General features: G+C 43.2%; 47 protein-coding genes and 1 tRNA gene (2 of these 48 only partly in view). 26 read left to right on the plus strand and 22 right to left on the minus strand.

Annotated elements, in window-relative coordinates; all coding sequences use genetic code 11:
* From JMA39_RS12265 to JMA39_RS12280, 4 genes are all read left to right on the plus strand, one after another.
* Positions 1-1,221, plus strand: partial view of a replication-associated recombination protein A gene (locus tag JMA39_RS12265; RefSeq protein ID WP_202722148.1) — the 3' portion only. Its footprint begins 111 nt before the window's first position; the window shows 1,221 of its 1,332 coding nt (coding positions 112-1,332); the start codon falls outside the window, past its left edge; it ends in the stop codon at positions 1,219-1,221.
* Positions 1,214-1,588: a fluoride efflux transporter CrcB gene (crcB, locus tag JMA39_RS12270; RefSeq protein WP_202722149.1), complete on the plus strand. Its 375-nt coding sequence runs from the start codon at positions 1,214-1,216 to the stop codon at positions 1,586-1,588. Before JMA39_RS12265 ends, crcB begins: the two co-directional genes overlap by 8 nt.
* A gap of 18 nt (positions 1,589-1,606) precedes the next feature.
* Entirely contained in the window at positions 1,607-2,893 is a 1,287-nt protein-coding gene (gene serS, locus JMA39_RS12275) for a serine--tRNA ligase (protein ID WP_202722150.1), read from the plus strand.
* Between the two features lie 268 nt (positions 2,894-3,161).
* A complete protein-coding gene (locus JMA39_RS12280; RefSeq protein ID WP_202722151.1) occupies positions 3,162-4,355 on the plus strand; it encodes an amino acid aminotransferase in 1,194 nt (397 codons plus the stop codon).
* A gap of 201 nt (positions 4,356-4,556) precedes the next feature.
* On the opposite strand, the gene JMA39_RS12285 is transcribed toward JMA39_RS12280, so the two are convergent.
* Together JMA39_RS12285 and yvcK are read right to left on the minus strand one after the other, a co-directional pair.
* Positions 4,557-5,060: an HPP family protein gene (locus JMA39_RS12285; RefSeq protein WP_202722152.1), complete on the minus strand. Its 504-nt coding sequence runs from the start codon at positions 5,058-5,060 to the stop codon at positions 4,557-4,559.
* Positions 5,061-5,294: 234 nt separating this feature from the next.
* Complete coding sequence (gene yvcK / locus JMA39_RS12290) at positions 5,295-6,200, minus strand: uridine diphosphate-N-acetylglucosamine-binding protein YvcK (protein WP_202722153.1); 906 nt, start codon at positions 6,198-6,200, stop codon at positions 5,295-5,297.
* A 152-nt stretch (positions 6,201-6,352) separates the two neighbouring features.
* Between yvcK and JMA39_RS12295 the strand changes: the two genes are divergently transcribed.
* Together JMA39_RS12295 and JMA39_RS12300 are read left to right on the plus strand one after the other, a co-directional pair.
* Positions 6,353-7,180, plus strand: a complete 828-nt coding sequence (locus tag JMA39_RS12295; RefSeq protein ID WP_202722154.1) for a glucosaminidase domain-containing protein — start codon at positions 6,353-6,355, stop codon at positions 7,178-7,180.
* Positions 7,158-7,781 carry a DUF2987 domain-containing protein gene (locus JMA39_RS12300; RefSeq protein WP_202722155.1) on the plus strand — a complete coding sequence of 208 codons (624 nt, stop codon included), beginning with the start codon at positions 7,158-7,160 and terminating at the stop codon, positions 7,779-7,781. The genes JMA39_RS12295 and JMA39_RS12300 overlap by 23 nt, the downstream gene beginning before the upstream one ends.
* 87 nt (positions 7,782-7,868) lie before the next feature.
* On the opposite strand, the gene ttcA is transcribed toward JMA39_RS12300, so the two are convergent.
* From ttcA to ccoN, 11 genes are all read right to left on the minus strand, one after another.
* Entirely contained in the window at positions 7,869-8,804 is a 936-nt protein-coding gene (gene ttcA, locus JMA39_RS12305) for a tRNA 2-thiocytidine(32) synthetase TtcA (RefSeq protein WP_202722156.1), read from the minus strand.
* 80 nt (positions 8,805-8,884) lie between these two features.
* A complete protein-coding gene (uspE, locus tag JMA39_RS12310) occupies positions 8,885-9,817 on the minus strand; it encodes a universal stress protein UspE (RefSeq protein ID WP_202722157.1) in 933 nt (310 codons plus the stop codon).
* A 93-nt stretch (positions 9,818-9,910) separates the two neighbouring features.
* The gene (gene etrA / locus JMA39_RS12315) at positions 9,911-10,663 is read right to left on the minus strand and encodes an electron transport transcriptional regulator EtrA (RefSeq protein ID WP_202722158.1); all 753 of its coding nucleotides are present in this window, start codon (positions 10,661-10,663) and stop codon (positions 9,911-9,913) included.
* Between the two features lie 57 nt (positions 10,664-10,720).
* The gene (locus tag JMA39_RS12320; RefSeq protein WP_202722159.1) at positions 10,721-11,413 is read right to left on the minus strand and encodes a sulfite exporter TauE/SafE family protein; all 693 of its coding nucleotides are present in this window, start codon (positions 11,411-11,413) and stop codon (positions 10,721-10,723) included.
* Positions 11,406-11,621 (minus strand): cbb3-type cytochrome oxidase assembly protein CcoS, encoded by a 216-nt coding sequence (gene ccoS, locus JMA39_RS12325; protein WP_202722160.1) that lies wholly within the window; start codon positions 11,619-11,621, stop codon positions 11,406-11,408. The genes JMA39_RS12320 and ccoS overlap by 8 nt, the downstream gene beginning before the upstream one ends.
* The gene (locus JMA39_RS12330) at positions 11,618-14,002 is read right to left on the minus strand and encodes a heavy metal translocating P-type ATPase (protein ID WP_202722161.1); all 2,385 of its coding nucleotides are present in this window, start codon (positions 14,000-14,002) and stop codon (positions 11,618-11,620) included. The genes ccoS and JMA39_RS12330 overlap by 4 nt, the downstream gene beginning before the upstream one ends.
* A 66-nt stretch (positions 14,003-14,068) precedes the next feature.
* On the minus strand, positions 14,069-14,548 hold the full coding sequence (locus JMA39_RS12335) for a FixH family protein (protein ID WP_202722162.1): 480 nt from the start codon (positions 14,546-14,548) through the stop codon (positions 14,069-14,071).
* A 149-nt stretch (positions 14,549-14,697) separates the two neighbouring features.
* Entirely contained in the window at positions 14,698-15,654 is a 957-nt protein-coding gene (ccoP, locus tag JMA39_RS12340) for a cytochrome-c oxidase, cbb3-type subunit III (RefSeq protein WP_202722163.1), read from the minus strand.
* A complete protein-coding gene (locus JMA39_RS12345) occupies positions 15,654-15,830 on the minus strand; it encodes a cbb3-type cytochrome oxidase subunit 3 (RefSeq protein ID WP_202722164.1) in 177 nt (58 codons plus the stop codon). Before JMA39_RS12345 ends, ccoP begins: the two co-directional genes overlap by 1 nt.
* An 11-nt stretch (positions 15,831-15,841) precedes the next feature.
* Positions 15,842-16,456 (minus strand): cytochrome-c oxidase, cbb3-type subunit II, encoded by a 615-nt coding sequence (ccoO, locus tag JMA39_RS12350; protein ID WP_202722165.1) that lies wholly within the window; start codon positions 16,454-16,456, stop codon positions 15,842-15,844.
* Between the two features lie 12 nt (positions 16,457-16,468).
* The gene (gene ccoN, locus JMA39_RS12355) at positions 16,469-17,905 is read right to left on the minus strand and encodes a cytochrome-c oxidase, cbb3-type subunit I (protein ID WP_202722166.1); all 1,437 of its coding nucleotides are present in this window, start codon (positions 17,903-17,905) and stop codon (positions 16,469-16,471) included.
* Between the two features lie 261 nt (positions 17,906-18,166).
* Between ccoN and JMA39_RS12360 the strand changes: the two genes are divergently transcribed.
* The 3 genes from JMA39_RS12360 (at position 18,167) to JMA39_RS12370 (ending at position 20,500) form a co-directional block, all read left to right on the plus strand.
* The gene (locus JMA39_RS12360) at positions 18,167-18,631 is read left to right on the plus strand and encodes a hypothetical protein (RefSeq protein ID WP_244999884.1); all 465 of its coding nucleotides are present in this window, start codon (positions 18,167-18,169) and stop codon (positions 18,629-18,631) included.
* Positions 18,632-18,831: 200 nt separating this feature from the next.
* Complete coding sequence (locus tag JMA39_RS12365; RefSeq protein ID WP_202722168.1) at positions 18,832-19,107, plus strand: hypothetical protein; 276 nt, start codon at positions 18,832-18,834, stop codon at positions 19,105-19,107.
* An 85-nt stretch (positions 19,108-19,192) separates the two neighbouring features.
* Complete coding sequence (locus tag JMA39_RS12370; protein ID WP_202722169.1) at positions 19,193-20,500, plus strand: tyrosine-type recombinase/integrase; 1,308 nt, start codon at positions 19,193-19,195, stop codon at positions 20,498-20,500.
* A 1,584-nt stretch (positions 20,501-22,084) separates the two neighbouring features.
* On the opposite strand, the gene JMA39_RS12375 is transcribed toward JMA39_RS12370, so the two are convergent.
* Complete coding sequence (locus JMA39_RS12375; RefSeq protein WP_202722170.1) at positions 22,085-23,389, minus strand: GGDEF domain-containing protein; 1,305 nt, start codon at positions 23,387-23,389, stop codon at positions 22,085-22,087.
* A gap of 397 nt (positions 23,390-23,786) precedes the next feature.
* On the opposite strand from JMA39_RS12375, the gene JMA39_RS12380 reads away from it, so the two are divergent.
* The 4 genes from JMA39_RS12380 (at position 23,787) to JMA39_RS12395 (ending at position 28,249) form a co-directional block, all read left to right on the plus strand.
* Positions 23,787-24,194 carry a LexA family protein gene (locus JMA39_RS12380; RefSeq protein WP_202722171.1) on the plus strand — a complete coding sequence of 136 codons (408 nt, stop codon included), beginning with the start codon at positions 23,787-23,789 and terminating at the stop codon, positions 24,192-24,194.
* 2 nt (positions 24,195-24,196) lie between these two features.
* Positions 24,197-25,450 carry a Y-family DNA polymerase gene (locus JMA39_RS12385; RefSeq protein WP_202722172.1) on the plus strand — a complete coding sequence of 418 codons (1,254 nt, stop codon included), beginning with the start codon at positions 24,197-24,199 and terminating at the stop codon, positions 25,448-25,450.
* 212 nt (positions 25,451-25,662) lie between these two features.
* A complete protein-coding gene (locus tag JMA39_RS12390; RefSeq protein ID WP_202722173.1) occupies positions 25,663-26,706 on the plus strand; it encodes an HlyD family secretion protein in 1,044 nt (347 codons plus the stop codon).
* A 1-nt stretch (position 26,707) separates the two neighbouring features.
* On the plus strand, positions 26,708-28,249 hold the full coding sequence (locus JMA39_RS12395) for a DHA2 family efflux MFS transporter permease subunit (protein ID WP_202722174.1): 1,542 nt from the start codon (positions 26,708-26,710) through the stop codon (positions 28,247-28,249).
* Positions 28,250-28,336: 87 nt separating this feature from the next.
* Here the strand turns inward: JMA39_RS12395 and JMA39_RS12400 are convergent, their stop codons facing one another.
* Positions 28,337-28,762, minus strand: a complete 426-nt coding sequence (locus tag JMA39_RS12400) for a DUF4156 domain-containing protein (RefSeq protein WP_202722175.1) — start codon at positions 28,760-28,762, stop codon at positions 28,337-28,339.
* Positions 28,763-29,151: 389 nt separating this feature from the next.
* On the opposite strand from JMA39_RS12400, the gene JMA39_RS12405 reads away from it, so the two are divergent.
* From JMA39_RS12405 to cmoM, 4 genes are all read left to right on the plus strand, one after another.
* On the plus strand, positions 29,152-30,402 hold the full coding sequence (locus JMA39_RS12405) for a valine--pyruvate transaminase (RefSeq protein WP_202722176.1): 1,251 nt from the start codon (positions 29,152-29,154) through the stop codon (positions 30,400-30,402).
* Between the two features lie 531 nt (positions 30,403-30,933).
* Positions 30,934-32,199 (plus strand): cytosine permease, encoded by a 1,266-nt coding sequence (codB, locus tag JMA39_RS12410; protein WP_202722177.1) that lies wholly within the window; start codon positions 30,934-30,936, stop codon positions 32,197-32,199.
* Between the two features lie 10 nt (positions 32,200-32,209).
* On the plus strand, positions 32,210-33,505 hold the full coding sequence (locus JMA39_RS12415; RefSeq protein WP_202722178.1) for a cytosine deaminase: 1,296 nt from the start codon (positions 32,210-32,212) through the stop codon (positions 33,503-33,505).
* A gap of 389 nt (positions 33,506-33,894) precedes the next feature.
* Entirely contained in the window at positions 33,895-34,680 is a 786-nt protein-coding gene (gene cmoM, locus JMA39_RS12420; protein WP_220741552.1) for a tRNA uridine 5-oxyacetic acid(34) methyltransferase CmoM, read from the plus strand.
* Between the two features lie 334 nt (positions 34,681-35,014).
* Here cmoM and JMA39_RS12425 read toward each other — a convergent pair whose 3' ends face one another.
* The gene (locus JMA39_RS12425) at positions 35,015-35,653 is read right to left on the minus strand and encodes a thioredoxin domain-containing protein (protein ID WP_202722179.1); all 639 of its coding nucleotides are present in this window, start codon (positions 35,651-35,653) and stop codon (positions 35,015-35,017) included.
* 158 nt (positions 35,654-35,811) lie between these two features.
* Positions 35,812-36,840, minus strand: coding sequence for a Preprotein translocase subunit SecY (locus JMA39_RS12430; protein ID WP_202722180.1), 1,029 nt, complete (start codon positions 36,838-36,840; stop codon positions 35,812-35,814).
* 655 nt (positions 36,841-37,495) lie between these two features.
* On the opposite strand from JMA39_RS12430, the gene JMA39_RS12435 reads away from it, so the two are divergent.
* The 4 genes from JMA39_RS12435 to JMA39_RS12450 all read left to right on the plus strand — a co-directional run bounded on the left by JMA39_RS12435 (position 37,496) and on the right by JMA39_RS12450 (position 46,287).
* The gene (locus JMA39_RS12435) at positions 37,496-37,960 is read left to right on the plus strand and encodes a rhodanese-like domain-containing protein (protein ID WP_202722181.1); all 465 of its coding nucleotides are present in this window, start codon (positions 37,496-37,498) and stop codon (positions 37,958-37,960) included.
* Between the two features lie 358 nt (positions 37,961-38,318).
* Entirely contained in the window at positions 38,319-40,649 is a 2,331-nt protein-coding gene (locus JMA39_RS12440; protein WP_202722182.1) for a peptidase U32 family protein, read from the plus strand.
* 254 nt (positions 40,650-40,903) lie between these two features.
* Positions 40,904-43,543, plus strand: coding sequence for a molybdopterin-dependent oxidoreductase (locus JMA39_RS12445; RefSeq protein ID WP_202722183.1), 2,640 nt, complete (start codon positions 40,904-40,906; stop codon positions 43,541-43,543).
* 344 nt (positions 43,544-43,887) lie between these two features.
* Positions 43,888-46,287: a Lon protease family protein gene (locus JMA39_RS12450; protein ID WP_202722184.1), complete on the plus strand. Its 2,400-nt coding sequence runs from the start codon at positions 43,888-43,890 to the stop codon at positions 46,285-46,287.
* A 93-nt stretch (positions 46,288-46,380) separates the two neighbouring features.
* Here the strand turns inward: JMA39_RS12450 and JMA39_RS12455 are convergent, their stop codons facing one another.
* Positions 46,381-47,301, minus strand: coding sequence for a manganese-dependent inorganic pyrophosphatase (locus JMA39_RS12455; protein ID WP_202722185.1), 921 nt, complete (start codon positions 47,299-47,301; stop codon positions 46,381-46,383).
* Positions 47,302-47,657: 356 nt separating this feature from the next.
* On the opposite strand from JMA39_RS12455, the gene JMA39_RS12460 reads away from it, so the two are divergent.
* The 3 genes from JMA39_RS12460 (at position 47,658) to JMA39_RS12470 (ending at position 52,869) form a co-directional block, all read left to right on the plus strand.
* Complete coding sequence (locus JMA39_RS12460; protein WP_202722186.1) at positions 47,658-47,993, plus strand: PBPRA1643 family SWIM/SEC-C metal-binding motif protein; 336 nt, start codon at positions 47,658-47,660, stop codon at positions 47,991-47,993.
* A 493-nt stretch (positions 47,994-48,486) separates the two neighbouring features.
* Entirely contained in the window at positions 48,487-49,680 is a 1,194-nt protein-coding gene (locus JMA39_RS12465; protein WP_202722187.1) for an efflux RND transporter periplasmic adaptor subunit, read from the plus strand.
* A gap of 3 nt (positions 49,681-49,683) precedes the next feature.
* A complete protein-coding gene (locus JMA39_RS12470) occupies positions 49,684-52,869 on the plus strand; it encodes an efflux RND transporter permease subunit (protein WP_202722188.1) in 3,186 nt (1,061 codons plus the stop codon).
* Between the two features lie 107 nt (positions 52,870-52,976).
* Here the strand turns inward: JMA39_RS12470 and JMA39_RS12475 are convergent, their stop codons facing one another.
* Positions 52,977-53,858, minus strand: coding sequence for a radical SAM protein (locus JMA39_RS12475; protein WP_202722189.1), 882 nt, complete (start codon positions 53,856-53,858; stop codon positions 52,977-52,979).
* Positions 53,859-53,965: 107 nt separating this feature from the next.
* The gene (locus JMA39_RS12480; RefSeq protein WP_202722190.1) at positions 53,966-54,775 is read right to left on the minus strand and encodes an enoyl-CoA hydratase/isomerase family protein; all 810 of its coding nucleotides are present in this window, start codon (positions 54,773-54,775) and stop codon (positions 53,966-53,968) included.
* A gap of 197 nt (positions 54,776-54,972) precedes the next feature.
* On the opposite strand from JMA39_RS12480, the gene JMA39_RS12485 reads away from it, so the two are divergent.
* Positions 54,973-55,926, plus strand: a complete 954-nt coding sequence (locus JMA39_RS12485) for a LysR family transcriptional regulator (RefSeq protein WP_202722289.1) — start codon at positions 54,973-54,975, stop codon at positions 55,924-55,926.
* A gap of 119 nt (positions 55,927-56,045) precedes the next feature.
* Here the strand turns inward: JMA39_RS12485 and JMA39_RS12490 are convergent.
* Both JMA39_RS12490 and punC read right to left on the minus strand, forming a co-directional pair.
* Positions 56,046-56,136, minus strand: a tRNA-Ser gene (locus JMA39_RS12490).
* A gap of 90 nt (positions 56,137-56,226) precedes the next feature.
* On the minus strand, positions 56,227-57,471 hold the full coding sequence (punC, locus tag JMA39_RS12495) for a purine nucleoside transporter PunC (RefSeq protein WP_202722191.1): 1,245 nt from the start codon (positions 57,469-57,471) through the stop codon (positions 56,227-56,229).
* A 118-nt stretch (positions 57,472-57,589) separates the two neighbouring features.
* Between punC and punR the strand changes: the two genes are divergently transcribed.
* On the plus strand, positions 57,590-57,671 hold the 5' end (the start) of the coding sequence (punR, locus tag JMA39_RS12500; protein ID WP_202722192.1) for a DNA-binding transcriptional activator PunR. 821 nt of this gene lie beyond the right edge of the window; only the first 82 of its 903 coding nucleotides appear in the window; it begins with the start codon at positions 57,590-57,592; its stop codon lies off the right edge, out of view.

Here is a 57,671-nt window from a genome sequence, read left to right on the forward strand (position 1 = left end):
CAACCTCTGCGCCAAGCACTTGAGGCCGGTCGTGCACACTCTATGATGTTTTGGGGGCCGCCAGGTACAGGCAAAACCACATTAGCTGAGTTAGTTGCGCGTTATGCAAATGCACATGTTGAGCGTATTTCGGCAGTGACTTCGGGTGTAAAAGAGATCCGCAGTGCAATTGAACACGCAAAAAATGTGGCGCAATCCCGTGGACAGCGCACCCTGTTATTTGTCGATGAGGTGCACCGTTTTAATAAGAGCCAGCAAGATGCTTTTCTTCCGTTTATTGAAGACGGAACCGTTATTTTTATTGGCGCAACCACAGAAAATCCCTCTTTTGAGATAAATAACGCTTTACTATCTAGAGCTCGGGTTTACGTGATTAAACCGTTAGAGCCGCAAGAGATAGAGCTGATCGTACAGCAAGCACTGGAAGATGAGGAGCGTGGCTTAGGCAAACGTAAGCTTGTTATGCCTGCAGAGGTTTCGTTAAAGCTAGCGCAAACCTGTGATGGAGATGCCCGTAAGGCGTTAAACCTAATTGAGCTGATGAGTGACATGCTTAAAGATGGTGATGCCTTTACTGAGGAGATGATCGTTCAAGTTGCGGGCCAGCAACTTGCTGGTTTCGATAAGAACGGCGATCAGTATTACGATCTTATTTCGGCGGTTCATAAGTCAATTCGTGGCTCTGCGCCCGATGCGGCCCTTTATTGGTATTGTCGAATGCTCGAAGGGGGATGCGATCCTCTCTACGTTGCTCGTCGATTGTTAGCTATCGCATCAGAAGATATTGGTAATGCGGACCCTATGGCAATGACTGTCGCCGTTAATGCTTGGGAGTGTTTTCACCGAGTGGGCCCATCGGAAGGTGAGCGAGCAATAGCACAAGCTGTGTTGTATCTTGCTAGCGCCCCTAAAAGCAATGCAGTTTATACTGCATTTGCGAGAGCCAGGCAGCTTGCTAGAGAAACAGGGAACGAGCCAGTTCCAAAGCACCTATGTAATGCGCCAACAAAATTGATGCAAGAGATAGGTAATGGTGAAGGCTACCGTTACGCACACGATGAACCCAATGCTTATGCTAGTGGTGAAAAGTATATGCCACAATCCTTAGTCGAACAGCAGTTTTATTATCCAACAGAGCGTGGATTTGAAAAACGAATTAAAGATAAGCTGACTCAGCTGAGGCAGTTGGATGAACTAAGTATGGTGAAAAGATATGAATAATGTTCTATTTGTGGCCTTAGGTGGCTCAATTGGTGCGGTTTTTCGTTATCTTATCTCATTATTGATGCTTCAGGTATTTGGTAGTGGATTTCCTTTTGGTACACTGGTCGTCAATATTTTAGGTTCGTTTCTAATGGGTGTTATTTTTGCACTCGGTCAAGTAAGCGAACTTAGCCCTGAGATTAAGGCGTTTATTGGGGTTGGCATGTTAGGGGCCCTAACCACGTTTTCTACTTTTTCCAATGAAACTCTGCTGTTGATGCAAGAGGGGGAGTTGGTAAAAGCCGTATTGAATGTTGTTGTTAACGTCGGCGTTTGTATTTTCGTCGTTTATCTAGGACAGCAATTGGTGTTTTCTCGTTTTTAACTAGTAAGATAATAAAATATGTTAGATCAAAAATTTTTACGCAGTGAATTAGAAGTGACCGCCGAGCGCCTAGCGACTCGTGGATTTATTTTAGATGTTGAGCGTCTAAGCAAGCTTGAAGAAAGTCGTAAGTCGCTACAAGTTGCGACCGAAGAGCTACAGGCATCACGCAATGCTATCTCTAAGTCAATTGGTCAAGCCAAAGCGAAAGGCGAAGATGTTGCACCTATCATGGCTCAAGTGGGTTCGTTAGGCGCAGACCTTGATGCTAAGAAGGCTGAGCTTTCTGCGTTGTTAGAGGAACTGAATGCTATCGCAATGAGCGTACCTAACTTGCCTGATGAGTCTGTACCAACCGGTGCCGATGAATCTGAAAACGTTGAAGTACGTCGTTGGGGAACACCAAAAGAGTTCGATTTCGATGTAAAAGACCATGTTGAGCTTGGCGAAAATGTTAATGGTTTAGACTTTAAAAATGCCGTTAAGATCACCGGTTCTCGTTTTATCGTGATGAAAGGGCAGATCGCTCGCATGCACCGCGCTCTAGCTCAGTTCATGTTAGATCTGCACACTACCGAGCACGGTTATACCGAAGCCTACGTCCCATTATTGGTTAACGAAGATAGTTTGTTAGGCACAGGCCAGCTACCTAAGTTTGGTGAAGATCTATTCCATACTAAGCCAGCTACAGAAGAAGGTCAGGGTCTAAGCCTTATTCCAACAGCAGAAGTGCCACTAACTAACCTAGTTCGTGACACTATCGTTGAAGAAGACGAGCTACCAATTAAACTAACCGCGCATACACCGTGTTTCAGAAGTGAAGCTGGCTCGTATGGCCGCGATACACGTGGTTTGATCCGCCAGCATCAGTTCGATAAAGTTGAAATGGTTCAGCTCGTTAAGCCTGAAGATTCAATGCAGGCTTTAGAAGAGCTGACTGGTCATGCTGAGGTTGTACTACAGAAGTTAGGTCTACCATACCGTACAGTTGTGCTATGTACAGGTGATATGGGCTTTGGCTCGGCTAAAACCTACGATATCGAAGTTTGGTTACCTGCTCAAAATACTTATCGTGAGATCTCATCTTGCAGTAACATGCAAGACTTCCAAGCGCGCCGTATGCAAGCACGTTACAAGGGTAAGGCTGATAAGAAGCCAAGCCTTCTGCATACCTTAAACGGTTCTGGTTTAGCTGTGGGGCGTACCTTGGTTGCTGTAATTGAAAACTACCAGAATGCCGACGGTTCTATCACGGTTCCAGAAGCACTGCGTAGCTATATGGGCGGTCTAGAAAAAATCGGTTAATCGATTGTTCGCTCATAGAAAGCCTTCACTTCGGTGAAGGCTTTTTTATTTTAACAAAGATAAATAATCACGAATTTTATTGATTATATGATTATTAATATTCGTCGATGTTATTGATGAATATTTATATATATCAGCACTAAACTGATAAAAATAACGCTATCACTCAAAATTTGCTAATAGTCGTAAATCTCTCTTTCTCATAAATAGCTTCAATGTTATAAATACAGGCGAAAACCCTACACTTCTAATATTTAGGAAAGCCATAATGATATTTTCCCAGGTTGAACTGGCCGCAGCAGATCCGATTTTAGGCTTAACAGATGCATTTAAAGCTGATGTTCGCGATAACAAAGTGAACTTGGGCGTAGGCATATATAAAGATGAATCAGGCCAGACACCTATTCTCAAGTCTGTAAAATTTGCAGAAGAGAAGTTATTAGCTACTGAAAGCAGCAAGAGCTACCTAGGCATGGAAGGCGTTCAAGCTTACAACCGCGTTGTACAAACATTGCTGTTTGGTCGTGAGCATACAGTAGTCACTGAACAGCGTGCATTGACTGCTCAGGCACCAGGCGGAACTGGTTCACTAAGAATTGCGGCAGAATTCCTAGTTCGTCACACCAACTCAAAGAAAATTTGGATCAGCAACCCAACATGGGCGAATCATCATAATATTTTCAGCACTGCAGGATTAGAGATTGCAGAGTACCGTTATTACAAAGCTGAAACTCATGGTTTAGACTTCGATGCAATGCTTAGCGATCTACAAACAGCAGAAGCTGGTGATCTTGTATTACTACACGGCTGCTGTCATAACCCAACAGGTATCGATTTAGATAACGCACAATGGCAACGAGTTGCACAGCTTTGTTTAGAGAAGCAATTAGTCCCGCTATTTGACTTTGCCTATCAAGGTTTTGGTGCTGGCGTAGAGGAAGATGCCCAAGGGTTACGTATCGTTGCAAGTACGGTTCCAGAGCTTATCGTTGCTAACTCATTCTCGAAGAACTTTGGCCTTTATAACGAGCGTATCGGTGCTGTCACGGTTGTTGCATCTAATAGCGAAGAAGCGGTCAATGCATTCAGCCAGATCAAGAGTACTATTCGTGCATCATATTCAAATCCGCCAGCACATGGCGCACTAATTGTAAGCACTATCTTAGAGGATGAGACGCTGAAGCAGCTTTGGCATGACGAGTTAAGAGAGATGCGTGAGCGTATCGCCGAAATGCGCATACTGTTTGTTAAGTCACTAAAAGCTGCAGGGGTTGAGCAAGACTTTGAGTTCATCTCTCGTCAGAACGGCATGTTCAGTTTCTCAGGCTTAAGCAAAGAGCAGGTAAATCGTCTAAGAGATGAGTTTGCTGTCTATATTGTTGGCTCTGGTCGTATTAGCGTAGCGGGTATGACTAAAAGCAATATACCCGTTATCTGTGAGGCAATTGCTAAGGTTGTTTAATCTGCGACGACCTGAGCAACATCGCTGATGTATAAGTTCAGTCTTGTTTAAACTTAAATGCGCGTTAGTAAAATACTACGCGCATTTTTTATGTCAAAAAGCTTGTTACATGAGCATAGAGTTAATTATTGCACCGCTTGTTATATTGCAACCTTGTTCATCGCAACAATGGATACCTTTAACTGCTTATACTGATTGGTATTACTCCTTCTTTTCTGAATAGGGATATATATGCCCAGGAATTAATCTATGGTAGAGCACCGCTAATGCCACAATTGCTAAGGTGCCGATTAAGATGGGATGAAGTAAGAAGGTCCAACTAGTGTGGGCACCAAGCATAATAAGCAGCGGGTTTCCCCCGGCAGGTGGATGAGTGACATCAAAAAGTAACATGAAAAATAGTCCAAACCCTACAGCTAGTCCAAGTGTTAATGAGGTTACCGGCAGGTAGTTAATGAAAATGAGCCCAACGGTGGCGGTAATTAGATGCCCAAATATGACATTTTTTGGTTGTGCTAATGGGCTTCGGTGTACACCAAATATTAGTACCATAGTTGCCCCAAATGGAGCGATTAAAACATAAGGTGAGTCCATCCCTGTATCGATTGCAGCAAGAGTCCATATACAAAGTGTTGCGCCAAGTGCTGAAACCGACGCGGTGACGAGTCGATTCTCTTTAAAGAGAGCAAGGATAGAAGTTTTCATAGAGGCAAATAACCATTGATAAAAAGCGCTAAGTAGTTATGAGTCTGGTTAGAGGCGCTTCTGAGGTCAAGTTGTTGAGGGCGAAATACCACTATTTAAACTATTTGTGGCATTGATGATTACAAGCAGAGGCCTGTGTTATGGCATGTTAAAGATAACTAATGTGGCTTTTGATAGAAAATATAGCTAACTAAAAGCCACATTGTGTTAATTCTCAAATAGTGATTGAGATTTTTACATTACGCTTAATTCCTGAGTAACCATCAGTGACAGCGCATCAGCTAGAGAACGTTTATCGTGTAAACCAATATGGTGAGCGCTGCGTAGAGGGTAATAACTGATATTATCTTCTTGGTAAACAGTGTCAGCGTGACATAGCACCTTGTCGATAATTTTTAATCCCAATACCTGATGACACCAGTCGACCTTGTTGTTAACACCGCAATTGGCAATCGGTGAAGGTTCTTTTGTGAGGTTATCGATAAGGATCACCTCGGCTTTTGATTGCGCTAGTGCATTAGCTATCTTAGGTAGCAGCAGAGGAGGCATGATGCTAGTTAAAAAGCTTCCAGGGCCTAAGATGATAAGATCGGCGTCACGGATCGCTTCACATGCTTCACACGTCGCCTGCACTTGAGGGTCGAGTGATAACGCGATTGGCGTATCTTGCATCCTATCGACATCCGTTTCACCAAACACACTTTCACCACTGGCTTGCAACGCGACTAAGTGTGTTGGCTCTTCGGACATAGGGATAAGGCGAGTATCGATATTAAGAAAATTGCGCACCAAGTTAACGGCGTCAAGAGGGCGAACACAGAGCTCATCCAGTGCCATTAACATCAAATTACCAAGGTTGTGGCCAGTAAGTTCACAGTCACCACCGAAACGGTATTCAAACATTAATGAGCCAACAGATGGGCGTTTCGCTAATTGGGTCAAGCAGTTTCGTAAATCGCCCCAAGCGATGCACTCTTTTTCCGCTCTTAAACGACCTGTGGAGCCACCGTTGTCGGTAGTTGTGACAATGCCCGTCAGCTTAGGACCTAAAAAAGAAAGTGCTGAAAGCACCCGACCGAGTCCATGTCCGCCACCTATGGCTACCACATGGCTATATTGATTAAGGCCATTTTGTTTCATTGAGGGGTCTCCTTCCTGAATACCCAGCACAGATATATAAAGAAGTTGATATTATACCTAGATAATCAAAATTTTTCGCGATGTATTCTCAGCTAAAGCTAGCATATAATACGCAAAACCAAATTAAGCAAGAATTCAATAAAGGAAAATGAGTGAAAACAGGTAAAGTAGGGTTGTTTACCATCGCCTTAGGTTTGGTTCTTGGATTACTACTGGTCGTGAGATTAGTATTTATTCCTAGTAGTGAAGAGCAAGCCCAACCATTAGGCAAAGCCGTCATAAATGAAGAGATCGCCAATGTTGTGCCTGATTTCGCAGCCATTAAGGATGTTAGCGAAAAGAAGCGCGCATTTTTTGATTTTTTAAGACCGTCGATCAAACACCAGAATGCCATTATTCAGGGGGAAAGAGACTTTCTTATTGAGATAAAGAAACAGCTCATCAATGGCAAAGAGTTGACCGAAGCCGACGAGTTTAGATTGCAGCAGATCTCAGAAAAATATCAATATACTTTAAGAAGTCTAACACTTAATAATATAGACACCCTATTAGAACGAGTCGATATCATCCCTGAGCAGATGGTATTAATACAAGCTGCTAACGAAACAGGTTGGGGTAGCTCTCGCTTCGCTAAAGAGGGGCTTAATTTTTTCGGCCAGTGGTGTTTTAGAAAAGGCTGTGGCTTAGTGCCTCAATCAAGAACCGAAGGTTTGTCTCACGAGGTCGCGTTATTTAAAACTGTCGAAGATTCGGTGGCTTCATACATGCGCAACCTAAATTCGAACGCAGCATACTCATTGCTGAGATCGATTCGTGCCGATTTGCGAGCCCAAAATAAGACACCTCAAGCACAAGACCTTGTATATGGCTTGATCAATTATTCAGAACGTCAAGAAGCTTACATCGATGAGCTGCTTGAAATGTTACGCCAAAACCAACGATTTTTAGTGGATAATAATGAAAAAACAACTGCTGCTTAGCTGCATTTTATTAGGGATCTCTTCTGTGAGTCAGGCTCAGCCTATTTCACTCGAGTATCAAAGCTTCTATCAGCGCCTCAAGCAGGTGAATAAAGGAAGTTACCAGTTGGTCGAGCTGGCATTCTCTGTATCTAAGGCTAATGGTTGCAAGGTCAAAGACGGTACCATTACGACCGAAAACGATACATTCCCGCTGACGATAACTAAAGACCAACGGTTATTTTTACCCTTTGACAGCCAGCTTAAGTCAGACCGGGCGCTGATTAACTTAAATGTTGAAGGTAGTGCGCAAACATGTGCGATTGCAATGCAAGTCAGAGCTAAGAACACCAAGACTCATTACGACAAAGCCGAGCTAAAGCAGGTAGAGCAGGAGATGAATGCACTGCTTAGCCGTATGCAAGGTTTTCCAATGCGTTACTTTGCAGCAGATATCGCAGGGCTAAACCTCGAGTTTTCTCAAGATGCGACTCTTACAATCGATGGCAAGGTGATCCCGGTATCGGGTACCTATCGTTTAAGCAGCGAGCAGATCGATAAGCTAGAAACACTCACCTCGAGTATTAAGCCAAATGTCATCAGTCCTTGGACGGTAAAGTAGCGATTAATAGCGAGTGCAATAGCTAAGTGATAACACAAAAAAGCCCTGTTAATCAGGGCTTTTTACGTCTAGTGATAGTTTTTCAATTTATTCTGGTGTATATGTGCTGACGACATCGATTCGAGCCGCCTTATCCAGATTAATATGACCATTATTCGCCACGTCCACAAAATCGAATGCAGGAAGATCGGATTCTGCAACATCGCCTCTAAGCGGCGCATCGGGGTCACGCTTAAGCGATAAAAAGTCAAACTGTTCTCTATCGACACCTTGAGAAGGTGCAGTGTTCTGCATCGCGGTAAAGATTGTCTCGATACGGCCTGGGTGCTGCTTATCCCACTGCACGAGCATATCTTTGACTGCTGCACGCTTTAGGTTTTCTTGTGAGCCACAAAGGTTACAAGGAATAATTGGGAAGTTTTTAAGCCCCGCATATTCAGCAATATCTTTCTCACGACAATAGGCCAGCGGGCGGATCACCATATTGGCTCCATCGTCAGACAACAACTTTGGTGGCATGGCTTTCATCTTACCGGCGAAGAACATGTTAAGGAACATGGTCTCTATGATGTCGTCTCTATGATGCCCCAGAGCAATTTTGGTCGCACCAATCTTCTGTGCGAAGCCGTATAAGGTCCCTCGACGTAGGCGAGAGCATAGCGAACAGGTAGTCTTGCCTTCTGGGATTTTCTCTTTAACGATAGAGTATGTATCTTTTTCGAGGATATGGTACGCCACGCCCAGTGTATCTAAGTAGGCCGGTAAAATATCTTCAGGGAAACCCGGCTGCTTTTGATCTAGGTTCACCGCAACGATTTCAAATTTAATAGGTGCGCGTTGCTGAAGGTTCAACAAGATATCAAGCATGGCATAGCTGTCTTTGCCACCCGATAGGCAACACATAACGCGGTCACCTTCTTCAATCATGTTGTAGTCACCAATAGCGCGGCCAACTTCAGCGCGTAGACGCTTCTGCAGTTTAGACATGCGGGTAACTTGTTTTGGGGTTAATTCTTCGGACATAAAAAAACGCGCCTAGTACACAAATGTTCAGGGCGCGTATTATTCCAGCTAAATGGCTTGGGGTAAAGCTTAGATAGCGGTTATAGCTCTTCTAATGGTGATTTATAGCCATCGGGTTTAATTGCTAATAGGTCGCAGTTGATACTGTCGATAACATGTTCAGCAGTATTACCAATTAACGCCGCTGAAAGACCTGTTCGACCAACGGTTCCAAGTACTACTAACTCTGCGTCTAGCTCCGCGGCAAGGTCTGGGATGACATCTTCGGGGAGGCCTTCTTTGACATGACAGAAGTCAGGAGAGATCCCGTATGCGTTGGCAAGGTAGCAGATCCGCTCCTCATGTTGCAGCCTAATCGTTTCGCTATAAGTATGAGCATCGAAATCTGGCAGTTCAATTGCCAAGTTGACTGGGGTGCCTGGGTAGCCGTTGACGAGATGTACCTGAGCATTAAATTGCTTTGCCAGTTTTTTGGCATGGGAGATAATTTTACCGTTGAGTGTTTCGTTAGCATCGTCTTCGGCACTCACATTAACAGCGCAAACAATCTTACCAGCAATAGGCCACTCATCAGATTTTACCAAAAGTACAGGAATAGGGGCTTTTCGCATTAAGTGCCAATCGGTTGGAGTAAAGATCACTGACTTAAGCTTGTCATGTTCGTGTGTGCCCTTGACGATAAGATCGTAGTTACCGTCAATGGCATGTTTAATGATGCTTTCGAATGGTCGATTATGCCAGATAACTTCTGTCGTGATCTTGATGCCATTTTTGCAATAGGGCTTAATGATGTCGTCAATCCATGCCTTACGCTGATTGACCACACCTTCTCGCATAGCTTCTCTTTCATGACCCGATAGTATCGAGGTCATCTCATAGGAGAAATCAAAAATGGACAAAAATACCGTGATTTCTGCATGGTTGTCTGAGGCGAGTTCAACGGCTCTCGCTAGAGCCGCTTGCTTATCCGTTGTTGGGTCGATAACCACAAGGAGTTTCTGATAGTCCATCATTACTGTTTCCTCATCTAAATATCGTCTAGTTTCATCTTGCATGATTGCGATGAATTTAAATTGTTTTAGATCAAGCTGATTGCCGAATAATTCCTATCGCGCAATATTACTGTTACCGGATAGCTCACTTAATGCGTCTATATCCAATATGGTAATGTACTTTCCTTTCACTTCAATCAGTTCTGACTTTTGGAAACGGCCCAGCAAACGACTGATAGTCTCAACGGTCAAACCTAGGTAATTACCGATATCACCACGAGTCATGGTTAATCTAAACTCTCTTGGAGAAAAACCTCGGCTACCGAAACGCTTAGCTAAGTTGCTAATAAATGCGGCTAATCTTTCTTCAGCATTCTTTTTACTAAGCAGTAGAATCATCTCTTGGTCGCTTTGAATTTCATTACTCATTAAGCGCATGATCTGTTGTCTAAGTTTTGGCATCTTTCCGGTGAGTTCATCCAGAGTCGTGAAGGGGATTTCACATACCATAGAGGTTTCTAGTGCTTGAGCAAAGCTTTGGTGAAATTGTGAATGAATGCCATCAAAACCAATCACATCGCCGGCTAGGTGAAAGCCTGTTATCTGCTCATCACCTTGTTCGGTGATAGTGTAGCTTTTAATCGTGCCTGAACGGATTGCAAATAAGGACTTGAGTGGGTCACCAGATTTAAAAATCGGCTCGCCTTTTTGTATCGGCTTTTTACGTTCGATGATTTCATCAAGCTGGTCTAATTCGTTGGAGTTCAGTGTGAATGGAATACAAAGGGTACCCATACTGCAATCATGACAATGAATCGCACATCCTGACGCCATTTGACGGCGGTTCTTATTGTTATCAGCTGACATCGTCTCTCTCAATTTTGACTGTTCGTCTACTATGTTAAACTAATTTGATATTCGGAGCTAGCTAAGCTGGCTAATCGCCACATACAAGGTTTGTATTCCGAATGCCACTAAGGCAAGTCCGCTTATCATTCGCACCGATTTTTTTTGCACCCAGCGACTGAAAGTGCTCGCAGCAATCCCTGCACTCAACAGCGCAGGTAACGTACCTAAACCGAAACAAAACATGATTAAGGCACCGTCAAAAGCGTTTCCTGCAGCGACGCACCAAGTGAGCATGCTGTATACCAACCCACAGGGTAGCCAGCCCCAAAGTGCACCAGCTATGAAGGCATGACAACGGCTTTTAATAGGAATAAATTTATTGGCGACAGGCGCTATGTATTGCCACAGCCATCTGCCTATACGTTCGATCTGCACCACACCGGCCCATAACTGTGCGATATAGAGACCAGTTATGATCATCATGATACCGGCAAAAATACGTAAAACGAGAAGGTAAGCGTCGGCATCGAACAGTAAGCCAAGGGCACTGGCACTGCCGCCGATTAGGCCGCCAGCAAGGCTGTAGCTGATAATGCGGCCACTGTTATAACTCAATAGGTAGCCGAGCTGGGACATGAGGGCATTTGTCGCAGGCTGTTTTGGTAAGTTAGCTGAGAGTGCACCAACGAGGCCGCCGCACATGCCAATACAGTGCCCAGCCCCCATCAAGCCAACCAATAGCGCACCAATCAAGCTGTAATCATTCACGATTCAAGCTCTCTTGTTTTTCGCTGTCCTCTTTATCAGTCTCTGGTTTTATAGCATTAGTTTTCTGATCATCATCTTCAAAAAGAATCGATACGCTCTGTTTTTCTAAATCATCAAATTGATCGGACTTTACCGCCCAAAAAAACACGGCCACAGCGACCACGACAAACAACATGGCGATTGGAATTAAGACATAGATGATACTCATAAACGAACCTTAAGAAGTCTTAGGCTATTGCTGACAACAATGAGTGAACTCGCTGACATGCCTAGTGCAGCGATATAGGGAGCGACGTGACCTGTAACGGCCAATGGAATTATAAACAGGTTATATCCCAGCGCCCAGAATAAATTCTGCTTGATGATCCGCCCGGTGGATTTTGCAACTTTAACCGCGTCAGCAAAACGCGAGAGGTTATCGCCTAACAGGATAATATCAGCACTATTTTTAGAAATGGCTGCACCACTGCCCATCGCGATTGACAGATTCGCACCAGCCAAAACAGGCGCATCGTTGATACCATCACCGAACATGGCAACTTGACCTTGTTGCTGAAACTTATCAATCAATGCAAGTTTATCTTTAGGTGAAAGTCCTTTATGCACATCATCAATACCGAGGCGTTGTCCTAAGGCCGCAACTTCTGAGGAGTTATCGCCACTGGCAATACTGATTTTACAGCCCATCGCTTTAAGCTGGGTAACGGCTTGGGTGGTCTCAGGGCGAACTTCATCATTGAGACTAATTTTGGCCAGTAAACGCTCTCCTTGACTGAACCAAACCGTTGTCGTGGCTTCATCAATCGATGTGCCATTAACAAACTGCTGACTACCCACGCGATATTCTTGGCCATTGATAGCACCGCATAGGCCATTGCCAACAACACTCTGCCTATTGCTGACCGTGAGTCCACTACTGAAATAGGGGGCAAAGGCTTTTGCTATCGGATGTAATGAGCCAGACTCGAGCGCAGCAATGTGCGCAAGCACATCCTCTTTTGACCAATCATCCGTCAGTTCTACATGACTAATCGATAGTGACCCTAAGGTGAGGGTGCCGGTTTTATCAAATACGACGTGTTGTATTTTTGGCAGTTTCTCAAAAATGCCTGAACGCCTAGTGATAATGCCGAGGCGGGTCATAATTGCAGTACCACAAGTCACCGCCGTTGGCGTTGCTAAGGCGAGGGCACAAGGGCAAGTTGCAACTAATACCGACAATGTCACCCAAAACGCATCTTCAGGAGAGTAAAAATACCAGAACAGATACGTTAATGCCGCAATCAATAAAATGATGGCGGTAAAGTAGTTTGAGAACCTGTCGGCGTAGAGTGCAACCTTGGGCTTATTGTTTGAGGCTATCTCTTGTAAGCGAATGATCTCCGAAACCAGCTGATCTTGGCCCAAGGCCGTAACCTTGACTAAAATTGGTTGCTCGATATTAATCGTACCGGCAAAAACCTCAGACTGTAAGGCCTTTTGTAATGGCATTTGCTCACCAGTTAACATGGCTTCGTTGACGGCAGATTCACCTTCAACGACAACGCCGTCAGCGGCGATGACATCACCAGGTTTAACTAAAATAATATCGCCAATGACCAGACGTTTAGCAGGGACTTCGTCAAATCCATCTTCAGTTTGTAATTGAGCGGTTAACGGTACTAATTTATGCAGATTACTGGAGCTAACCGAGGCTTTTTGACGCGCATTTTGCTCGAAGAAGCGGCCAAGTAACAGGAAAAAGGTAAACATGGAGACCGACTCGAAATACACCTCGCCAGTACCATTTATTGTTTCGATGCAGCTGGCGATATAGGCACCGCAAATAGCGATACTTACCGACACATCCATATTGACTCTACCCATGAGCAGTGAGCGCACTGCACTAAAATAGAAGGGCTGAGCAGAATAAAACACCACTGGCGCGGCAAATAGCATGCTGACCCAGCGGAAGTAATCACGGTACTCGGTGTCGAGATCGGTAAAGTAGCCAGAATAGAGGGCGAGAGCAAACATCATCACCTGCATGGTAGCAAAGCCCGCTAGCCCGAGTCTCAGTAAAAACTTACGCCCGTCTCGCTTACTCTTTATCTCTTGCTCATCGACTTGAAAAGGCGCTGCTTGATAACCAATTTGACTGATTTGATTAAGAATTTCACTTAACTTTATCTGACTTGCATCCCAAGAGATCAGTGCTCGCTGAGTAGTCGAGTTAACTTGAACCTTAGCGACACCTTGAAGCTTATTGATTTTATGTTCAATCAACCAAGCACAGGCCGCGCAAGTGATGCCGTCTACCGTCAATGAAACTTCACTCAGGGAGTCTCTATTTTGGATAAAGTCCTGCTGCACTTCAGGTAGATCGTAAGCGCTAAAGTTAGAAAGCTCTTCGGGCACTAAAGCGGTCTGTTTGCTACCCGGCTCGGTACGAAAACGATAATAGTTAGTCAGTCCCGCATCGATAATCGCTTGTGAGACCGCCTGGCAACCTGGGCAGCACATCTGCTGCTCAACATCGTTGATACGGGTGATGAATTGCGAACCTGTCAGTACAGGTTCGTTACAGTGAAAACAGCTTGGTTGACTCATACGGTAAGTTTCTTACTCTTGTATTTCTGATAGCTTTTTAGCGTCAATGGTAACGAGGCTTAGGGATCAGTTTAACCAATACTGCTGATCATCAACTAAGGTTACACGCTGCTGAATACGCCAGCTCTGATCAAAACCTTCGATGCGCACTTCCCATGGGCCTTCAATGGATTGTGTTAAATCGATACGGTAAACACCGTTTGCATCTGCAGTGACAATTTGAGAAAAATCTCGTTCTTCGAGAGTTGGGTGATAAAAGCTAACGCTCAGTGCTGCGAGGTATTTTTCACCGCCTTGCTGTGAGATCTCGACATACTTGTCATCGAATTCTAGCAGGTAGTTCATGCCGAGGTGCTTAGCTTGCTTTATCTTGCGAAGGTCAATATTGATGCCTTTACCTTCTTTATAATAATCTTCAGTGACCAGCGAGTCTTTGGTATCTATTGCAATCATCAATAAATTGATACTCGCGAGCACTGCACATAGCGGTAATCCAATGAGAAACCAAGGCCAGAACTGCTTATACCAGGCTTGTGGAGTAGACATTTTTATCACCTATAATTATTAGAATAGTTGTTAGAAACTTGGAAAAAAAAGAACAGTTATTTTACCTATAAAACTGTGATTTAGCACTTAAAAAAAAGGCCTCGTTGGTGACGAGGCCTTAATATTACACTCAGTGTTAACGGAAGAGATTACTTGTTAGACAAGCTGTAAACGTAAGCTGTGATTACGTGAACTTTCTCTTCACCTAACACATCTTTCCAAGGTGGCATCACACCACTTCGGCCGTTCTTAATCGACTGCTCGATAGCTCCGCGACTACCACCATAAACCCAAGCGTTATCCGTTAGGTTAGGGGCACCCATGAACTTGTTACCCGTGCCGTCCATGCCATGACAAGCGAAACAGCCCTTCATGAATGAACCTTGGCCTTGTGCAGCAAGGGTTTCATCGTGATCGCGACCAGATAGCTTAACAATATATTCAGTCAGACCTTTAAGTTCGCTGTCTTCAATCGGTAAACCACCTTTTGGCGGCATCATACCGTGACGACCGTTCATAATAGAGGTCTTAATCGTTTCAAGCTCACCACCATATAACCAAGCATTGTCAGTTAGGTTAGGGAAGCCTTTACTACCGCGCGCATCACTACCATGACACATGGCACAGTTTTGCAAGAATAGACGTCCACCTACTTTTAGGGCTTCCTCATTCTTGACTAACTCTTCCAATGGCGTGTCAGCGTATGCCTTGAAGATAGGGCCAAACTTTTCGTCTGCGTGCTTTACTTCTTGGTCATACTGTACCCAACGACCTTCATTTTGGGCGTCAACAACTGCTTGGTTAGACTCTTCAACAGTGCGTACACTTTGGTTTGAGCTTGTCCAGCCTAAAAAGCCTTTAAAGCTACCAAGACCTGGGTAAAGTGCAAGATAGATGACGCTGAATATGATGGTGATATAGAACATATAACTCCACCACTTTGGTAGTGGGTTATTCAGTTCTTCAATCCCATCGAAGCTGTGACCCATTGATTTGCCTTCTTCTACGCCCGTGTCGTTCTTAGAACAAGCACGTAGTAGAACAATACAACCAATGATTACCACAACCGTGAGTACGATAATCCATATACTCCAGAAGTTACTCATCACTTTTGTTCTCCTGAGTCCTTCGAAACCGAGTTTTGCTCATCGTCAGAGAAAACTAGGTTAGCTGCATCGTCGAATTGTTGCTTACGACTAGAGCTATATGCCCAGGCAAATATACCGATGAAGGTCACCATTACAACGATAGTAATAATTCCACGTAATGTGCCGTAATCCATAATTTGCCTCCTTATTTAAACGCGTGGCCCAGTGATTGCAAATATGCAACCAATGCATCCAGCTCAGTTTTACCTTTCACAGCTTCTTTAGCCCCAGCAATCTCTTCAGGCGTATACAGCTTGTGAGTTGGGTGAAAGTTTTGCAGGATTTCCATCTTCTCACCAGTAAGATCACCAGTAAGGATGTTATCTGCTAACCAAGGGTATGCAGGCATATTTGACTGAGGTACCACAGCGCGAGGATCGATTAAGTGAACCTCATGCCATTGGTCACTGTAACGACCGCCAACACGGGCAAGATCAGGACCTGTACGCTTAGAGCCCCACTGGAATGGGTGATCCCAAACTGACTCGCCAGCTACAGAGTAGTGACCATAACGCTCAGTTTCAGCGCGTAAAGGACGGATCATCTGACTATGACAGCCATAACAGCCTTCACGAACATAGATGTCACGACCTTCAATCTGAAGCGCCGTATAAGGGATCTGACCTTCTAGTGGCTCAGTGGTGTCTTCTTGGAACAGTAGGGGAGTGATCTCAACCAAGCTACCAAAGCTGATTGCGATAACAGTGAAGATCCCTAATAGACCGATGTTTTTCTCAACTATCTCATGATTAAATTTCATCGTATCTACTCCTTAAGCTGCTTTTGCTTCAGCAATTGCTGGCAAAGAATCTTTAGGGGCCTTAACAGTACGCAATACGTTGTATGCCATTATGAACATACCTGCAAGGAAGAATACACCACCTAGGAAACGCACAAAGTAGAACGGGTATGAAGCTTCTAAGCTTTCAACGAAGCTGTAAGTCAATGTACCGTCAGAGTTAACTGCGCGCCACATTAGACCCTGCATAACACCAGAGATCCACATTGAAACGATATAAAGAACAGTACCGATTGTTGCCAACCAGAAGTGAACGTTAATTAGGTTTGTGCTGTACATACGGCCGTGGCCGAATAGAACTGGGATCAAGTGGTAAAGAGAACCGATTGAAACCATTGCAACCCAGCCCAATGCACCGGAGTGAACGTGTCCAACAGTCCAGTCAGTGTAGTGAGATAGTGCGTTAACCGTCTTGATTGCCATCATTGGACCTTCGAAGGTAGACATACCGTAGAAAGACAATGAAACAACGAGGAAACGCAAAATTGGGTCTGTACGCAGTTTGTGCCATGCACCAGATAGGGTCATGATACCGTTAATCATACCACCCCAAGACGGAGCAAATAGGATTAGAGACATCACCATACCCAATGACTGAGTCCAGTCTGGAAGTGCAGTGTAGTGTAGGTGGTGAGGACCAGCCCAGATGTACAAAGCGACTAATGCCCAGAAGTGAACAATAGATAGACGGTACGAGTATACTGGACGGCCAGCTTGCTTAGGAACGAAGTAGTACATCATACCTAAGAAACCTGCTGTTAGCAGGAAGCCTACGGCGTTATGACCATACCACCACTGAACCATCGCATCGACTGCACCACTATAGAGTGAGTACGACTTGGTCATAGTTAACGGTACTGCCATAGAGTTAACTATGTGAAGTACGGCAACCGTGATGATAAAGGCGCCAAAGAACCAGTTAGCCACATAGATATGTGACGTTGTTCGTTTCACGATAGTGCCGAAAAATACCACTGCATAGGAAACCCATACGACGGTAATGGCGATATCAATTGGCCATTCTAGCTCTGCGTATTCCTTACCACTGGTAATACCAAGCGGTAAACTGATCGCTGCTGATAGAATGATGGCTTGCCAACCCCAGAACGTAAATGCGGCTAACTTAGGCGCAAATAGTCGAGTTTGACAGGTGCGTTGAACGATATAATAGGATGTGGCGAAAAGGGCTGAGGTACCAAACGCGAAAATCACGGCGTTCGTATGTAGTGGTCTTAGACGACTATACGTTAACCATGAAGTTTCAAAGTTTAGCTGCGGCCAGATTAACTGCGCTGCAATTAGTACACCTACTGACATCCCAACAATTCCCCATAACACGGTAGTTAGAGCGAATTGACGGACGATGGTGTAGTTGTAATCAGCGCCTTGAGGCTGGGAATGGTTCATCATATTGCTTCCACTGCTTATTACTTATACTTATTATTGTGTAGAGTAAAACTCTACCCGTTTATTATGACGACAAATCATGTCCCCTATCGGAAACAAGGGTTCTGTGTCAATGTGTAACCTTACATTTCATGATGTAACGCAAGGCAAAGCCATGATACTTGAGCTATATCAAAAAAGATAGGAATTAAGCCTCTTGATAAGTTGATCTAGATCAAAGTACTCAATAGAATGTTAACACTTCTAATTGAAAGGTTAATTAACGTGCAAGTTACTCACAAATCAGCAGTATTAAGCTTTGTGTATAGCATAGTATTGGGGACTTTCGTGCTTGGTTGCGAGCCTAGCAATCAAGTGCCACAGGCCTCTAAGGCTGTGGAGCCAAGCCTTTGTAATTTTAAGTCTGGCCCATGTGCTCAAAGTGTAGCCGATGTAGATATCCAGTTAACAGTCAGCCCTTGGCAAACCCCCAGTGAGCGGCCGTTACAGCTTTCTATCACCACTTCGCAGCCCCTGAGTAATGTAAAAGTTAAAGTTCAGGGTAGAGATATGTTTATGGGCATTATTCCGGTAAAACTTACCCAAATAGACGAAAATAACCATAAGGGAACGTTAATATACGGCTCATGCAGTAGTAATTATATGGTTTGGAGTGCCGTTGTTAGCTATGAACTCGATGGAGTAGAATACTTCACCAACTTCGACTTCCTCGCCGACAATCCTGGCTAAAGCAAAGTTAAAGGGTAAGGCTGATAAAACGAATGAAATCCCACCAATATTTCCAAATAACTCGACAAGCTTATTGATAATCATTATCATTTGCACAAGTTATTTAAAACAAGCTAAGTGAGCAATAGTGAGTCGCAAATGCTTAGTTACTAATAACCTAGACACAGCAAGCTTAGAAACGGTATTAATTGGGGGAAGGGATGATGCGTGGCAACAGACAATTAAATATCCGAATTTCGGAACAGAAAATTGCTCAACTGATTTCACAAGGCGTACTTTGCGCCGCAGACTTTAACTGCTTAGACTCAGAGACTAAGCAAGCGGTGTGGCAACTATGTCTTTGGAGCTGTCAGAAACGCATTCATTGTGACAAGCAGTGTCAACAAGAATGCCAAAAGCTATACCAAAGTCCGTGCCAAAACCAAAATCCTAGCCAAGAAACAGTTGAGTGCGGTATATCGGTTATAAATCAGTAAAACAGTCGCCTAAAATTAATTAACCATATCGCTTTTTAACCTTACTGATTAGTATAGAGATATCGACCTTTATACTAATCTCTTTATGCAGTTACCTCCGGTTATTCCACTTTTTGATTCCATCGATTTCATTCAAATTGGCAATCCATTAGTCAATCAGCATATCACCCAGCTAAGTCTAGGCGAGCTCGACGAAGCAGGCTTAGTGTTTGAGCACGCCACAGACTGGCTATTTGAGCAGAAATATAATGAGAATAACTATAAAGCCTACCGCAGTGAGCTAACCACATTTCTGCACTGGTGTTTCGATGTGATTAAACTCAATGTCAGTGCCATAGGACGCAGAGAAGTGGGTTTATATATAGAGTACTGTAAGAATCCACCAATTGAACTTATCGGCTATTTCAATGTGGCCCAATTCAAGTCAGATAAGGCTAAGTCAGATAAAGCTAGCGGCGAGCGCACACCAAATCCAAGCTGGCTGCCCTTTAGAGGTAAGAAAGTCGACGGTAAAACCTTGCCTTATCAGCTAAGCGATAGCGCGCTTAAAACCAAGGTGGCGATTTTATCGAGCTTCTATAGTTATTTGATGGGGGAGGATTACTGCGAGAAAAACCCGGCGCAGATGTGGCTCAATAAGAGTCGATTTTCCTCAAGGCAGAAATACCGCCTTAACACTGACGATGATAACCAATTGGCCTTCACTGAACTGCAGTGGTCCTACGTTATGTCTGCGGTAGAAAAGCTTGCCAAAGCACAGCCCGATTTGCACCAGCGCAGCCTGTTTCTAATTAAACTTATCTACTCCTGTTATCTGCGCGTCTCAGAAGTTTCTGCTAGGGCAGGTTACTCACCAGTGATGAGTCAGTTTAAGCAAAACCGCCATTCAGGGATCTGGAGCTTTCATATTCCCAAGAGCAAAGGTGGTAAGAGCAGAAGTGTCGCCGTATCCAAAGCATTACTCGATGCATTGAGTCAATATCGCAGCTACTTGAAATTGTCGCCATTACCATCGAGCAGCGAGCAACATCCGTTGATCGTGCGCCAAAAAGCGGCGGGGCGAGGGCGGGAGGCTGGCAGCTTGAACGCAAATCTGGGGATCCGCCAAATTCGCGAAGAAGTAGACAAAATCATCGAAAATGCAGCTAATAGCATTGAAAGTGATGGCTTTATCGAAGATGCGCAGCAGATGCGAAGCTTAAGTATTCATAATATTCGTCACACAGGGATCACCCACGACATCAATATTAATGGCAGGCCACTGTCACACGTACAGGCTGATGCAGGCCATGAGAGTATCGATACCACATCACAATACCTGCACACCACCCAGATCGAACGCCACGAGAGCGCCCAGAACAAACCGTTAGATTATCTGCAGGGTATTGAGTAAGTGTTTGTAAACAGGTTTTGCAAACTTCTAATTTAGTTTCTAATCACTGAACCTAAGATGAAATTTGATAGCTGTTAATGCCGATAAGTGACATTATCGGCAATTGCCTTAAAAGGGGTTTTCGCCGCTATCACTCTCTACTTATCTGTTTATTACTTTATCCATCTATATACAGGCTATAGCTTGCTAGATATTACCAGCATCTATTTGAAGTCCGTTATTAAGATACTGCGTTCATGCGCCTTTTCACAGAAAGGTAATTATCACGCGTTTGGCCACAACAGCACCATTCTTATCGCTACTGAATATCGACGACTACTTATGTCTACATAGCTGCGGGCTTCACTGTTGAGTAATTTGATGCTCAAGTCATAGTAATCAGTTGTACTATGACGCAAACACGAAGTTTAGTTATAGCTATTCCAAGTATTCCAAGTTATGGCTATGGCAATGCCTAAACAAGGCTAAATTTAGACAAGACTCTATTTGTACAATAGCTTGAATCTAGATGGTTAGCACCTAAATAACTTGAGCCTAGATCAAGTTAATATAAACCCGTTTGGAATCTGGACATTGTCGCTTGCCATTGTTTAATCAGCCAGCTTAGGCGGTTTAGCTAGCTAGACTGGCTGGGGTGAATTGAGCGAACATTTGGACAATTCAACACGACGTGCTGCGTGGCTACTTTAAAAGTTTGTGTAGCTCAGCTAAGCAGATTTCACGTAGCGCACGATAAAAATAGCCATTCTCGGCATGTTTTCAATCTACTGCGAGTTTTCAAGTTATCAACTTTAAGTTATAAGATTTTAGTCCTGAGCTTTTAGTTCTGAGCTTTTAGTTCTGAGCTTTAATTTGTGTGCTCAGTTCTAAACTCTAAGCACTAGCAAGCTTTGAGCTTGGGATATTAGAGCTAGTCGAGTGCATGACAAAACAACTGAGCGTCACCGTGAAGCCAGTTGCTGTCACTATAAACTGTAGTTGCTAAGTCACCATGCTTTTAGCCAGCGCATTCTTTCATTTAGTAAAAAATATTGAACTCTAGATGCTGACGTTCAAAATACGATGCCGAGTTATAAATGCCAGGCAACAACTATATAGCTTAAGGAACACTTAAAAAGGACATGAGCTGAAATATACAAGTCGATGCCGCAACAAGGTTAAGTGGCAATTGTGGTAAAATGATTAATCGAAACCATCAGCCTTAACAAACAGTTGAACCAGGATATTCTCATCTAACCCCATTCTAATGACTCCTACACAGCTGTGCGCACAATGTATATTATGTTAAATAGGATTTATGAAAAACTATTGTATCAGTTATTCCTGGGAATTGTCAGGTAAATCGAGAATCTCCGTCAACTGATACTTCTTTCCATCTGTATACAGGATCTATTCGGCTGATTTAAATACCTGTTAATTTGAGCTAATCACTGCCACAAATCATACATCCACTTAGTCGTACACTAGATAGAACTTAGCCCATTGTTATAGGTGGTCTAAGATCTCTTTTCTCAGTCCTATTAGTTCACTATATTCACGCACGTTCAATGCTACGTTGATATTAGATTTAATAAATATGCTGCTTCAGTTATAACGATAAACAGTAACTTTGTTTCGTCCTGAATTCTTCGACTCATAAAGAGCTTCGTCAGAAAAATGAAATGCTTCCTGCAATTTCATTTCAGACTCAGAGTAAATAGCGCCTATAGATATAGTGACGGCTATATCATTGATGGTTTCACTATTTATTATGCTCAATATACCATTTGCTTTACAGTTGAACTGCTCAAAAGACAGTTCATCATTAAAAATAACGACAAACTCTTCGCCGCCCCACCGGATTGCAAGATCAGCGGCTCGCATTGAAGACTTTATTCTATTAGCTACTTCCGAAATAACAATGTCACCGACAATGTGCCCGTAAACATCATTAATTTTCTTAAAGTGGTCGATATCAATCAGGCACATAGAGTTAACAGAGATTTTTCTACTGATAAAATTATCTTTACGATAGAATCCCGACAACCTATCGATGCTGCTTTCGACATAAAATCTTCTAATGTATGCAGCAATTAAAAAACAACCGTGTATGATTAGTGTACATATTAAAATGGCAACAGCGTTGTACTGTATGGGCGTTTTTATTGTTAGGCCCACTTTTCTGTCTTCCGTCTTAAGTGCTAAGGATTCGTATATAATTGTACTTATGTTTTTACGATCTTCATCCGACATTTCAAACCAAGTGAATTCTTCATCGTTAAAATCAGCTATGAAATCATTTAAAAAATCACTTTTTACATCAATAACTAAAACGGAAAACACAACGCCTTCTAAATATAGTGGGTAATAAATCGAAAATAACTCTTCATTAGTTCCTTCTTCTATATAAGGACCGAACACTCTCACTGTTTCAAATACAGTTAAACCACTTCCTTCTAGCGTTTTTTCAATGTTTTCCAATTTCAAAATACGTTCTAGGTAGTTTTCCTCAGCAAAATCCCTATCAAAAAGATTAATGTACTCCTTTCTAAATGGCCTTGGAATGACATACTCTGGGTATACATTCGCGACCGTCCATAAGTTGCTAGATATGATTGGATTAATTTTCAATACAGTAAATAGACTATCTATATGTTCAGATAGGTCTCGAACTTTTTTAGCTTCAGAATTTTTTACTATGACGCCCTGCTTTAAATCATCTGACGGTAGTGAAATGTACCTACTGTTAAGACTGTTTACATTAAAGCGGTATATTGCATCACTAATAAAAAGGATGTTGGTTAAAAACTTACTATTCAACTTACTTTTATTAACAGTCAAGAATAAATTAACTATACATATAGAAACAATAAAAGATAAACAAATGCTGAGTGCATTTCTTCTTGTCATATCATTTAACACCCGGCGATGGTAATAGACTAGAGCAACAACAGCAACCCATTAATTAGCAACTGCTTGTTATTATTAGCTAAGAATAAGCTACATGAAATTGTAGCAATAAAAGCTATTGTAAATAAAAGTGTAAGTATTGAAAACCTGTCTTTCAATACCATGTTATTAGAGGAGAATACTGCGAATAGAGTCTTAGGTAGTCATTGCCGGCTTTTTGAAACAGATATTCAACCGCTAACAGAGCTTTACCCTACTCTTTTATATACACAGCAGCGAGCGATGAATCCCCATCAAACTTCAAACTGCTCACATCTCACATATAGTTGCCATCCTCATTGCGCAAAATGACGCAAAGCCACTATACTGTATAGATATACAGTTAACTATTTTTAGCATGAACATAATCCCTATTTCAGCCAGCGCCGGTATTACAGGCTTCGAGTCTCCAGCGACCGATTACCGGCAACTACCGTTAAGTCTTGATGAGTTATTAATTGAGCACCCAAGCTCGACTTTCATCGGTCTTGCTAATGGTGACTCCATGCAAGGTGTTGGTATATTCGATGGTGACATTCTGATTATTGATAGGCATGTTGAAGTGCGAAATCAAGACGTTATTGTCGCTAACTACAACGGCTCTTTTGTTTGTAAGATTATCGATAAGGTAAACCGACTTCTTCTGTCTGCTAATGAATCCCATATGAGCACGCCCATTCTTGAGCACGATACCTTTAGCGTTGAAGGCGTAGTGATCCGCTCTATTCGCTGTCACCGTAAAAGCCCGATTCTAGAGAACGATTAATCATGTATGCGCTCGTGGATGCGAATTCATTTTATTGCAGCGCCGAGCAGGTATTTAGACCTGACTGGCGTAACCGCCCTATTGTTGTGCTTAGTAACAACGATGGGATGATTGTTGCGGCAAACAGATTGGCAAAAGAAGCCGGAATTAACAAGTTTTGGCCCTACTTTGAAGCCCAAAAACTGTGTGATCAAAAAGGGGTTATCGCGTTATCTTCAAACTATGAGCTTTATGGTTCGTTATCCGCAGCCATGATGGAGGTGATTGGCCGATTTGCACCAGAGCAGCATATCTACAGTATCGATGAGTCATTCTTATCGTTTAAACACTGTTACCCAGCTATACCTTGTTTAACTGAGCATGCGATGAAGATAAGGCGCACTGTTTGGAAAGAAACACGACTGCCGGTGTGTGTGGGGATTGGTCCGACGCTCACCTTGGCTAAGGTTGCCAATCACGCGGCGAAGAAAATAGCGGGTTATAAGGGTGTATGTGCTATTACCAGTGATGAGCAGCGCATTTCCATTTTAAAGACCATGAAAACCAATGATGTGTGGGGAGTGGGTAACCGAATCGCTAAAAGGCTTGGGATGATGAATATCCATAGCGCTTTTGCTTTGTCGCAAATGAAAGTCGGGATCGCAAAAAAACAATTTAGCATCGAGCTTGAGCGCACAATTAGAGAGTTAAATGGTGAGGAGTGTAAAACGTGGGATGAAGCTCGTGCAGACAAAAAACAGATCTTTTCCACCCGCAGCGTGGGTAACCGAGTCACGGAGTTAACATCATTGTGTCAGGCATTAAGCAAACATGCGTCAACCGCGGCGGCTAAAGCCAGGGCTCAAGGTTCACTGTGCAAAAGTATGCTGGTGTTTGCCTCAAACTCCCCTTTTGATGATCAGCCTGGCGGCTTTAAATTTGTTCATCATTTCAGTTACCCAACAAGTGATACCTGTGAGCTGATTGAAGCTGCAACAAGGGGGGCTATTGTCAGGTTTAACCCTGCAATTCGCTATTACAAAATCGGTATTGGACTGATTAACTTGTGTAGTGAGGCCAACCTACAACAGGACTTGTTCGAAAGCTGCAGAAACCCTAATAGAATGCATGTTTTAGATAACATTAATGCTAAATATGGCACTGACACTCTATTTTTGGCGGCCCAGGGTATATCGCAGAAATGGGGCATGCGCAGAGACCTGCTTACACCGCAATATACGACTCGCTGGAGCGACATTCCATCAATAAAATGTTAACCCTGCGTTGACATGCCGGATTAAATGCTTGGTTGCTGAGGCTGAGCAATATTAAATATGGTTCACTTTTGTGGTTTTTTAGTCACTTACATTGTGACTACAACAAACTAGGTCTAATATTTGTTGAAACGAATCGAATGAGCACTTTGCTGTGCCATGCGTTTTCCCTTCCCTTATCGACTAATTGTCGAAAAACCAAGCTGGTTAAAATTATGAGCGAAAATTCAGCACAAACACCGTCCCATCTTGCACGTAATCTTATTGTTTCCACCGTAGTGCTCGCCGCACTTGTTACACTTAGCTATTTCTATATCCAATATCAAAAGAACTATCCGAGCACCGATGATTCCTATGTGCACGCCAATATTATCTATATTGCTCCTCAAGTCAGCGGCAAGGTGATCAGTGTTAATGCTTCGGATTATCAAAAGGTAAGTCAAGGTGACTTACTCGTGCAGATAGACCCAGCTCCTTTTCAGGCTAAACTTGATGAAGCTCGCGCTGCTTATGAAATGGCGCTACAAAATAATGCCGCCACCGATGATGCTATCCTTGCAGCCAGTGCCAATGTTAAAAGTGCAGTAGCTCAATTATCCGATGCTCAAGCCACTTATAAGCGTATTAAAGACTTAGTTGATAAAGAATTGCTGCCTGCTCAGCAACTCGATGACACCCGTGCCAAGCTTTCAGCTGCCGAGCAGAGTGTGATAGCCGCACGCGCAACCATGGCTCAGCTTATTAAGTCTCAAGGCGCACATGGTAATGCTGCGCCAGAAGTAAAGAAAGCTGCAGCAGCGCTCAGTCAGGCAAGTTTATCCCTTTCATACACTAATATTTTTGCTCCTAAAGAGGGTAATTTAGGCAAGTTAAGTGCTCATGCTGGTAGTGTTGTATCCCCCGGACAAGCTCTCGTGCCTCTGGTTGTTGATAACACTTATTGGGTTCAAGCTAACTTTAAAGAAACACAACTAGAACGACTTACCGCCGGCCAGACAGCTACCATAACCCTAGACCTTTATCCTAATGTGGATTACCACGGCACCCTTGAAGCAATTTCTCCTGCAAGTGGGGCATCTTTTACCTTGTTACCGCCTGAAAATGCAACGGGTAACTGGGTTAAAGTTCCACAACGTTTTCCAGTATTAGTTCGTCTAACGAATGAAAGTGAACATCCTGACTTTCCTCTACGTGTTGGTGCAAGTGCTAACGTAAGCATAGACACGGTTAATAGCCCATCTAAGCATCAAGAGCAGTAACATGAGCGATAATTCAGAGACGATACCTGATACTGATGACAGTCAGGTATTGAGTGAAAGCAGCCGTAAACTCGTTACTTTAGCGGTAATGCTGTCGGCCATCATGGTGTTGCTTGATATGACTATCGCCAATGTTGCCCTGCCACATATGATGGGCGCATTGGGGGTTACATCAGATCAAGTTACTTGGGTACTGACTTCCTATTCTATGGCTGAGGCGATATTTATCCCGCTAGCCAGTTTTCTCGCACTTAAATTTGGAGTTCGTAATCTACTGCTGATCTCTGTCGGTGGGTTTATGATCAGCTCAGCACTTTGTGGCCAAGCTGATACCATTGCTGAAATGGTTACCTTTAGGGTGATGCAAGGAGCATTTGGTGCATCCGTTATTCCGCTTTCTCAATCGATCATGGTGCAGATCTATCCTGCAAACCAACGTGGTAAAGCCATGGCACTGTTTAGTGTCGGCGTGCTGCTAGGACCCATTTTAGGACCTACGCTCGGCGGGATCATTACTGAGAATATGAATTGGCGCTGGATTTTTTACGTCAACCTGCCTATTGGTGCTGTCTGCCTCACGCTGATTTACACTTTTGTAAAACTCAGTGGAAAAGGTAAAGCTAAAATTGATTGGCCAATCGTCATCGCAATGACCATTGGTATTGGTCTACTGCAAATGGTGCTGGACCGAGGTAATCAAGAGTCTTGGTTTGAGTCTGATACCATCTTGTTTTCAGCTATCATCAGCGCAATTGCGATTGTTTTCTTTGTTGCACGCTCTTTCATTACTAAGAGTGAGATAGCCCCAGTTTGGTTATTACGTGATCGTAACCTTGCTATGTCATGCCTTGTTATGGCGGGCTTCTCTATGGGAATGTTTGGCATCACTCAGTTGCAACCCATGATGCTAGAACAGCTATTGAATTATCCTGTTGAAACAACAGGTTTTGCTATGGCACCAAGGGGGCTTGCGTCTGCGATTGTTTTACTTGCGATGGCCCGCTATATGGACAAAATCGATGCAAGGCTACTTATTGCTGTTGGCCTTTCACTTAACGCCCTTGGCACATATTTGATGACTCAATATTCTCTTGAGATCAACATCTATTGGATTTTGCTACCCAGTATTATACAAGGCGCTGGGATGGGATTGGTTTTTGCGCCGTTAAGTCAGCTTGCCTATGCAACTCTAGCACCGAAAGACACTATCGGTGGAGCTGTGGTGTTTAACTTATGTCGGACAATTGGTGGCTCTTTTGGGATCTCCATCGTTAATACCTATTTCTCAAGGATCCAGCAACAAGAGTGGAATCAGTTAGGCGGCTCACTTTCTCCTACTAACCCGGCTCTACAGCATGCCGCACAGGCACAGGGGACGAGTATTACCGACCCAACATTTTTAGCTCAGATCCAAAATATTCTACATCAACAATCGACCCTCACCGCCTTTGTCTATACATTCGGTTTTTTACTATTTTCTTACTTATGCCTTATTCCACTGCTCGCACTGTTTAAGCTTAAGCCTAAAATGGGAGCAACTTAACTTAAAAGAGGTTTTCAATATTGAGTATGAACTTATTACAAGTTCATACTCATAGATTCTATTTCAAGAGGGTCATTAACAGACGCACTACTGTGTATCTGACAGAGTTTTCGGTTGCGGGGCAATAGCTTTGTCTATCGTTGCCAACGGCTCAGTTAAGTAGTGATTAGGTTCTGCAGGCTTGTCAGCACATTGATAGGCATTGGCCATCATAGTTACCGAACCTGTGAACCCCAATGGCTTATACAGGTAAATGGTATCGGCATCGAGTTGTGCGGCCTTGATGCGCATCTCATTTAACGTACCCCAAACCATGTCTTTATCGGCGTGTAACCAGTAATCGTAAAAATGGCCCTGCGATCCAATCACAGTCCCCTTGTGCTCACATCCTTGTAGTGCTTGAATATCATCCCACAGTACCTTAACCGTGTTGGAGTCATCCGTTGGAAAAGTGATACAAGCGGTAAGACTTGAACACATCAATGCTATAGCAGTCAGTTTTACAAATTTCATGGTTAATCGTTTAAGAAAAAAGGGACGGGATAATATAGATTTTTTTCATCATGTGGAATCCCTTTCGGTCACAAATTTCGCCTGAACAGAAAGACCAAATACCAGAAAGATAAGTGCTTGCTGTTTGCCTATCGGCTGCAATTTAAAACCGCATAACCTTAAATATCAGCGAATAAAAACTACGAATTGTTGGAATATCAATCAAAAACAAGCCAGTAACGTTCAACACTTGCGTGACCTTTCGTCTCAAATTTGTACAAATAATTGACGAGTTTTTCAGTAAAACATGATGAGTCCCAAATTAGTCAGCAAAAAAACAAATAATGAGTGCGTTTGCGGCTAAATATTGTTACTACAGGCACTCTTTAGCAATGGTTATGTTGGGTGTTATGCAGTTTTCAAAGTTTGGTGAAAAATTTAATCGTTATTCCGGTATTACTCAGTTAATGGATGATCTTAATGAAGGTTTAAGTACCCCCGGGGCAATTATGCTCGGTGGTGGAAACCCGGCGACCATTCCTGCGATGCACGATTACTTCCACCAAGCTTCAGCCAAGCTGTTAGCAAGCGGTGAATTGGTTGCCGCCCTTGGTAATTACGATGGCCCTCAAGGGAAAGATAGCTTCTTAAAGGCATTAGCCAAGCTTTTACGTGAAACCTATGGCTGGGAGATCAGCGAGAAAAACATCAGTCTCACCAACGGTAGTCAAAGCGCTTTCTTCTATCTATTTAATCTTCTTGCCGGTAAGCAAGTGGATGGTAGCCACAAGAAAATAATGCTACCCATCGCTCCCGAATATATCGGCTATAACGATGCTGGCCTAGATGACGACATCTTTATCTCTTACCGCCCTGATATCGAGATGTTGGATAACCGCTTATTTAAATATCATGTCGATTTCTCCAAACTGGAGATCGACAGCTCGGTTGCGGCTATCTGTGTTTCACGTCCTACAAACCCAACTGGCAACGTGCTCACCGATGCTGAGATCGCAAAGTTAGATAAGTTAGCTCGAGACAATGACATTCCACTCATTATCGATAATGCCTACGGTACGCCCTTCCCTAATATTATCTTCGAAGAGGTGAAGCCTTTTTGGAACAGCAACACCATTTTGTGCATGAGCCTATCAAAACTCGGTTTACCAGGCGTGCGCTGCGGTATCGTTATTGCTAATGAGGAGATCACTCAGGCACTGACAAACCTTAACGGTATCATTAGCTTGGCTCCTGGCAGTTTTGGTCCTGCTATCGTTAAACAGATGATCGACTCGGGCGACCTTCTAACCCTAAGTGAAACGGTCATTAAGCCATTCTATAAGGAAAAATCCGAGTTCGCGGTCGCATTATTGCAAGAGTCAATTAGCGATAACCGATTTAAGATCCATAAACCTGAAGGCGCAATGTTCCTGTGGCTTTGGTTTGATGAGTTGCCAATCACTACCATGGAGCTTTATGACAGATTAAAAGCCCGCGGTGTGTTAGTTGTCCCTGGAGAGTACTTCTTCTTTGGACTTGAGCAAGATTGGCAACATGCGCATCAATGTTTACGCATGAACTATGTTCAAGATGAAGCCAAGATGCGCGCGGGTATTCAAATCATCGCCGAAGAGGTCGAAAAGGCTTACGCTAACCCATAGCACATGGCTATTGTTAGGTCGTTTACTTTATCTACATATTGTAAGCCTACATATGCGAGGGCGCTTATTTGTGCTCTCGTTTACGCCTCAAATCTAAACCTCCTTAAATGACCTTCTCATTCCGACACTCTAGTTACTCGACACGTATTTTTTCATCCTTTCAATTAAACAGTTCAACAATAGACTGAAAAGCATCCTAGATTCGGTAACGCATCAATAGTTAGCATGGATGAGCATAGTAGGCAGTACGCTTGGTTTAAATGGTAACTGTTTGGTTTAAATAGGAGTCAAAGGTTGTGAAACAGATACTTTGCCCACAGAGATAGCAACCTTATTGCATCATTGGTCGCACCAAATAGTAACCAATGAATCGATTTGTAATAGCGTGTAGTTAATTGCTTGACTCTGTATTCATTATCACTAAAATACGCGCCGTTTGCCTGAAGCGCACAGACTCAGCCTTTCCTACAGCTGGAGTTATTTGCAATTTTGGTAGGCCGTGAATTTTAATTACATGACCAGAGGCAATAAATGGCAAGCGATAATAATTACAGTTTAAGTCCGGTTCCTCAATCGGCCCGTAAAGGTGTGTTCTCTCTGACAATGGTAATGTTGGGGTTAACCTTTTTTTCGGCAAGTATGTGGACAGGAGGGACACTTGGAACAGGCCTCTCTTTTAATGATTTCGTTCTAGCGGTACTAATTGGTAATTTAATTCTCGGTATTTACACTTCATTTCTTGGTTACATCGGCGCTCAATCTGGCCTCTCTACTCATCTCCTCGCTCGTTACTCATTCGGTTTAAAAGGTTCTTGGTTACCTTCGCTACTTCTCGGTGGCACTCAAGTTGGTTGGTTTGGTGTTGGCGTGGCGATGTTCGCGATTCCTGTCCAGAAAGCGACTGGCATAGATACAAATCTGCTTATCATTATCTCTGGTCTGCTAATGACCATCACCGTTTACTTTGGTATCGGTGCGATTATGATCTTATCAGCCATCGCCGTTCCTGCAATCGCCCTATTTGGTGGTTACTCAGTACTCCAAGCTGTTGATACCGTGGGTGGCATGGATGGCTTAAAAGCGTTAACGCCAGAAACACCGATTGAGTTTTCAACGGCTCTTGCTCTAGTGGTGGGATCATTTATCTCTGCTGGTACCTTAACCGCTGATTTCGTCCGTTTTGGTAAGAAACCGATTAACGCCGTGTTTATCACCATGTTCGCGTTTTTCGTTGGTAACTCGTTGATGTTTATCTTCGGTGCGGCAGGCGCTGCGGCAACTGGTCAAGCGGATATCTCTGAAGTGATGATTGCACAAGGTCTGTTGATCCCTGCCATTATCATTTTAGGTTTAAACATCTGGACCACGAACGATAATGCGCTCTATGCATCTGGTTTAGGTTTTTCAAATATCACCGGATTATCGAGTAAGTATCTATCACTCTTTAACGGTGTTATCGGTACCCTGTGTGCGCTTTGGTTATATAATAACTTTGTCGGCTGGCTGACCTTCCTGTCTGCTGCAATTCCACCAATTGGTGGCATTATTATCGCCGATTACCTACGTAACCGCGAAAAATACAAAGACTTCACTAACGCAGAATTTGCTACGGTTAACTGGGCGGCAATTAGCGGCGTCGTGATTGGTGTGCTTGCTGGCCACCTATTACCAGGCATAGTACCAATTAATGCCGTGCTCGCTGGCGCAATCAGCTACCTGCTATTAGATGAAGCATTAAAGCGCTTAAATAAACAGAATTTAGTTAAATCAGATTGTCAAAATGCAAACAATGCATAAGGAAAACACCATGTCATCAGCAAGTATGTTGATCAAAAATGTCACGCTTAACGGCAAAGAAGGCCTTCATCAACTGTTGATTGAAGACGGTCAATTCAGCGCTATTGCGCCTATGAGCGAAAGCATTACGCTTCCAGCGTCTGATTCATTAAATGTGCTAGATGGCGAAGGCGGTATGGCCGTTGCTCCTTTTTGTGAGCCTCATGTTCATTTAGATACAACGCAAACTGCGGGTGAGCCAAGCTGGAATATCTCCGGTACACTGTTTGAAGGCATTGAGCGTTGGGCAGAGCGTAAGTCTATGCTCTCTATCGAAGATGTGAAGTCTCGTGCTAAGCAGACACTAAAGTGGCAGATAGCTAACGGTATTCAACATGTTCGTACCCATGTCGATGTTTCTGACCCGACCCTTATTGCGCTTAAAGCGATGCTTGAAGTTAAAGAAGAGATGAAGCCGTGGGTTGATATCCAGATTGTTGCCTTCCCTCAAGAAGGTATTCTGTCTTACCCTAACGGTAAAGAGCTTCTTGAAGAGGCGGTTAAACTTGGCGCTGATGTCATTGGTGCTATCCCGCACTTCGAATTTACCCGAGAGTATGGCGTAGAGTCTTTACACTATGTGTTTGAGCTTGCACGTAAGTACGATCGCTTAATCGATGTTCACTGTGATGAAATCGATGATGAGCAGTCTCGCTTTGTGGAGACGGTTGCAGCCCTTGCTCACAAATATCAGATGGGTGAGCGTGTAACCGCGAGCCACACCACGGCAATGCATTCATACAATGGCGCGTACGCTTCTCGTCTGTTCCGTTTACTTGGCATGTCAGGCATTAACTTCGTGGCAAATCCGCTGGTGAATATTCATCTACAGGGTCGCTTCGATGACTATCCAAAACGTCGCGGTATTACCCGCGTTAAAGAGATGCTAGCGGCCAACATTAACGTCTGTTTTGGTCACGACGATATCTTTGATCCTTGGTATCCATTAGGCACAGCCAACATGCTACAAGTGCTGCACATGGGCTTACATGTTTGCCAAATCATGGGTTACGATCAAATCAATAACTCACTTGAGTTGATCACCAGCAAATCGGCACGCACACTGAATATTCAAGACAAGTATGGCATCGAGCTAGGTAAACCGGGCAACTTGTTAGTTCTACCTGCCGATAATGGCTTCGATGCGCTACGTCGTCAGGTGCCAGTGCGCTACTCTGTACGTCACGGTAAGGTTTTGGCTGAAACTCAGATCGCAACCACACAGATCCATTTAGCAGAAGCTGAAGACGTTACCTTCCGTCGTTAAGTCAAAACGACTTCTATCTTAAACAGATGGCTAAGCTAAACAGCTTAGCCATTTTTTTATCTACAGATTTGTTGCAATCAACTCGATAATTTAACCATTTTGCTAAAGCGCTAAAATGACTTTAAATTCATATTTTATGCAGCCATAAAAATATAACCCCGGGGATTATTGATACCTTTATTCAATTGTTCGCATATCCATGCGAAAATAATTAATGAATGCATACAGATACAGCGTTTAACTGCACTGACTTTATGTCGTTTTGGCCACAGCTGTTTATATTCAGTTGCTGACATGAGTAAGCTGCTTCTCTGTTTATCACTTCTCTTATTTGATTTTTATTCCAGCTGTGAGAAAATCCGCGCCCTCGCAATTAAGCCGCAGAATGAATGACACAAGTGATAGAAGATAGAAATTTTGATGATTTGGCCCATAAGTTTGCCGCCAGTATTTATGGCACCGCTAAAGGTGAGATTAGGCAGACCGTCGTTTGGCATGATATCGAGCAGATCCTTTTAACTCTTTCACAAGACAAAGCACTGAACGTATTAGACGCAGGGGGGGGCTTAGCACAATTATCGCAAAAGTTAGCTAGCCAAGGCCATCGAGTCAGCCTTTGTGATCTCTCAAGTGAGATGCTCGCGCTTGCAAAGCAAGAGATCATCAAGAACGACTTAATTGAGCAGTACCGCTTCATTCACAGCCCGGTGCAAGAAGTCGCAGAGCACTTGCCTGCTAAAGTGGACTTAGTGCTGTTTCATGCTGTTATGGAGTGGCTGGCCGAACCGCTACAGGCGCTAGAAGGCTTGTGTGAACAGGTCAAGCCTGGTGGCATCATCTCGGTCATGTTTTACAACTACAACGGATTGCTGTTTAAGAATCTTATCTGCGGTAACCTTAATCATATTGAAAAAGGCATGCCCCATCGAAAGCGCTTTAAGTTGCAGCCACAGCAAGGCATACAACCCGAGCTTGTTTATCAGTGCCTTGAACATGCAGGTTTTAAGATCTTGGGCAAGACTGGTGTGCGGACTTTTCACGACTATATGCAAGATCACGATATGGGTGATTTTAGCTTCGAGCAAATTGTCGCCATGGAACAAAAGCTCTGTAGGCAGGAACCGTTTTTGTCGTTAGGCCGCTACATTCATGTCTATGCGCAAAAACCTATCTAAGGTGAGCATTTTGAACTTAGGCATTAACGGTTAACTATTAAGTTAGAGTTAATAGCTATTTGCTAACATAAAGCCCGTGATATGAAGCACTTCACTGCAGTGATAAATCAGTGAGATAAATGGCTTTGTTAATTGAAAATTCTCGGTGGTTTTGTGTCACAGACTAAGTCATGACGTAAGGGAGGCTTTATGTTTGATAGTACAGTGTTAATCAATACTGAGTTAGCAATGAGATGGATTGCCGTGGTTGTGTTTTATATCGCGTTGATCCGCATCTGCTATAAATGGTGAACAGCCAAGATTAAAAGCTATTCACCACCTCTATCACTCTGCCTTAGCTTAGTGCTGCTAGCTCTTGCTTTACACTGTCGACAACCGCTGCAGGCTCCGATAGGAACTGTGAGTGGTCAATAAAAATAGCCTCATCGCCAGATGTCATCACAAGAACTGGGAAGGCGTTGGTACCTATCGCTTCGCCAATCTCAGCAATACCTGCTAGCACACTCTCAGCTTCATGACTGATAGCATCTTTGAAGACCTTATTTGATGGAGATAATTTGTATTGGTTAATTATCTTGTCAAAATCGGCTCTTGAATCTAGCGGGTTCGCTTCAATAAAGTGTTGCTGCTGGAGTACTCTTAGTAATTCAAACTCTTTATCGGCCTGCTTTGACTGCACCCAAGACATGAAATTCGCAGTCTTAACTGAAGACATTTTTGTGTTTAACCCCTTCAAGTAAGCGTCACTAAATGGCACATTACTTAATGCGCTAATCTGTTCGACTTGGGCTTTCTTTGGCGCGTCTGAACCGTTGAAATGTGCACAATGGAGCAAATGAACGTCAGAGTAGTCGAATGCATTAATTAGCTCAGCCACAACTGGCGTGGCAGCATAACTCCAAGGACAGTGGGAGTCATAGATAAAATAAAGCGATAGAGGTTCGTTTTGCGCGTGAGTCTGCTTAGAAGTCATTAACTAAGATCTTGTTAGAATAATCTGTAGCGCGATCCTAAGATCTTTGTCGAAAATATTCAAACACCAATTAACGATAGCACTCGTTTCTTGGCATTTTAATCATAAAAAAGGGAGCCTAAAACTATAGGCTCCCTGTTTGACACTCGCTATGGCCGCTAAACGATCTCTTCTACGGTTTTAACGCCTTGCCATTGAAAGTGATTGTTCGGCTTTTTAGAGACGATGCCTTCACTAAACATACGGCTAAAGATCTCATCCACCTCCTCGGTGGTGATATTGAGATAATTACTGACAGCCCGTTTGCTGCAATTAACTCTATTGGCACCGAGCGCATCCAAGACCTGTTCATAGGTAGACTTTGGCTCGGCTTCCGGTAACTGTTTAGGTTCGAAGTGAGGTAAGAAATCAGAGTCCGTTGCATCAAGAGGTGAATAGCCTTCGAGTGTAATGGGATGAATTTGGCTGAATCTCTGTCTAAAGCGATTCTCTTCACCAATGAGTCCCACAAAAAAAGCGGCAAAAAAATCCAATAGGATAGATAGAAATACCACTAGGCCAAGCTGAGCAGTTTCGGCTTTGATGTTGAGTGACAACGCTAGGCTTTCAATCAAACCGACAATAGAACCTTGGCTAACAACGGGGATGTTATCGCGCTGCAGTGCAAGCTGTTGCTGTTGCTCTCTTAGCTTATTATTCTCTTTTTGAATGCGAGTCACACCCGTTGCGATACGTTCCATCTGAATGTACTTTTCGGCTGCAATGTTATTGAGTGCAATCTGCTTATCGATCGCTTCAATCTGCATGTTAAATGCATTCACTTTATTCTGCTGAACCTGAACATGTTCCTGAGCTTTATTGGTCGCGCTATTGATACCACCGATCGAGCCACCAATAGAGATAGCAGCAAGCACAGCATAAAATCCTAACGCCGACAGCATTCCCATAATGTTTTTTCTAGCGTAGCGTTCGCCGACTTCATACCAAGCGAAGAACTTTCCAAGCTCAAAAATAACCGCTAAGCCGCCAAACAGCAGCTGCATAACTGGGTCGTCATCGATAGAGAGGAACAGCAGTAGCGAAAATATAATGGAAGCGAGGATCGATGCACCGGTGAAGCTGTATACACTCCACATGGCAAACCTGCCTTTTGGAAAACGAATAGCGTGATTTTGATTGTAAAGCATAGTGGACTTCTAAATAAGAATAGGAAGATAACTCTGAGTATGTATAACTTGAGAAGATGAATATTTAGCTTACACTAATTCAGCCTGATTCTCTTTAAATAACTTGAATATTAGGATCTTATGCGCAATATTCAGTCTGATATTAAATTTATGCTAATTACATGTTTGCATTTGGCATTTTTAATGGCTTTATAAAAGCAGTAATATTCACAGTGAGCCGACGATGACGGTATTACAACCTATATGAACTGCACCTGAGTACAACTTCGCTTATTGAGTTTCTTAGAAGAGCGTTAATATAGAGACAGCTTTATAAATAAAACAATATAAATTCAGCTCTCCACACTCAAGCATTAAGAATACCTGTTTACATCCGGTCGATAGCTCTATCTTTCTGACCACTCAACGAAAAGTCAGTCTGTTAAAATTCATTTAGATCTAAACTTCCCCTCTAATAGCCGCTTTTAGCTTTGTTGAAATATCATTGCAGGTTCAAATGTGATGTTGTGCAACATATTCCCCCCTTTTTGCTCTCTATAATCCTGTCTATTCAGAGCGAGGTGCTTTCCCCCTGCAACTTACTTCGCCCTGCTTAAAATAAAAATAACCCGAAAGTGATGAGTTAAACTTCACAATGAAATTGGAGAATAGATGTATGAACAAAGTGGTAAACATGACGTTATTATGCGCGCTATTAGGACTTAGCTCTCAGGCTATCGCTTATGATGCAAAGTTAGCGCAAGGCTTTAACGAACAATTTAGCCACGCAAAAGGTAAAACCGTGGGTAAGGATATCGGACTTATCAGTGCCGAAGGTTTTGTAAAACAACTACAGAGTAATGCTAACGTTACTGCCATTGATATCCGTACTCCAGAAGAGCGTCAAGTCTTTGGTCTTGCGATGAAAGATCAGCTTAACATCAGCTTAGATGAACTGTTTACGGCCGAAAACCTGGATAAAATCCCTACAGATAAACCAGTGGTTATTGTCTGCAAATCTGGTGCCCGCGCCATGGCGGCCGGAACGGCGCTGCGTCAACTAGGCTTTGATAATGTCAAAGTATTAAAAGGCGGTTATAGTAAGCTATCTGGCTATGTAGGCCCAAATATCGCTAACTAAGTATTTGCGATAAAATGTTGTTTTGGGCAAGGTGACATATAGAGTCGCCTTGTCTAATTGCTCCAGTCTCCTCCTAACGCCCTACCCTTTAATCACGTTTTTTGTAGAAATTCATCTTCATTATCTTCTGTGTTTTAGGAATACCATTTTACGAGTGAACTCTATCACTCTGCAGGCTAATCGTTAATCACTGCATCTAGCTATAGCGATGGATCAATATCATAAATTAGTAAAATAGGCTTATCCCTCCTAGATCTCAACGGTGGCACACCTTACAATTCCCTGCTTTGACTAAACTGCGCCATAATCTAGCAGTCCCCAAGAGTTCTTTTACGAATTCACCATCAATAGGAATACCATGAGAAAACTTGAACTGCTCGCGCCAGGTGGTGACATTGAGTCAATCAAAGCGGCCATTGTCGCTGGGGCGGATGCGGTCTACTGCGGCCTAAACAGTTTTAATGCCAGGACTCGCGCTGAGAATTTAAGTTTTGAAGATCTAATGGGGCTACTTAGAGTTGCTCACCAGCACGACTGCCAACTGTTTTTGACCCTGAATATCATAGTGTTAGAGCAGGAACTGCCTGCGCTACTTAAGCTATTGAATCAGTTGGTTAATACCTCTATAGATGGGGTTATTGTTCAAGATCTTGGTTTGTTTTATCTGTTAAAGCAGCACTACCCGACACTGGATATTCATGCGTCAACGCAAGTGACGACCCATAACACTGGCCAACTCGAATTCTTGTCAAAGCTTGGCGCTTCCAGAGCCAATCTGTCTAGAGAGCTGAACCTGTCAGAAATTAAGCTGATGTCAGACAAAGCCCACAGCCTTGATATGCTCACCGAAGTCTTTGTTCACGGTTCTAATTGTATCGGGTTTTCAGGCCTCTGTTATTTCAGTTCGGCTCATGGTGGCAATTCTGGTAACCGTGGCCGGTGTAGTCAGCCTTGTCGTGATCAATATCAGACTACAGAGGTTGGCGCACAGTACCCACTTAACCTTAAAGATAACTCCGCTTACTCTGACTTAGATGCACTCTACGATGCTGGTGCAGACTCATTCAAGGTCGAGGGGCGAATTAAAAAGTCCCATTATGTCTATCGCGTCATTGATACTTGGCGCCAGCAAATTACTCGTCTAGAGCAAAAACAAACGATGAGTCATGATAAAACCCCGTTATACACAGTATTTAATCGCGACTTTTCAAATGGCTACTTACATGGTGCCGTCGGTAAAAATATGTATATCGACAACCCCCGTGATAATGCCGTACAGCATTTTACCCAGATAGAGAGTTTAAAACCGACTTCTGGCAAAAACACACAAGCCTCACCCAACGTTAAGAAAGCACTCTATGATGAAAAAACAGAGATCATCGAAACCGTTACAGGCAAAATTGCCAAACTGTCACTAGATAAGCCTATCGTGCGTTTACGTTTTGCCGGTCAAGAGGATCAGTCCTTACGTATTGAGGTTGAACTCGAGCCAGCCGTTAAGCACCATGTTCTAGACTCTAATATAAGGTTTTCGGTGCATTCAGACTCTTTACTGCTTCCCTCTGATAAGTATGGCTTGCAGCAAGATGAGCTATCAAAGCGATTTGCCAGTATTGGTAATATAGAGTTTAGTTTAGCGCCGATTAACTATGATGATCTTGGGGAAAGCCTGTTTGTCCCCTTTAAAGAGATCACCGAGATGAAACGCCAAATCGTCTGTTGGTTAAACAACGGCCGAGAGCACCTTGAGCCTATCGAGCTTAAACAGGTACGCCAACAGTTGCTATCACTGTCTTCAAAGTCCCAAAACCTGCTGGTACCGCCAAAACAAACTGGTTTATCTGTGCTTATTGCTAACCGACGTGATTTGGTACTTTATCGTCAGATTAAACAGCAATTAGCCGATAAAGAGATCAATGTTTATTATCAGGTACCAGACGCAATAGAAGCTGAACAGGAAAAGCTTAGCCTTTTGTTTACCCAAGAGCCGGGGTTGATCCCGTGGTTTGGTGCAGTGGTAATGGAGCCAGACTTTATAGCTGCTAAGCAATTACTCGCTGAGATTAAGCCCAGTTGCATAGTTACAAACAACTCTGGTGTTGGCATGGCTGCATCCAAGCTTGGCATAGACTGGGTCGCCGGTCCCCACCTCAATACAAGTAACTCCCTCAGCCTGCACAGTTTGCAGCAACAAGGGTGTGTTGGTGCTTTTGTGTCTAACGAATTAGACAAAAAACAGATTAAGGCAATCAAGGCACCCGTTAACTTTACCCTTCATTACAGTATCTTCCACCCTGTCATGCTGATGAGCAGCCGTCAGTGTTTGTTCCTGCAATCAAGTGGTTGTGATAAAGCGGTAATGGATAAAGAATGCCTAACAGTTTGTAAAAAGAGTAGTACCTTGACCAATGTGAAAGGCATCGATTTTGTTATCGACAAGAAACGCCGCGAGCATAATGTTTTATACGGTAGTCAACACTTCTTTAATCCGCAAATAGTAACGGAATTATCAGGATACTTTGATTACGTGATGCTGGATCTACGCGCGATTGCTACAAACAGTCAGTTACAACAGAGTCAGTTCGATACAGTCATTGAGATTAACAAGCTGTTGTCAAACCAATCTACGCCAGAATTGACACATTTAATTAGTCATACCACCAACGTCCAATACCTAAAAGGTCTGTAAGACCTCACTCGTTCTAGTCGTTAATTCAGACCATTAACTCTTACTGTTTAAGTTAAGAGTTAATGGATTAGCATTCATGGGGTTAACATTAATTAATTTAAGACAATCTGATACTTCCAGTGATCTTGACATAGTGCAAAGACATTGGAAGTTACAGTAATATTTAATGCTGCGCGACTTGTCAAATCCACTATTTTGGACCATAACAGATAGCATATTATCCTGCTTCCTCATCTAACGAGAGCCTGACTGTTATGACATTAACAAGACGTGACTTCATTAAATCTGCATTCGCAAGCACAATTGCAGCACAAGGACTTACCCTATTTCCTGCCGGGAAAGTATTTGCAGATGACACTCAAACTATTCCCCATGCCAGCCATTATGGTCCCTTCAATGCCGTCGTCAAAGATGGCGTTTTGATCGGAGTACAGCCATTGAAGGATATTGATCCCTTGCCGACAAAGATGTTGTTAGAAGGGATCCTTAGCCGCACATACAGTGACACAAGGGTAAAATACCCTATGGTGCGTAAATCTTACTTTGAAAACCCTCTAGGCGATCATAAACCACACCTAAGAGGTAAAGAGCCTTTTGTGCGCGTCGATTGGAATACGGCTATTGCGATGGTCAGTACAGCGATTGCAAATACCATAGCAAAGCATGGAAACCAGGCGATCTTTAGCTCATCCTATGGTGGTTGGTCCCACGCAGGATTAATGCGGCCTCAGACATTGCAGGGGCGATTTTTCAATTTAATTGGTGGACAAAGCGCTTGTAGCGGGGATTACAGCGCTGGTGCATCTGAAGTGATATTGCCGCATGTAATTGGCGATATGGAGGTCTATTCTCCTCAAACTGCATGGCAAGTAATTGAAGACAATACAGAGCTGATGTTATTGGTGGGATGTGATCCATATAAAACCAATAGAATTGAATTTAGGGTGGCAGATCATGCTATGCATAAGCACTGGCAAGGTTTTGCAAAGAAAGGGATTAAGTTTATTTCTATCAACCCCCAACAAACCCAAACAGATAAAGCCATGGCTAGCGAGATGATAAATATTCGCCCCAACACCGATGTCGCACTGTTTACTGCGATGTCCTACCATATTTACCAATCTGATTTGTATGATAAAGCATATATAGAGAAATATACGGTTGGCTTTAAGCAATACCTTGATTACTTAAAAGGCACGGATGACAACATTGCTAAAACCCCTGAATGGGCTGAGAGCATTACAGGTGTGAGTGCTAAGCAAATTCGTAAATTAGCAGAAGAGGTAATAAAGAAACGCACACAGATCTGCGCTGGATGGTCACTGCAGCGAGCGCAACATGGTGAGATGATCCACTGGGCTATTATCAACTTTGCTGCGATGGCGGGCAAAATAGGTAAACCGGGGGAAGGTGCTGGTTTTAGTTGGCATTACGGTAATGGCGGTATGCCTGTATCGGGTAAAAAGATGCCTGTAGGTTTATCTCAAGGCCGTAACCCAATAACCGCCCGTTGCCCTGTTGTATTGATTTCTGAAATGCTAAATAACCCTGGCAGTAACTACACACGTAATGGCCAAAACCTTAAATTCCCAAGTGCTAAGCTAATTTATAATGCGGGTAATAATTTATTGTCCCACCAGCAAAACACCAACGAATTAATCCAAGCCCTAAATAACAATGTTGAAACCATCATTAATCAAGATCCTTGGTGGTGTGCCTCTTCCGTTTATGCCGATATTGTACTGCCGAGCACAACGACGCTTGAGCGCAATGATATAAGTTCTGGTGGCACCTATTCTAACAACAAGATTTACGCAATGAAGCAGGTGCTCAAGCCTGTAGGTGAAAGTTGGAATGATTATGAGATTTTCTCCGCGCTGGCAAAAATATTCAATGTTCAACAGCAGTTTACCCAAGGTAAAACATTCATGCAGCATCTTAAAGATGCGTATGCGGCGTCTGATGCTAGCGAAAGTTTTGATAGTTTCTGGCAAAAGGGTGTCACCCACCTCAGTACGCCAAAAGTGGCAGATAACTGGGTAAGACACAGCGACTTTTACCACGATCCGATAAAACATCCATTGCACACCCCTTCAGGTAAAATTGAGCTCTATTGTGAGCAGATAAAGTCATACAACTTGCCAGACTGCCCACCTATGCCTGAATGGATCCCGCCAGCTGAATGGCTAGGCAATGCAAAACCTGAGCAAGTCCATGTTTTGAGTCCTCACCCATGGATGCGACTGCATTCTCAGATGGCCAATGCAGACGTTAACAGTTATGAGTCTGTGGATGGCCGTCAATTTGCGTTAATTAATAAAGATGATGCTGCAAAACGCGGCATTAAAGATGGGGATTTGATTGAAGTATACAATGAACGCGGTGCGTTATTAGCAGGAGCTAAGATCGCTGATAATGTGATGCCAGGTGTCATTTATATCCATGAGGGAGCTTGGCTTCAATTAGACAGCAAGGGCCGCTGCAATTCTGGCTCCATTAACATGTTAACCTCAGCAAGACCATCAAGCGGATTAAGCCAAGGCACGAGTGCTAATACTTGTTTGGCAGCCTTTAAAAAGTGTTTAGACCCAGAATCACCGAATAAAGCTTATCAGCCACCAAAAATTGAAACGGAAAAAAGTCCTTTTGATATAAAAAGCCTAGGCCTTGCTGCGAGCCTAAAATCGATAAAGTCAGTTAAACAGCAAACCCAGAGTAAAGGTGAAAAGATATTCTATCATGCGTGCACCATGTGTCATGCCGCACCCAATCCAGCCGATCATAGTTACGAGCAGTGGCAAGGTATTACTCGTAGTATGTTCCCAAGAGCGGGATTAAATCCAGATGAACAGGCTGAGGTGCTAAAATTTTTGAAGCAGCATGCTAAGCAATAAATACCTTTTCTGCGTCAACTCTTTGGTTCGCGGTTTTAGCCATCAAAAAAAATAATAGCAATGAGAAAATAGTGCTGTAAGCCCTCAATTGATATGAGGGCTTTTATTTTTACTCAGATTAACTTTCAGTACGACTCAATATGAATAACGACAAAAGTCTTTGAAATTGTCACCTTTTTAAGAAAATGCTGCCGAAAAACGCAATTACAAAATACGAATTGATTATTAATTAGACAGTCGTAGCTATTTATTGGTCAATAATCACCCTAACAGTAAATAATTGCAGATATATGTTATCTAACTGTATAGAGTGGAATTATGTACCGTCATAAAGAGGACGCATTATGCCAATAAAACCTCTCAGCAGTACCAAGCTTTATCGCGCATCGTCGCTAAAGAAGCTCTCTTCAGACTGCAAGTCGACCAAACATCTAGAACCTTTAGACGAAATTGTCGGCCAGGCCCGTGCGCAACAAGCAGTAGAATTTGCCCTCTCGATGAAAGAGAAAGGCTATAACATCTATGCGCTTGGCCGTAATGGTCTAGGCAAGCGCACCATGGTGCTACGCCACCTTAATCGTCAAGCACCTAATTCAAACGGCCGTACCCTCTTTGATTGGTGCTATGTGGTTAACTTCGATGATACCCGTAGCCCCAAAGTGCTAAAACTTCCCGCGGGTATGGGTCTTCAATTTAAAAAAGACATGGAAAAACTCATGTCTAAATTGCTTAAGGCACTGCCTTTAGCGTTTGACAATGAGATGTATTACAACCGCGCCGACAAGCTTAAAAACCAACTAGCATCAAAACAGGAAGATGCACTGCGCTCACTAACCGAGGAAGCAAAGCGTCATGGTGTGGGGTTATCTATTTCACCTCAAGGCAATTACGAGTTAGTCGCGTTAAATGGTGAAGAACCTCATACCGAAGAGAGTTACCTCGCGCTCTCAGCGACTGAACAAGCCAATATGCAGACGGCGATTTCAGCACTGGAAGCTCAGCTTCGCGGCATCATTCGTCAAATAACACTTTGGGAAGAGGAGTACTCAGAGAAGCAGCAAAAACACGATGAGCAAGTTGCCGAGGAGGTGCTAACTCACGCACTTGAGAGCCTTAAAGAGCAATATAGTGATCAGAGTAGCGTCAAAGCCTATATCAAGGCGATGCACAAAGATATTCTCGACAATCTAGATATCTTCTTAGAGGAAAGTGAAGAGCAAGCCGCCCTCGCCTATGCCTCAATGAGTAAGAAGATGCCGAGACGTTATCAAATTAACGTGCTGGTCTCACAAGAATCTCAGATGCAGCCAATCATTGTTGAGGAAACCCCCAATTACCACACCATCTTTGGCTATGTGGAAAATGCTACCTATAAAGGCACGGTTTTCACTGACTTCTCTCTTATTCGTCCAGGCAGTTTGCATAAGGCTAATGGTGGCGTACTGATGATAGATGCGGTCAAAGTGCTTGAGCACCCTTACGTTTGGGATGGCTTAAAGCGTGCACTGAGATCGCGTATGTTGAGCTTAACCTCACTGGAGCGGGAGGTGACGCTATCGGGCACCATCTCTTTGGATCCCGAGGCCATTCCGCTAGATGTTAAAATCATCCTGTTTGGTGACTTTGCCACCTACAAGTTATTGCAACAATACGACGCGGAATTTACCGAACTGTTCAGAGTCACTGCAGACTTTGAAGATAGAATGCCTCGCACCGATGAGTCAGAGGCACATTACGCTCAGTTTATCTCAAGTATCGTACACAGCAATCAGATCCTTCATTGTGATAAGAAAGCCATAGCACGGGTTATTGAGTTCAGCTCTAGACAGGCCGACGATCAGAACATGCTATCACTCCACTCGGTGGATATCGCCAATCTTCTGCGGGAGGCAAATTACTGCGCCCGGGCCGCCAATGCTAACATGATAAGAATAAGCCATGTTGAGCAAGCGCTGTTTAATAAAGAGAAACGCATCTGCCGTGCAAAAGATGACTTTATGCAAAGCTTTATCAATGGCACAACGCTGATTGATACTCAGGGAGAAACCGTTGGTCAAGTAAACGGCTTATCTGTTATGTCGACTTCTGATTACCAGTTCGGTGCACCTAGCAGGATCACCGCAACCACCAGTTTCGGTGAAGGTCGAGTATTCGATATCGAACGAAAGGTGGAACTCAGTGGTAGCATCCACTCAAAAGGGGTAATGATTTTAACCGCCTATATCGCTTCCATTTTAGGCAAGACGGACAAAATTCCACTTTCCACCCACCTGACCTTCGAGCAATCCTACGGTGGAGTCGATGGTGACAGTGCCACCATGGCAGAACTTTGCGCTATGCTGTCCTCATTTTCAGGTAAAGGACTGCGCCAAGATATCGCTATCACGGGCTCGATGAATCAGTTTGGTGAGGCGCAGCCTATTGGTGGGGTCAATGAAAAAATCGAAGGCTTCTTTGACGTGTGTAAAATTAAGGGGCGTAGAGATACTCAAGGGGTGATTATTCCTCAGTCTAACGTTCACAATCTAATGTTACGTCATGATATCGTCGAAGCCGTCGAGAAAGGCAAATTCCATATTTGGGCTATCTCTCATGTGAATCAAGCGATTGAACTACTGACAGGTGCAAAAGTTGGAACCCTCAACACAAAAGGTGAATACCCGAAAAATAGTATCTTGGGCTTGGCTCAAGCAAGGCTTAGCGAGTTACTTAAAAAGCATGCCAAAGATATTCATTCTAAGTAAGAGGAATACTTGCTAGTTGTAGCTGAAAACAAAAAGGCCGAACGCAATGTTCGGCCTTTTTTAATGCTGCTTTTTAATACTGTGATAACGTGATTAAGCGAAAACGTCCTGCAATGGTGGTACTACTTGCTTCTTACGGCTTAGTACACCATCTAACCATACTTTGTTGTTTTCTGACATGCAGTTATAAGCAGCTTCAACTTTAGCCAAGTCGTCACTGACGATAAGCATCTCTGAACCTTCTTTCATGATATCAGTAAGCAGTAATAGCACGCTATGACGATTACCTTCTGCCTTTAAAGCAGCAATATCGGCTTCAAGTTCGGCTTTAATGTCGTCGAATACTGAAAGATCGATCACTTCTAGCTGACCAATACCCACGAGGTTACCGTTCATGTTGAAGTCTTTAAAGTCACGCATAACAAGATCGCGTGCTGGTGTGCCTTCAACCGCAGACTTCACTTTAAACATATCCATGCCTAGTGCTTTGAAATCTTCGATACCCGCGATTTCAGCTAATGCTTCAACACACTTGATGTCTGCAGTGGTGCATGTTGGTGACTTGAAGATAACCGTGTCACTTAAAATTGCACACAACATGATGCCAGCGATCTCTTTTGGGATCTCAACATTGTAGAAGTCGTACATCATCTTGATAACTGTGTTACTACAACCCACTGGACGGATCCAGCACTCTAATGGTGTAGAGGTCGTTAGATCACCCAGTTTATGGTGATCAACAATACCTACGATAGTCGCTTCAGCGATATCGTCTGGTGCTTGCGTCAATTCAGAGTGATCAACGATATAAACTTCTTCGCCAGCATAGCTAAGCTTAAGTTCTGGCGCTTCGAAACCAAACTTCTCTAAAATGAAGGCGGTTTCAGGTGAAATATCACCTAAACGCGTTGCAACAGACGTTTCACCGATCTGGTTTTTTAGGTGTGCAAGTGCGATAGCACCACAAATTGAATCTGAGTCTGGGATTTTGTGGCCCACAACATAAACTGGCATATAAAAGCTCTCCTTTAATTTGCGCCGATTTTAACAAAGTTTTTCTCGATGCGGAAATAGCAAAAGGTCTCAGATAGCAAACTCTTGAGTGAAACGGTCAAAGTTACGACGTTAACCTAGGTTTAGAGCTTAAAACGGCCCTTTTATCTATCTCCAATAGTTATTAGACACGTTAGGTTAAAGCGAGTTCTGAGCCAGAAATTCTGTTGGGAAATTGATTTTTAAACCACTTATCTGAGTGACAAGGACAAATTTGTCCTTAAAAGGCATCTAAATTGAGTCTTAGATACCACTAAAGGCATTTTTGTAGTATAAGCTTGCGTAAATTTACATTATTTAGATTGAGCACCATAGCGATGTCAGACAAATTCTTTTTTAAAGGGCGTAAAACCCCAAAGCCTAAGCACGAAAGCTATGGTTACAACACTAAACGTGAAGTTAAAGTGGGAACTGAAGAAAACCCATTAATGCTAACGGTTCAAGATGCCGATCGTGAAGCGCAAGTACAGCAGTTACTTATCGAAAATAAGCTGGTGGGCGAGATCACTATCGATGCCAACCTAGAAGAAAACATCGTCGAATTGATGGGCCTTATTAATAAGCCTAAAACGACCCGTTTTGAAAAGACGCCTAATCGTAATGACCCTTGTGTCTGCGGTAGCGGTAAAAAATACAAGAAATGTTGCGGCTAAAACCTAGACGTTGAACCGAAAAGCAGCTCCTTTGGGGCTGCTTTTTTGTATTTGAATCCCTAGCATAATGCCACTTCCCTATATTCTGTGCCAAGCACTTGTAATCCTCTCTATCTTCCTAGTCACAATCAGGATTACGATCATTTAGCTTTTGTTACATTTTCACCTATAAAAACTCGCTAGCTTTTTTACTGATGGTCACCAAGTGTAAATGTTCATTTTCCGATGAAAAAACCTTAATTATTAACTTGTAAATCAGTTGGATAGAAAAAGATTTGGTATAGTTCCTATAAGTATTGTCAGATACCCACTTCAATTATGTCAAATTTCGTTACACAAGTTTACATAATCACGCTGTTACATCTCACCACTTTCGTTAACATACATTCAAAATTCTTATTAGATCGCTCTTTTCTGCTTTCAACAGCATTGCTTTCATAGCAATAGAGGCTGTGTATTGAGTTCAGATTTGCTTCAACAAGAGGACGTGTTTGTGGCTACGAAAAAACAGATCATTTTACCAATGGTTGTCATCGCTGTCGGTGTGGCAGGATTTATTGGCATGTCGGCATTAAAGAAACCCCCAGAGGAAAAGGAACAACTCGATACCACGCCGCTAGTCTCTGTTCAAGCGGTTGAAATTAACCCAATGAGTTTTGCCGTTAGTTCATACGGCGTGGTTAATGCCAAATATGAAACTGAGCTGGTTTCGCAGCTTAATGGTGAAATTGTCTATTTATCGGATAAGTTCGTTCGTGGTGGCTTCGTGAAGAAAGGCGATATACTCGCCAAAATTGACCCTAGTGATTATGAAGCCGCGCTTATTGATGCCAAAGCAACCATGGCATCGGCAAAAGCGACACTGGTACAAGAAAAAGCTTATGGCAAAGTCGCCGAAGCGGAATGGAAACGAATTGAGAACGGTGTACCAACTGAATTGAGTCTACGTAAACCACAGCTAGCCCAAGAGATAGCCAAGTTGAACTCTTCAGAGGCTGGACTTAAACGTGCCAATCGTAATCTCGAGCGCACCATAATTAAGGCTCCTTATGATGCACTGATTGAAGCTCGTAACATTGGTTTAGGTTCCTACGTCAGCATGGGCACACCACTGGGTAAAGTCTTGAGTACCGCAAAAGCAGAGATCCGCTTACCCATTGCCGATAAAGAGCTGCAATTTTTAGATGATAAAGGGCGTAACTCCGAAGTCATATTAACCGGAGAGTTTGCCGGTAAGACTCAGCAATGGCAGGCAAAAGTGGTACGCAGTGAAGGTGTTATCGATAATCGTAGCCGCATGACCTACCTAGTCGCTGAAGTAACCGATCCTTATGGTCTTAAGTCGAACAATAATGAACTTCGTTATGGCACCTATGTGACCGCCACTATTGATGGTAGCCATGCAGGTCAAGTTGCAGAGCTTCCTCGTCACTTAGTGATCAACAATCAGGTCGCTGTATTAGATGATGAAGGTAAATTAAGATACAAAGATATCACCATCCTTCGTCAAATTGGCTCTAAAGTTATTGTCTCCGATGGGCTCGAAGCAGGCATGAACGTGATCACCTCTGCCCTCGACTATCCAATAGAAGGCATGCAGCTAGCTTTGCCTGAAGACAAGTTATTACGTGATGAAGACAATCCTGAGCAGCAAGCTACGCAAATTGCGATGGAAGAGAAGGATTAATTCATGATAGATACCAATAAAGGCATTATCGCCTGGTTTGCCCGTAACAGCGTGGCAGCCAATCTACTGATGATCATTATCCTGATTGGTGGCTTACTCACAGCTAACACTATTCGTAAGCAGTTTTTCCCTGCGGTAGAGATCAATTGGCTTGAGTTTAGTGCTGTTTATCCTGGCGCTGCGCCTCAAGAAGTAGAAGAAGGGATCACCATTAAGATTGAGGAGGCGCTTGAAAATGTTCAGGGCCTTAAGCGCGTCATCACTTACTCCAATCGCAACGCCTCATCTGGCTACTTTCGAGTCGAGGACTCCTACGACCCACAAGTCGTATTGGAAGAGGTGAAGTCGGAGATTGACTCTATCTCCAGTTTTCCCGATGGCATGGAGCGCCCCAAGGTTGAGCGAATAAAGCTTCGTCAAGAAGTCATGTATATGAGCCTATATGGCGACTTGTCCCAAAGACAGCTAAAAGATCTTGGCGAGAAGATCCATGATGAGCTATTGCAATTGCCATTGGTGAACATCACCGACTTTTATGGCGGGCTCGGCTATGAAATCGCGATTGAAGTCAGTAAAGATAGATTGCGTGAATTTGGCCTAAGTTTTAACGATGTTGCTGAGGCGGTACGCGGTTATTCTAGAAATATGTCTGCAGGGCAAATTCGTGCAGAAAACGGCTATATTAACCTTCGTGTACAGAATCAAGCCTATGTAGGCTATGAATTTGAAAGCTTGCCACTTATCACTTTAGAAGACGGCACGACCCTATTACTGGGCGATGTTGCCACTGTTGTTGATGGCTTCGAAGAAGGCATTCAATACTCAAAATTTAACGGTAAGAATTCGGTTACTTTCTTTATTGGTGCGGCAAACGATCAAAGCCTGACTGATGTAGCCGATGTGGTGAAGGCTTATATCGCCGATAAGCAAGAAGTATTGCCTGATGGCGTAAAACTCGAGCCTTGGGTCGATATGACCTATTACCTTGAAGGCCGCCTAAATTTAATGCTCGATAGCATGAAAAGTGGCGCTGTGCTGGTATTTATTCTGCTTGCGCTATTCCTGCGAGTAAGACTCGCATTCTGGGTGATGATGGGACTACCAGTTTGTTTCCTTGGCACTCTGCTGTTTATGCCTATGGGCATGATTGATGTCACCATTAACGTTATTAGCCTGTTCGCCTTTATCTTGGTGCTCGGTATCGTGGTGGATGATGCTATTGTCATGGGGGAAAGTGCCCATGCCGAATGTGAGGAAAAAGGTCAAAGTCTAGATAATGTGATCCGCGGGGTTAAGCGCGTAGCAATGCCTGCAACCTTTGGTGTATTAACCACTATCGCAGCCTTCTTACCGATTACCCTCGATGATGGTCCCTCGTCTGCTTTCGGTCAGGCTATCGGTTATGTGGTGATCTTATGTCTTATCTTTTCACTGGTGGAATCTAAGCTTATCTTGCCAGCGCATCTAGCACGCATGAAGCAAAAAACCATTGTGAAACCAGGCTCGAAGAATCCACTGGATTGGCTAAGAAATGGGGTTAACTTTTTACAAGGCAAAGTCGATTCAGGCTTGAAGATATTGATCAGCCGCTATTACCGTCCAACGCTTGCGGTGGCAGTTAAGTATCGTTATACGGTGATCATGATTTTTATCAGCTTAATCTTGGTTTGCGCGGGGCTGTATTCTGGTGGCTTAGTTCGCTTTATCGGCCAACCTAAGATCCCGCACGACTTTCCACGGATCTCATTTGAGATGAATATTGATGCCTCAGAAAAAGCGACACTGTCAGCAGCCTTGTCTATCGAGGAAGCATTGAAACGTGTCGATACTGAGCTAGAGGCTAAATATGGTCAGAAGATGATCTCAGACATGCAAGTTGAGCTACGCGGACGCACATCGGCACAGGTGATGACTAAACTTGTGGACCCTGAAGTGCGCCCTATCGATACCTTTGCAGTAGCTGAACTTTGGCGCCAAAATATGCCGCTGATACCAGGCATGAAGTCCTTCACCATACAAGACAACTTGTTTGGAGGTGGACGTGACGATGGTGATATTAGCTTTAGACTCGAAGGTAAGGATGACGAGCAGTTAGTCGTCGCAGCAAAAGAGCTAAAAGCTAAGCTCAATACCCTTAAGGGGGTTGGCGATGTAAACGATAGTCGCCAGTCAAGCGCTAAAGAGATCCAGTTTGAGCTAAAACCCTTGGCTCATAGCCTTGGTCTAACGCTCGCCGATATTGCCCGTCAAGTGGGTAATAGTTTCTATGGCCTCGAGGCTCAGCGTATTTTGCGTAATGGTGAAGAGATCAAGGTGATGCTGCGTTACCCAGAGGAGCAACGCAACTCTATCGCACAAGTTTCAGATGTCATGATCAAAACCCCACAAGGCGCTGAAATCCCGTTATCTGAAGTGGCATCGATTGTCGTCACCGATGGTGTTAACAGCATTCGCCGCGAAAATGGTAATCGAACCATTAATGTTTGGGGGTCGGTTGACGCAGATCAGGCAGAGCCCTTTAAAATTGCCAAGGATATTCGCGATAACTTTCTTCCTGAGTTATTGAAAAAGTACCCAAGAGTACAGAGTGAAGTGTCCGGTAATATTCAGGAGCAGCTTGATAGTGCTGATACTCAGTTACGAGACTTTTTAATCTCTATGCTAGTGATCTATAGCCTGTTGGCCGTGCCACTTAAGTCCTATTCACAGCCGTTCATGATCATGTCCGTGATCCCATTTGGTGTGATTGGCTCAGTACTTGGCCATATGCTCTTAGGACTCGACCTTAGTGCCCTATCTGTGTTCGGTATTATTGCCGCTGCTGGTGTGGTCGTTAACGACTCATTAGTTATGGTTGATTACATTAACAAGTCTCGGGAGTCAGGTATTGCAATGAAGCAATCGGTTCTCGAGGCAGGTTGTCGCCGCTTTAGGGCGATTTTATTAACCTCACTCACCACCTTCATTGGCTTAGTCCCCATCATGACCGAAACCAGTATGCAGGCGAAAATGGTGATCCCAATGGCGGTATCTTTAGCCTTCGGTGTGTTATTCGCCACTGTTGTGACCTTGGTACTTATCCCCTGCTTATACGTGACAATTGAAGATATTAAACGCCTGATTGGCAGTAAGTCTCGCGTACAGGAGCCTACAGAACCCGCGGTGTCAACTGAACACGCGGTTAGCTAATATGTAAATGTAAGCTCAATCAAAAAGCCTCTAGTCAAAATCATAACGACCAGGGGCTTTTTATTTTTAACAAACTTACCCCGCTAAGTAAGTGTTACTGATTAACATTAAAAACGGCCAAGATAAGCTTTGCCGATGATGTTACTGTCACGATTAAGCAATGTATGAATAATTTTATCAATCACTTCAGGCTTAATTGCTTGCAAACTTCCTTTCATCGGTAGCAAATTAGAAGCATGGGTGCTATCTATCAAGAGCTCTTCTCTATTGAGCGTATCCAGCAAAACCTTTACTTCTTCAAGTACTTCGTACGAATCCAGTAGCGTAAAGTCTCCCTTCTCAACCAGCCTGCTAAGCGCGGTCCCTTCTATAGCGACAGTTGTTAATAACCCTAAGAGGTATGGATTCATCATATTGATTAATTTGGCAGTTTGTTTCGCATGTTGCTTAGACAGCTCTCCACGTCCTCCAAGGCCAATCATCACCATAGCTACCAGTTTAATGCCCGACTCTACAATATTTTGCCCGGCGGTAAGCATTTCTTCCGAACTAACACCTTTACGTACAGCTTTTAACACTTCATCAGAACCAGACTCAACCCCTAGATAGGTCATGGTGAGCCCTGCGTCCCTAAGCTTTTTGAATTCATCCAAACTTTTGTCTAACGTACTTTGTGGTCCGGCGTAAGTGCTCACGTGATTTAGCTTAGGAAAAACGCGATATAGCTCTGATAAAATCACTAATAACATCTCTGTTGGAAGCGAAATTGCGTCACCATCACTTAGAAAGACTTTCTCAACTTTATCGCCAAAGCTTGCTTGGGCCATTCTAATATCTTGTTTTAGCTCATCAATGGTCCGTACCCTATAACGAATATCTTTATACATAGCGCAGTAAGTACACTTGTTATAGGAACAACCGATAGTACATTGTAAAATGTAAGCATCGGCTTCTGGTGGTGGCCGATAAATATTTCCTTCGTATCTCATAAATTACCTTTGTAAATACTATCTAAATAAGGCCGTTTAAAATGGCCATTCAAGTAGATAATTAACCTGTGACTATTGAGCTAACAGTTTATTGAATTAGCTCTGTACTAAGTGAGCTCAGCAGCGGTATCAATAAAAATTCCCTGTATGTCTTTTGCTTCTCGCAGTGTTTGTCCACCGTGCTTAAGAAATGCTGCGATGATAGTTTCTGTCTTTTGCTCTTTAGCTCGCGCTAAGAAATATCGCAATTCTAACTCCGCTCCGGCTTCTTCATCTCTAATCGATGTAGCAATAATCTCTTTGTACATCACGATATCTCGTACCTCTAGCTGGCTAATAACTCCAAGTGTCATGGCTAAAAACGTATCCATTTCAGCCTTCGGCACAAATTGCGTAATGATATTTAAGCTTTCAGCCTGCTTAGCACTAAAATCATTACCAAGTAACAGAGCTTGTAGTGCCTTGTTTTTACCCATTCTTCGGGCAAATTGCACTGCTCCTTGACCACCAGTTGGAATATTCACGTGGATCTCTGGTTGAGCAAATGCTGCATTTTCTGTTGCATAAGCAAGATCACAAGCCATCACAAATTCGTTGCCACCTCCACGAGCGACGCCATCAACCACAGCAACGGATAATTGCTTCATCGCTTTAATATTGGCGATCATATGATTGAACTCAATGGAAGCCGCTTGACCACCTTGCGTACCATTGATCACATTGAGATCCAAGTGTGCTAAAAAGAAGGAATCATGCATTGATTTAAATACGACGACTTTAGTATCACGATCGTCTCTTAGGCTGAGAACAAACTCATTAATTTCGTTGATCAGCTTGATGGTTAAAACGTTCATAGGAGGGTTGTTTATTGCAACTGTAGTGATGCCCAAGTGATTAGTAATTGATATTGCTTTCATAGTAGTTTCCATATTGGTTACCTCATTTTGAGTCAGGTCGTTTATATAAATGCATTAACTAAACGAGCCGCCTCTGTTTCAATGTCATCACTATAAGTTTTGCATTGATGATAAAAAATACTATTATCAGCACAATACTGGTGCCAAATAAGCATCAATATGAAATTGTCCAATTCAACAGAGATATAGAGGGTTTGATGGATTTATCCAGTCGCTTATTGTTATTGCTTGACGTTATAGAATTGGGTTCATTTACCAATGTTGCCGAACAAAAAAACCTTGATCGCTCTGTGATTTCAAAACAGATTGGCCGATTAGAGGCAGAACTCGGTGTTCGCCTGCTCAATAGGACAACCCGATCACTATCTTTAACCTCTGCCGGCAACGAGATGGTCAGTCAGGCAAAGCAACTTAGGGATTTACTCAATAACACACAACGGCTCGCACAAAACTATCATTGCGAGCCTAGAGGGTTACTTAGAATAAGCAGTTCAATGATGTTTGGCCGCCAATATGTTCAAGATGCGATATCAATTTTTCAAAAAAAGTATCCCGAGGTTGAATGTGAGTTAAAGCTAGAAGATAAAGTCGTGGATATCGTACAAGAGGGTTTTGATATTGGTTTTCGAATTGGCAAGCCGAGAAATTCGAGCTTAATTTGTCGTAAACTTGCTAGAAGTAGGCTGTTAATCGTCGCCTCACCTGAATTCGTTAATAGACACGGGGATATCGATACCATAGAAAAACTTGAGCAAGCGCCAGCAACAATATATTCAGCGCCGGGTTTGCTTATTAATAAATTTAACTATCTTGATGAAAACGATACAGAGCAGAGCTTTCAGCTTAATGCCGCCTATAAAGTTAATGATGTAGAGATGGTGGTAAAAAGTGTCGTTGCAGGTAATACCTTGGGCGTAGTTACCGCGCAAATGCTTCAAAATGAAATACTTGAGGGCAAACTCATCCCAATTATGACTCACTTGGCTTTGAAGGATTTCGGAACGTTTTATGCGGTGTACCCTCACAGAGATGCACCGATTAAAACCAAACTATTTATCGAGGTACTTAAGTCTGTTATAGGCGAAGATGTGCCAATTTGGGAACAAAATATCCCCAATTTTGGTAATTTATACCGTACTCATCACGAGTAACTGCACTTTACTATAGCGTGCACAGAGATAGATAATTTGGGTAATTGGCCTCTGGCTTCCTATTAATTTACGACCAAAACGAAAAAAGGCTTCCAATAGGAAGCCTTTTTTCTTGAATATGGCGGAGAGATAGGGATTTGAACCCTAGATGGGCTATAAACCCATGCCGGTTTTCAAGACCGGTGCATTCGACCACTCTGCCATCTCTCCGAACGCCGCGAATAATATAGCGCTCTTTTAATCTTGTAAAGTGATAATTTTAAAATCTTCTCACTTTACTGTTTGAGAAAATCGATTTGCTTATTTCTCATCCTGATTGATTGCAATACGAGCAGGATCAGGCATGACGATCTCTTCACTCACTTCATTCCAGTTCTTATAGTTACGCAGCTTGTAACCGATAAAAACGATGAATGAACAGATCATGATCCCCCAACCTATCGCAACTTCACCACTTGTCGCCCACATAGCAACTAAGCTTGAAGCACCAAAGGATAAGCTGATCTGGAGGAAGTTCTGTAAACCCGCGGCTTTGGCAGCGTTATCTGGAAACTCCTGCAGTGCACCGTTAACAACAATTGGGTAAATACCACCGCTACATGCAGCGAGTACTGAAAATATTGCCAACAAAGGAAAAATTGATAGCCCTTGTAGCAAGATAGTCACTACCGCAATGGACATAGCACACGTACCAAATACAGATAGCAATACCTTCAGGGTTTTCTCTGAACCGATTTTACGAATAAGTGTTTTGCTCGCATAGCCACCTAAAATAAAGGTGATAGTTTGCGGAATAAAACTCAGTCCAATTGCCGTAGCATCAAAACCATGTTGCTCCATCACTACTGGCCACAGTGTTAGGTACGAGAAGAACGCACCTGAACAAGCACCAAAAATAATCACATTTCCTAGGTATTTAGTATTTTTAAGGATTGATAAGTAACTGATCTCTTTCTTGTCATGGCTTATTGCTTTAGTTTCTGCAGGCACAAACCAAACAGTCAATAGGATCATTACAGCAGCCATACCGGTCAATGTAATGAAAATACTTTGCCAACCTAAAGATTGTAAGATAAACGCACCTAAGATTGGAGCAAGCGCTGGAGACAAGGCTACTAACGGCATAATATTTGAAAATACGCCCTGTGCTTTTGCCGCATCGTATTTTTCAATAACAATCGCCTGCCAAATAACACCAGCAGAACATGCACCTAATGCTTGCATAAAACGTGAAATATTAAATACTAAGATTGAATCACTTACTGCTAATGAGAAACTTGCAGCAGCAAACAATACAAGACCAAAGATCAGCGAATTACGTTTACCGAAACGCTCAACTAAAGGACCGTAAAGTAACTGTCCCAGCGCTAAGCCAGCTAAAAAGAAAGTCAAAGACATAGCGACCTGAGATGGCGAAGTCGCCATTGTGTCTTCAATCGCTTTGAATGCAGGCAAATACATATCGGTGGCAATAAAGCCTAACATGCTTAACACCGCTAAATATGCGAGAAAAATGTAGTGTTTTACATTTGTTAGTGAGTTCATAAGTCAAAATTCTGATCTGGATTTATTAAAGTCGCGCAGTGTAAACACTTGCTATAAGCCTGTGAAACGTTTATTTTTCACATTAGCCTTCAAAAAAAATCACAGCAGGATGTGGCCTATGCTTTCAGAACAGTCCCTTCAACTTATCGATATGGTAGCCCGTGTCGGCAGTTTTACCGCTGCGGCAAACAAGTTACACA

Origin of the sequence: Shewanella schlegeliana (assembly GCF_016765635.1) — a bacterium.
In the GTDB taxonomy this organism is placed as follows: domain Bacteria; phylum Pseudomonadota; class Gammaproteobacteria; order Enterobacterales; family Shewanellaceae; genus Shewanella; species Shewanella schlegeliana.

Bases quoted from the DNA above. Each gene is read 5' to 3' on its own strand.
- JMA39_RS12370 (WP_202722169.1), top strand. From the start codon at position 19,193: ATGCAGTTACCTCCGGTTATTCCACTTTTTGATTCCATCGATTTCATT.
- yvcK (WP_202722153.1), bottom strand. From the start codon at position 6,200: ATGAAACAAAATGGCCTTAATCAATATAGCCATGTGGTAGCCATAGGT.
- JMA39_RS12435 (WP_202722181.1), top strand. From the start codon at position 37,496: ATGAACAAAGTGGTAAACATGACGTTATTATGCGCGCTATTAGGACTT.
- JMA39_RS12440 (WP_202722182.1), top strand. From the start codon at position 38,319: ATGAGAAAACTTGAACTGCTCGCGCCAGGTGGTGACATTGAGTCAATC.
- JMA39_RS12300 (WP_202722155.1), top strand. From the start codon at position 7,158: ATGAAAAAACAACTGCTGCTTAGCTGCATTTTATTAGGGATCTCTTCT.
- JMA39_RS12390 (WP_202722173.1), top strand. From the start codon at position 25,663: ATGAGCGAAAATTCAGCACAAACACCGTCCCATCTTGCACGTAATCTT.
- codB (WP_202722177.1), top strand. From the start codon at position 30,934: ATGGCAAGCGATAATAATTACAGTTTAAGTCCGGTTCCTCAATCGGCC.
- JMA39_RS12400 (WP_202722175.1), bottom strand. From the start codon at position 28,762: ATGAAATTTGTAAAACTGACTGCTATAGCATTGATGTGTTCAAGTCTT.
- JMA39_RS12485 (WP_202722289.1), top strand. From the start codon at position 54,973: ATGGATTTATCCAGTCGCTTATTGTTATTGCTTGACGTTATAGAATTG.
- JMA39_RS12330 (WP_202722161.1), bottom strand. From the start codon at position 14,002: ATGAGTCAACCAAGCTGTTTTCACTGTAACGAACCTGTACTGACAGGT.
- JMA39_RS12285 (WP_202722152.1), bottom strand. From the start codon at position 5,060: ATGAAAACTTCTATCCTTGCTCTCTTTAAAGAGAATCGACTCGTCACC.
- JMA39_RS12475 (WP_202722189.1), bottom strand. From the start codon at position 53,858: ATGAGATACGAAGGAAATATTTATCGGCCACCACCAGAAGCCGATGCT.
- ccoS (WP_202722160.1), bottom strand. From the start codon at position 11,621: ATGAGTATCATCTATGTCTTAATTCCAATCGCCATGTTGTTTGTCGTG.
- JMA39_RS12280 (WP_202722151.1), top strand. From the start codon at position 3,162: ATGATATTTTCCCAGGTTGAACTGGCCGCAGCAGATCCGATTTTAGGC.
- ccoN (WP_202722166.1), bottom strand. From the start codon at position 17,905: ATGATGAACCATTCCCAGCCTCAAGGCGCTGATTACAACTACACCATC.
- JMA39_RS12345 (WP_202722164.1), bottom strand. From the start codon at position 15,830: ATGGATTACGGCACATTACGTGGAATTATTACTATCGTTGTAATGGTG.
- JMA39_RS12470 (WP_202722188.1), top strand. From the start codon at position 49,684: ATGATAGATACCAATAAAGGCATTATCGCCTGGTTTGCCCGTAACAGC.
- JMA39_RS12480 (WP_202722190.1), bottom strand. From the start codon at position 54,775: ATGAAAGCAATATCAATTACTAATCACTTGGGCATCACTACAGTTGCA.
- crcB (WP_202722149.1), top strand. From the start codon at position 1,214: ATGAATAATGTTCTATTTGTGGCCTTAGGTGGCTCAATTGGTGCGGTT.
- uspE (WP_202722157.1), bottom strand. From the start codon at position 9,817: ATGATGGACTATCAGAAACTCCTTGTGGTTATCGACCCAACAACGGAT.
- JMA39_RS12450 (WP_202722184.1), top strand. From the start codon at position 43,888: ATGCCAATAAAACCTCTCAGCAGTACCAAGCTTTATCGCGCATCGTCG.
- JMA39_RS12395 (WP_202722174.1), top strand. From the start codon at position 26,708: ATGAGCGATAATTCAGAGACGATACCTGATACTGATGACAGTCAGGTA.
- JMA39_RS12445 (WP_202722183.1), top strand. From the start codon at position 40,904: ATGACATTAACAAGACGTGACTTCATTAAATCTGCATTCGCAAGCACA.
- JMA39_RS12455 (WP_202722185.1), bottom strand. From the start codon at position 47,301: ATGCCAGTTTATGTTGTGGGCCACAAAATCCCAGACTCAGATTCAATT.
- JMA39_RS12415 (WP_202722178.1), top strand. From the start codon at position 32,210: ATGTCATCAGCAAGTATGTTGATCAAAAATGTCACGCTTAACGGCAAA.
- JMA39_RS12385 (WP_202722172.1), top strand. From the start codon at position 24,197: ATGTATGCGCTCGTGGATGCGAATTCATTTTATTGCAGCGCCGAGCAG.
- etrA (WP_202722158.1), bottom strand. From the start codon at position 10,663: ATGTCAGCTGATAACAATAAGAACCGCCGTCAAATGGCGTCAGGATGT.
- serS (WP_202722150.1), top strand. From the start codon at position 1,607: ATGTTAGATCAAAAATTTTTACGCAGTGAATTAGAAGTGACCGCCGAG.
- JMA39_RS12380 (WP_202722171.1), top strand. From the start codon at position 23,787: ATGAACATAATCCCTATTTCAGCCAGCGCCGGTATTACAGGCTTCGAG.
- JMA39_RS12460 (WP_202722186.1), top strand. From the start codon at position 47,658: ATGTCAGACAAATTCTTTTTTAAAGGGCGTAAAACCCCAAAGCCTAAG.
- JMA39_RS12375 (WP_202722170.1), bottom strand. From the start codon at position 23,389: ATGACAAGAAGAAATGCACTCAGCATTTGTTTATCTTTTATTGTTTCT.
- ccoP (WP_202722163.1), bottom strand. From the start codon at position 15,654: ATGAGTAACTTCTGGAGTATATGGATTATCGTACTCACGGTTGTGGTA.
- JMA39_RS12335 (WP_202722162.1), bottom strand. From the start codon at position 14,548: ATGTCTACTCCACAAGCCTGGTATAAGCAGTTCTGGCCTTGGTTTCTC.
- punC (WP_202722191.1), bottom strand. From the start codon at position 57,471: ATGAACTCACTAACAAATGTAAAACACTACATTTTTCTCGCATATTTA.
- JMA39_RS12425 (WP_202722179.1), bottom strand. From the start codon at position 35,653: ATGACTTCTAAGCAGACTCACGCGCAAAACGAACCTCTATCGCTTTAT.
- ttcA (WP_202722156.1), bottom strand. From the start codon at position 8,804: ATGTCCGAAGAATTAACCCCAAAACAAGTTACCCGCATGTCTAAACTG.
- JMA39_RS12405 (WP_202722176.1), top strand. From the start codon at position 29,152: ATGCAGTTTTCAAAGTTTGGTGAAAAATTTAATCGTTATTCCGGTATT.
- ccoO (WP_202722165.1), bottom strand. From the start codon at position 16,456: ATGAAATTTAATCATGAGATAGTTGAGAAAAACATCGGTCTATTAGGG.
- JMA39_RS12365 (WP_202722168.1), top strand. From the start codon at position 18,832: ATGATGCGTGGCAACAGACAATTAAATATCCGAATTTCGGAACAGAAA.
- cmoM (WP_220741552.1), top strand. From the start codon at position 33,895: ATGACACAAGTGATAGAAGATAGAAATTTTGATGATTTGGCCCATAAG.
- JMA39_RS12430 (WP_202722180.1), bottom strand. From the start codon at position 36,840: ATGCTTTACAATCAAAATCACGCTATTCGTTTTCCAAAAGGCAGGTTT.